The 56,467-nt window shown below is 63.2% G+C and carries 54 protein-coding genes and 4 pseudogenes (2 of these 58 cut by a window edge); 32 read left to right on the top strand and 26 right to left on the bottom strand.

The window, feature by feature from the left end; genetic code table 11:
• The 4 genes and pseudogenes from NKI46_RS18280 to NKI46_RS18265 all read right to left on the bottom strand — a co-directional run.
• Window positions 1–427: pseudogene (locus tag NKI46_RS18280) on the bottom strand (class I SAM-dependent methyltransferase); it reaches 204 nt to the left of the window's first position.
• A gap of 137 nt (window positions 428–564) precedes the next feature.
• Complete coding sequence (locus NKI46_RS18275; protein ID WP_023695174.1) at window positions 565–1,164, bottom strand: NADPH-dependent F420 reductase; 600 nt, start codon at window positions 1,162–1,164, stop codon at window positions 565–567.
• 32 nt (window positions 1,165–1,196) lie between these two features.
• A complete protein-coding gene (locus NKI46_RS18270) occupies window positions 1,197–1,949 on the bottom strand; it encodes an SDR family NAD(P)-dependent oxidoreductase (protein WP_352460193.1) in 753 nt (250 codons plus the stop codon).
• 50 nt (window positions 1,950–1,999) lie between these two features.
• A complete protein-coding gene (locus tag NKI46_RS18265) occupies window positions 2,000–2,734 on the bottom strand; it encodes an SDR family NAD(P)-dependent oxidoreductase (RefSeq protein WP_023699875.1) in 735 nt (244 codons plus the stop codon).
• A gap of 229 nt (window positions 2,735–2,963) precedes the next feature.
• Here NKI46_RS18265 and NKI46_RS18260 point away from each other — a divergent pair, with 229 nt between their 5' ends.
• Window positions 2,964–3,860, top strand: a complete 897-nt coding sequence (locus NKI46_RS18260; protein ID WP_023699874.1) for a LysR family transcriptional regulator — start codon at window positions 2,964–2,966, stop codon at window positions 3,858–3,860.
• A 133-nt stretch (window positions 3,861–3,993) separates the two neighbouring features.
• Here the strand turns inward: NKI46_RS18260 and NKI46_RS18255 are convergent, their stop codons facing one another.
• Genes NKI46_RS18255 through NKI46_RS18235 form a run of 5 tightly spaced genes read right to left on the bottom strand, consistent with a single transcriptional unit; the run spans window position 3,994 to window position 10,638 of the window.
• On the bottom strand, window positions 3,994–5,586 hold the full coding sequence (locus NKI46_RS18255; protein ID WP_023699873.1) for an indolepyruvate oxidoreductase subunit beta family protein: 1,593 nt from the start codon (window positions 5,584–5,586) through the stop codon (window positions 3,994–3,996).
• Window positions 5,579–7,732 (bottom strand): thiamine pyrophosphate-dependent enzyme, encoded by a 2,154-nt coding sequence (locus NKI46_RS18250; protein ID WP_352747259.1) that lies wholly within the window; start codon window positions 7,730–7,732, stop codon window positions 5,579–5,581. Before NKI46_RS18250 ends, NKI46_RS18255 begins: the two co-directional genes overlap by 8 nt.
• A 44-nt stretch (window positions 7,733–7,776) precedes the next feature.
• Entirely contained in the window at window positions 7,777–8,259 is a 483-nt protein-coding gene (locus tag NKI46_RS18245; RefSeq protein ID WP_352747256.1) for a MarR family winged helix-turn-helix transcriptional regulator, read from the bottom strand.
• Window positions 8,259–9,830, bottom strand: coding sequence for a phytoene desaturase family protein (locus NKI46_RS18240; RefSeq protein WP_352747254.1), 1,572 nt, complete (start codon window positions 9,828–9,830; stop codon window positions 8,259–8,261). Before NKI46_RS18240 ends, NKI46_RS18245 begins: the two co-directional genes overlap by 1 nt.
• 16 nt (window positions 9,831–9,846) lie before the next feature.
• Window positions 9,847–10,638 (bottom strand): cyclase family protein, encoded by a 792-nt coding sequence (locus tag NKI46_RS18235; protein ID WP_023708108.1) that lies wholly within the window; start codon window positions 10,636–10,638, stop codon window positions 9,847–9,849.
• Window positions 10,639–10,757: 119 nt separating this feature from the next.
• On the opposite strand from NKI46_RS18235, the gene NKI46_RS18230 reads away from it, so the two are divergent.
• From NKI46_RS18230 to NKI46_RS18170, 14 genes and pseudogenes are all read left to right on the top strand, one after another.
• Window positions 10,758–12,332, top strand: a complete 1,575-nt coding sequence (locus NKI46_RS18230; RefSeq protein ID WP_023699869.1) for a phytoene desaturase family protein — start codon at window positions 10,758–10,760, stop codon at window positions 12,330–12,332.
• Window positions 12,333–12,444: 112 nt separating this feature from the next.
• A complete protein-coding gene (locus NKI46_RS18225) occupies window positions 12,445–13,974 on the top strand; it encodes an ABC transporter substrate-binding protein (RefSeq protein ID WP_023686913.1) in 1,530 nt (509 codons plus the stop codon).
• Window positions 13,975–14,007: 33 nt separating this feature from the next.
• Window positions 14,008–14,120 (top strand): annotated as a pseudogene (locus tag NKI46_RS30950) (endonuclease domain-containing protein); the annotation flags it as partial.
• 42 nt (window positions 14,121–14,162) lie between these two features.
• A complete protein-coding gene (locus NKI46_RS18220) occupies window positions 14,163–15,170 on the top strand; it encodes an ABC transporter permease (RefSeq protein ID WP_023699867.1) in 1,008 nt (335 codons plus the stop codon).
• Window positions 15,163–16,011, top strand: a complete 849-nt coding sequence (locus NKI46_RS18215) for an ABC transporter permease (RefSeq protein ID WP_023738332.1) — start codon at window positions 15,163–15,165, stop codon at window positions 16,009–16,011. Before NKI46_RS18220 ends, NKI46_RS18215 begins: the two co-directional genes overlap by 8 nt.
• Complete coding sequence (locus NKI46_RS18210) at window positions 16,008–16,886, top strand: ABC transporter ATP-binding protein (RefSeq protein ID WP_023686914.1); 879 nt, start codon at window positions 16,008–16,010, stop codon at window positions 16,884–16,886. The genes NKI46_RS18215 and NKI46_RS18210 overlap by 4 nt, the downstream gene beginning before the upstream one ends.
• Window positions 16,879–17,709: an ATP-binding cassette domain-containing protein gene (locus tag NKI46_RS18205; RefSeq protein ID WP_023738333.1), complete on the top strand. Its 831-nt coding sequence runs from the start codon at window positions 16,879–16,881 to the stop codon at window positions 17,707–17,709. Before NKI46_RS18210 ends, NKI46_RS18205 begins: the two co-directional genes overlap by 8 nt.
• Before the next feature lie 77 nt (window positions 17,710–17,786).
• Entirely contained in the window at window positions 17,787–18,386 is a 600-nt protein-coding gene (locus NKI46_RS18200) for a VOC family protein (protein WP_023738334.1), read from the top strand.
• A 139-nt stretch (window positions 18,387–18,525) separates the two neighbouring features.
• Window positions 18,526–20,820, top strand: a complete 2,295-nt coding sequence (locus NKI46_RS18195; RefSeq protein ID WP_352460191.1) for a bifunctional salicylyl-CoA 5-hydroxylase/oxidoreductase — start codon at window positions 18,526–18,528, stop codon at window positions 20,818–20,820.
• Window positions 20,817–21,590 (top strand): SDR family NAD(P)-dependent oxidoreductase, encoded by a 774-nt coding sequence (locus tag NKI46_RS18190; RefSeq protein ID WP_352460190.1) that lies wholly within the window; start codon window positions 20,817–20,819, stop codon window positions 21,588–21,590. Before NKI46_RS18195 ends, NKI46_RS18190 begins: the two co-directional genes overlap by 4 nt.
• Window positions 21,584–22,054, top strand: coding sequence for a MarR family winged helix-turn-helix transcriptional regulator (locus tag NKI46_RS18185; protein ID WP_023667803.1), 471 nt, complete (start codon window positions 21,584–21,586; stop codon window positions 22,052–22,054). Before NKI46_RS18190 ends, NKI46_RS18185 begins: the two co-directional genes overlap by 7 nt.
• Complete coding sequence (locus tag NKI46_RS18180) at window positions 22,051–22,863, top strand: enoyl-CoA hydratase family protein (protein WP_352460189.1); 813 nt, start codon at window positions 22,051–22,053, stop codon at window positions 22,861–22,863. The genes NKI46_RS18185 and NKI46_RS18180 overlap by 4 nt, the downstream gene beginning before the upstream one ends.
• Window positions 22,863–24,011, top strand: coding sequence for an acyl-CoA dehydrogenase family protein (locus tag NKI46_RS18175; RefSeq protein WP_352460188.1), 1,149 nt, complete (start codon window positions 22,863–22,865; stop codon window positions 24,009–24,011). The genes NKI46_RS18180 and NKI46_RS18175 overlap by 1 nt, the downstream gene beginning before the upstream one ends.
• 54 nt (window positions 24,012–24,065) lie before the next feature.
• The gene (locus NKI46_RS18170; protein WP_023667806.1) at window positions 24,066–24,461 is read left to right on the top strand and encodes a RidA family protein; all 396 of its coding nucleotides are present in this window, start codon (window positions 24,066–24,068) and stop codon (window positions 24,459–24,461) included.
• Window positions 24,462–24,484: 23 nt separating this feature from the next.
• Here the strand turns inward: NKI46_RS18170 and NKI46_RS18165 are convergent, their stop codons facing one another.
• Entirely contained in the window at window positions 24,485–25,576 is a 1,092-nt protein-coding gene (locus NKI46_RS18165) for an LLM class flavin-dependent oxidoreductase (RefSeq protein ID WP_352446560.1), read from the bottom strand.
• 120 nt (window positions 25,577–25,696) lie between these two features.
• On the opposite strand from NKI46_RS18165, the gene NKI46_RS18160 reads away from it, so the two are divergent.
• From NKI46_RS18160 to NKI46_RS18140, 5 genes are all read left to right on the top strand, one after another.
• A complete protein-coding gene (locus tag NKI46_RS18160) occupies window positions 25,697–26,458 on the top strand; it encodes an HpcH/HpaI aldolase family protein (protein WP_023686922.1) in 762 nt (253 codons plus the stop codon).
• A gap of 155 nt (window positions 26,459–26,613) precedes the next feature.
• A complete protein-coding gene (locus NKI46_RS18155) occupies window positions 26,614–27,813 on the top strand; it encodes a pyridoxal phosphate-dependent aminotransferase (RefSeq protein WP_023751786.1) in 1,200 nt (399 codons plus the stop codon).
• A 76-nt stretch (window positions 27,814–27,889) separates the two neighbouring features.
• A complete protein-coding gene (locus NKI46_RS18150; RefSeq protein WP_023682726.1) occupies window positions 27,890–28,687 on the top strand; it encodes an ABC transporter substrate-binding protein in 798 nt (265 codons plus the stop codon).
• Window positions 28,688–28,837: 150 nt separating this feature from the next.
• Window positions 28,838–29,512, top strand: coding sequence for an amino acid ABC transporter permease (locus NKI46_RS18145; protein WP_023667812.1), 675 nt, complete (start codon window positions 28,838–28,840; stop codon window positions 29,510–29,512).
• A 45-nt stretch (window positions 29,513–29,557) separates the two neighbouring features.
• Window positions 29,558–30,829, top strand: coding sequence for a cysteine desulfurase-like protein (locus NKI46_RS18140; protein WP_352747245.1), 1,272 nt, complete (start codon window positions 29,558–29,560; stop codon window positions 30,827–30,829).
• Window positions 30,830–30,837: 8 nt separating this feature from the next.
• On the opposite strand, the gene NKI46_RS18135 is transcribed toward NKI46_RS18140, so the two are convergent.
• The 3 genes from NKI46_RS18135 to NKI46_RS18125 form a co-directional block, all read right to left on the bottom strand.
• Window positions 30,838–32,799 carry a 3-hydroxyacyl-CoA dehydrogenase NAD-binding domain-containing protein gene (locus NKI46_RS18135; RefSeq protein ID WP_023695196.1) on the bottom strand — a complete coding sequence of 654 codons (1,962 nt, stop codon included), beginning with the start codon at window positions 32,797–32,799 and terminating at the stop codon, window positions 30,838–30,840.
• Between the two features lie 225 nt (window positions 32,800–33,024).
• The gene (locus tag NKI46_RS18130) at window positions 33,025–34,002 is read right to left on the bottom strand and encodes a UDP-glucuronic acid decarboxylase family protein (protein ID WP_352747241.1); all 978 of its coding nucleotides are present in this window, start codon (window positions 34,000–34,002) and stop codon (window positions 33,025–33,027) included.
• A 179-nt stretch (window positions 34,003–34,181) separates the two neighbouring features.
• Window positions 34,182–34,379, bottom strand: a complete 198-nt coding sequence (locus NKI46_RS18125; protein ID WP_352747238.1) for a hypothetical protein — start codon at window positions 34,377–34,379, stop codon at window positions 34,182–34,184.
• An 88-nt stretch (window positions 34,380–34,467) separates the two neighbouring features.
• On the opposite strand from NKI46_RS18125, the gene NKI46_RS18120 reads away from it, so the two are divergent.
• Together NKI46_RS18120 and NKI46_RS18115 are read left to right on the top strand one after the other, a co-directional pair.
• On the top strand, window positions 34,468–35,748 hold the full coding sequence (locus NKI46_RS18120) for a nucleotide sugar dehydrogenase (RefSeq protein ID WP_352747235.1): 1,281 nt from the start codon (window positions 34,468–34,470) through the stop codon (window positions 35,746–35,748).
• A gap of 31 nt (window positions 35,749–35,779) precedes the next feature.
• Window positions 35,780–36,799 (top strand): NAD-dependent epimerase, encoded by a 1,020-nt coding sequence (locus NKI46_RS18115; protein WP_023807560.1) that lies wholly within the window; start codon window positions 35,780–35,782, stop codon window positions 36,797–36,799.
• Window positions 36,800–36,869: 70 nt separating this feature from the next.
• Here the strand turns inward: NKI46_RS18115 and NKI46_RS18110 are convergent, their stop codons facing one another.
• Window positions 36,870–37,766, bottom strand: a complete 897-nt coding sequence (locus NKI46_RS18110; protein WP_352747233.1) for an AraC family transcriptional regulator N-terminal domain-containing protein — start codon at window positions 37,764–37,766, stop codon at window positions 36,870–36,872.
• A gap of 149 nt (window positions 37,767–37,915) precedes the next feature.
• Between NKI46_RS18110 and NKI46_RS18105 the strand changes: the two genes are divergently transcribed.
• Entirely contained in the window at window positions 37,916–38,641 is a 726-nt protein-coding gene (locus NKI46_RS18105) for an SDR family oxidoreductase (protein WP_023692277.1), read from the top strand.
• 84 nt (window positions 38,642–38,725) lie between these two features.
• Here the strand turns inward: NKI46_RS18105 and NKI46_RS18100 are convergent, their stop codons facing one another.
• The 3 genes from NKI46_RS18100 to NKI46_RS18090 all read right to left on the bottom strand — a co-directional run bounded on the left by NKI46_RS18100 (window position 38,726) and on the right by NKI46_RS18090 (window position 40,863).
• Window positions 38,726–38,956 carry a helix-turn-helix domain-containing protein gene (locus tag NKI46_RS18100; RefSeq protein ID WP_023692276.1) on the bottom strand — a complete coding sequence of 77 codons (231 nt, stop codon included), beginning with the start codon at window positions 38,954–38,956 and terminating at the stop codon, window positions 38,726–38,728.
• A gap of 22 nt (window positions 38,957–38,978) precedes the next feature.
• Window positions 38,979–39,725 (bottom strand): IclR family transcriptional regulator, encoded by a 747-nt coding sequence (locus NKI46_RS18095; RefSeq protein WP_023748001.1) that lies wholly within the window; start codon window positions 39,723–39,725, stop codon window positions 38,979–38,981.
• A gap of 268 nt (window positions 39,726–39,993) precedes the next feature.
• On the bottom strand, window positions 39,994–40,863 hold the full coding sequence (locus tag NKI46_RS18090) for a helix-turn-helix domain-containing protein (protein WP_352747228.1): 870 nt from the start codon (window positions 40,861–40,863) through the stop codon (window positions 39,994–39,996).
• A gap of 92 nt (window positions 40,864–40,955) precedes the next feature.
• Between NKI46_RS18090 and NKI46_RS18085 the strand changes: the two genes are divergently transcribed.
• Both NKI46_RS18085 and NKI46_RS18080 read left to right on the top strand, forming a co-directional pair.
• Window positions 40,956–42,500, top strand: coding sequence for a 4-hydroxyphenylacetate 3-hydroxylase N-terminal domain-containing protein (locus NKI46_RS18085; protein WP_352747225.1), 1,545 nt, complete (start codon window positions 40,956–40,958; stop codon window positions 42,498–42,500).
• 6 nt (window positions 42,501–42,506) lie between these two features.
• A complete protein-coding gene (locus NKI46_RS18080) occupies window positions 42,507–43,016 on the top strand; it encodes a flavin reductase (RefSeq protein ID WP_023682716.1) in 510 nt (169 codons plus the stop codon).
• 10 nt (window positions 43,017–43,026) lie between these two features.
• Here NKI46_RS18080 and hpaR read toward each other — a convergent pair whose 3' ends face one another.
• Window positions 43,027–43,422, bottom strand: coding sequence for a homoprotocatechuate degradation operon regulator HpaR (hpaR, locus tag NKI46_RS18075; protein WP_023704722.1), 396 nt, complete (start codon window positions 43,420–43,422; stop codon window positions 43,027–43,029).
• A gap of 201 nt (window positions 43,423–43,623) precedes the next feature.
• On the opposite strand from hpaR, the gene NKI46_RS18070 reads away from it, so the two are divergent.
• From NKI46_RS18070 to hpaH, 5 genes are read left to right on the top strand one after another with little or no spacing between them, the layout of a single operon-like run.
• The gene (locus NKI46_RS18070; protein ID WP_023686935.1) at window positions 43,624–44,010 is read left to right on the top strand and encodes a 5-carboxymethyl-2-hydroxymuconate Delta-isomerase; all 387 of its coding nucleotides are present in this window, start codon (window positions 43,624–43,626) and stop codon (window positions 44,008–44,010) included.
• 11 nt (window positions 44,011–44,021) lie between these two features.
• The gene (gene hpaE / locus NKI46_RS18065) at window positions 44,022–45,539 is read left to right on the top strand and encodes a 5-carboxymethyl-2-hydroxymuconate semialdehyde dehydrogenase (protein WP_023667828.1); all 1,518 of its coding nucleotides are present in this window, start codon (window positions 44,022–44,024) and stop codon (window positions 45,537–45,539) included.
• 14 nt (window positions 45,540–45,553) lie between these two features.
• Window positions 45,554–46,534 carry a 3,4-dihydroxyphenylacetate 2,3-dioxygenase gene (gene hpaD, locus NKI46_RS18060; RefSeq protein ID WP_352747221.1) on the top strand — a complete coding sequence of 327 codons (981 nt, stop codon included), beginning with the start codon at window positions 45,554–45,556 and terminating at the stop codon, window positions 46,532–46,534.
• Between the two features lie 29 nt (window positions 46,535–46,563).
• Window positions 46,564–47,439, top strand: a complete 876-nt coding sequence (locus NKI46_RS18055; RefSeq protein WP_352747219.1) for a fumarylacetoacetate hydrolase family protein — start codon at window positions 46,564–46,566, stop codon at window positions 47,437–47,439.
• On the top strand, window positions 47,433–48,242 hold the full coding sequence (gene hpaH, locus NKI46_RS18050) for a 2-oxo-hept-4-ene-1,7-dioate hydratase (protein ID WP_023682710.1): 810 nt from the start codon (window positions 47,433–47,435) through the stop codon (window positions 48,240–48,242). The genes NKI46_RS18055 and hpaH overlap by 7 nt, the downstream gene beginning before the upstream one ends.
• Window positions 48,243–48,259: 17 nt before the next feature.
• Here the strand turns inward: hpaH and NKI46_RS18045 are convergent, their stop codons facing one another.
• The 8 genes and pseudogenes from NKI46_RS18045 to NKI46_RS18010 all read right to left on the bottom strand — a co-directional run.
• Window positions 48,260–49,228: a phosphotransferase enzyme family protein gene (locus tag NKI46_RS18045; protein ID WP_352747216.1), complete on the bottom strand. Its 969-nt coding sequence runs from the start codon at window positions 49,226–49,228 to the stop codon at window positions 48,260–48,262.
• Window positions 49,229–49,288: 60 nt separating this feature from the next.
• Window positions 49,289–50,596, bottom strand: a complete 1,308-nt coding sequence (locus NKI46_RS18040; protein ID WP_352747213.1) for an aminotransferase class III-fold pyridoxal phosphate-dependent enzyme — start codon at window positions 50,594–50,596, stop codon at window positions 49,289–49,291.
• Between the two features lie 33 nt (window positions 50,597–50,629).
• Window positions 50,630–51,979: an aminotransferase class III-fold pyridoxal phosphate-dependent enzyme gene (locus NKI46_RS18035; protein ID WP_023708115.1), complete on the bottom strand. Its 1,350-nt coding sequence runs from the start codon at window positions 51,977–51,979 to the stop codon at window positions 50,630–50,632.
• A gap of 20 nt (window positions 51,980–51,999) precedes the next feature.
• The gene (locus NKI46_RS18030) at window positions 52,000–52,662 is read right to left on the bottom strand and encodes an HAD family hydrolase (RefSeq protein ID WP_023738352.1); all 663 of its coding nucleotides are present in this window, start codon (window positions 52,660–52,662) and stop codon (window positions 52,000–52,002) included.
• Window positions 52,659–53,942, bottom strand: a complete 1,284-nt coding sequence (locus NKI46_RS18025; protein ID WP_352747211.1) for a Tm-1-like ATP-binding domain-containing protein — start codon at window positions 53,940–53,942, stop codon at window positions 52,659–52,661. Before NKI46_RS18025 ends, NKI46_RS18030 begins: the two co-directional genes overlap by 4 nt.
• Window positions 53,942–54,295 (bottom strand): annotated as a pseudogene (locus NKI46_RS18020) (IclR family transcriptional regulator domain-containing protein); the annotation flags it as partial. The gene NKI46_RS18025 and the pseudogene NKI46_RS18020, both read right to left, overlap by 1 nt.
• A 53-nt stretch (window positions 54,296–54,348) precedes the next feature.
• Complete coding sequence (locus NKI46_RS18015) at window positions 54,349–54,570, bottom strand: IclR family transcriptional regulator (protein WP_352747297.1); 222 nt, start codon at window positions 54,568–54,570, stop codon at window positions 54,349–54,351.
• 40 nt (window positions 54,571–54,610) lie between these two features.
• A pseudogene (locus NKI46_RS18010) lies at window positions 54,611–54,709 on the bottom strand (IclR family transcriptional regulator); the annotation flags it as partial.
• Window positions 54,710–54,875: 166 nt separating this feature from the next.
• Here NKI46_RS18010 and NKI46_RS18005 point away from each other — a divergent pair.
• A complete protein-coding gene (locus tag NKI46_RS18005; RefSeq protein WP_352747208.1) occupies window positions 54,876–56,324 on the top strand; it encodes an APC family permease in 1,449 nt (482 codons plus the stop codon).
• A gap of 64 nt (window positions 56,325–56,388) precedes the next feature.
• Window positions 56,389–56,467, top strand: partial view of a cytochrome P450 gene (locus NKI46_RS18000; RefSeq protein ID WP_352498027.1) — the start only. The gene runs 1,115 nt beyond the window's last position; only the first 79 of its 1,194 coding nucleotides appear in the window; the start codon lies at window positions 56,389–56,391; its stop codon lies off the right edge, out of view.

Here is a 56,467-nt window from a genome sequence, read left to right as displayed (position 1 = left end):
CGGCGGCGTGGTCGACGATGACGTAGGACCCACCGGGTTTCAGCCGCTTGTAGACAGCTCGATTGAAGTCGGCCGCCGTCGCACCCTTCTTCTGGACCAGGGCGGTGTGAAGATCGTGGTAAAACAGGTGCAGCCATAGGACATCCGCTGGCGGCGTGACCTCCGGCATCGCGACGAGATCCGCCGAGGCGGCTTCGACGTTCTCTCGGCCCGGCTCCTTCGCGAGCGTCCGCATGAGGCCGACCGGATCGTTCTTGAAGTGGGCGACTTCGGCCGGCACGAAGCTGTAGACCCGCCCCTCTGATCCGACGATGTCGGAGAAGAGGCGCGTCCAGTCTCCGTCGCCAGGGTAGACGTCGATCACGGTGGAGCCCGCCTCGATTCGTGCGAACCGGATTAACTCGGATACCTTGGATTGGTCGTACATCGAAATCTCCTTAGGAGTGGATATTCTTCTCGGTGCTCATAGTGATTTCTCCATTTTGCTCGGATCGGATCGCGCTTGATCCGATCCGAGTTCCGATCGAGTGCGTGGTTTCTTTGCCGGTGGGGACGTCGCGCTCGTCAGTCGAATTTGACCAAGTCCTTGAAGATCAGATGACCCCAGCTGTCTCCGCGCGCCTGGACCAGCAGGCCACCTTCCGACACCCCGCCAAGCTTGATCGGCGCGAAACCGAGATTTTCCGCAAGCTCCCCAGTCTGTGTTGCGGCAGCATCATCGTCGCTTGCCAGGAACACGACCCTCCGGCCACCATGTACGGCCGGATCCTGATCAAGCACCGGGGCGACCAGATGGTTGAAGCCCTTGACCAGTTTTGCGCCAGAGAAGGCCTGCGCGATGAACTTGGAAGAAGGTTGTCCTCCCAGTTCCTCAGGGGGCACGCCATAGGCATTGGTCACATCGATGATCGTCTTCCCCTGCCAGGTGGGGAGCGCCTTCGCAACATTCGGGTGCGCCTCGAAGCGGACAGCCAAAAAGATGATGTCCGCCTTGATGGCTTCCGCCAGTTTTTTGGGGATGATGGTGGGTCCGATCGCGGCCGCATCGGCGGCAAAGCTTTCCGGGTCGCGTGTGGTTGCAACGGAAACTTCGATGCCGTTTCGGGCAAACGCCTTGGCAAGGGCCCGTCCGATATTGCCGAATCCTACGATTGCATAGTTCATAGTACTTCTCCGATCTGGTGCTAATGCCGGGGTCAGACTTGCGCCATGCCTCCGTCGACGGCGAGATCCACGCCGGTGACGAAAGAACTTTCATCGGAGGCGAGGAACGTTACGGCAGCCGCGATTTCCTCTGGTTTGCCCCTGCGACCCATTGGGATCTGTGACGCAAACTGGGCGGCCGCTTGCTCGGCTTGCTCAGGGGTAAGGCCAGTCGTTGTCTCCAAGGCCGGCGTCTCGATTGGTCCCGGACTCATTGCATTGACGCGGATTTTGCGGTCTTTGAATTCCAGTGTCCAAGCGCGCGCGAAGTTGCGTACAGCCGCCTTGCTCGTGGCGTAGGTACTAAACCCTGGAAGCCCCAACACGTTCGACACTGAAGAATTCAGGATGATCGAACCGCCGTCTTTGAACAGGGGAAGGGCCTTCTGCACCGTAAAGAACAGACCCTTCACGTTCACATCGAAGGTCTGATCAAAATGTGCCTCGGTAGCGACGGCGAGCGGTGCGATCGTCCCCGCGCCGGCGTTGGCGAAGAGAATGTCGATATGACCATGTTTCACCTTCACGACGGCATAGAGGCGATCCAGATCTTCCAGGAGCGACACGTCACCCACGACCGTCGTAACGTTTTTCATGATGAAGGCTGCGGCCTCCTTCAACTCCTTCTCTCTTCGCCCGGTAATCACGACGTGCGCTCCTTCTTCTACGAAGCGCTTGGCTGTGGCCAATCCGATCCCGCTGCTTCCGCCCGTGATGACTGCGATCTTGCCTTCGAGTTTTTTCATAATTCTTTGTCTTTCGTTGCGCACGGGCCAGGTACGGACCGCGCTGGGGGTCAGAGTTGAGCCAGGCCGCCGTCGACGGCGACCTCGCTGGCAGTCATGAAGCTGCTGTCCGGCGACGCGAGAAAGGCGGCCACGGCCCCGATCTCCGCCGGATCGGCCATGCGCTGGAGCGGAGTCATCGCGCCGTAGGCCTTCTGGCCTTCCTCGCCCAACGCCTCCTTCGCGAGTTCGGTCGCCGTCGCCCCGGGCGACAACACGTTTACCCGGATGCCGGTGCCCTTCAGGTCCTCCGCCCAGGTCCGCGCCAGGTTGCGCACTGCCGCCTTGCTCGCGCTATAGGCAGTGAACCCCGGAGCGCCCGTGGTGCCGGCGCTCGACCCGGTCAGGATGATCGAACCGCCCTGGCTCATCAGCGGCAGCGCCTTCTGGACCGTGAAGATCGTACCCTTCACATTGGTGTCGAAGGTTTCGTCAATGTGCCTGGCGGTGATCTGGCCGAGCGGAAGCGGGCTTCCCGCCCCGGCATTGGCGAAGACGATGTCGAGGCTTCCGCGCTCGGCCTTCACCGCAGCGTAGAGTCGGTCGAGGTCGGCCTCATCCGAGACCGAGCCCATAACCGCGCGGGCATTAGGCCCAAGGTCAGCCACGGCGGCGTCGAGCGCTTCCTGCCGGCGGCCGAAGATGAAGACGAAGGCGCCCTCCTCGATAAAGCGCTTGGCTGCGGCGCGGCCGATGCCCGTAGCGCCGCCGGTTATCACAGCGGTCTTTCCATTCAGTCTGTTCATGTCATGCATCCTTCGTTTCGCCGTCTCGTGTCTTTGGCTATACGGGAAAGTCCCGCGAGAGCCTCAAGATGGGTTCGCCGAAGTCGGGCGGTGAGTGCGCAATCGCGCACATCGCTGGTGCGAAAACGATCCAATAGATGATTGAACGCCACGATGACCGCACGAACTTACGGCTGATCGTGTTAGTATGGGCTTTTGCAAGCCGCACTGCGCTGCGCAGGAATGCACCATGATCGACTGGGATGACGTCCGCTACTTTCTTGCCGCCGCGCGCGGCGGCTCGGTGCGTGCTGCCGCCGCGCACCTCGGTGTGAACCACTCGACCGTGCTGCGACGCATCGCTCAGCTCGAGGAACGCCTCGGGGCGCAGATGTTCGAAAAGCTGCCTTCCGGCTACCGCCTGACGGCTGCGGGCGAAGAGGTCCTCGATCTCGCGACCCAGATGGAAGCGTCGTCGCACCAGCTGGAGACGCGCGTCTTCGGTCGTGACCAGAGCGCGCGCGGACTTTTGCGGGTGACGCTTCCACCGTTCCTCGCCACACACCTGCTCATGTCGGATCTCGCCGACTTCGCGCGTTTGCATCGCGACATCGAGATGGAAATCTTGTCGTCCGGCGAGCTGGCAAATCTGACCAACCGAGAGGCCGACGTCGCGATCCGCATTGTCGCCGACCGCAAGACCCTGCCGCTCAATCTTCACGGCCTGAAGGGACCGGAGCTGTTCAGCGGCGTCTACATGTCTCGCGATCGACTAGCCGCGTGGCGTGCGGGCACGCTTGATCCCATCCGATGGATAGGCATAGACAATCATGGAATTCCGGACTGGGCGCGCGAGGGAGAAGTTCACGTCACGGGAGTACCGTTCAGGACACCTGACGCCGAGACGCAGATCATCGCGGCGCACCAGGGGATTGGGATAACGAAACTGCCGTGCTTCGTCGGAGATACCGACCCCCTGCTGGTGAGGGTGCCGGGGATCGACGTGCCCATGCATGGGACACTCTGGCTTCTCACGCAAGGCGAGACACGCAAGACGAAGCGGGTGCGGCTCTTCACAGAGTTCGTATCCCGCAGGCTCGCCGCGTACGCTCCGCTTCTCTCGGGGCTGTCCATATCGCGCGACTGACGCCCGGCAGATCCGCCGGCAACGCTTCCCGCAATCCGGGTGGAAGCCGAGCTGCGATCGCTTGAAGCGGCGTGTTCAATCCGCGAATCCAGTGGGAGTAGGGAAACGGCGGCAGTAGCGTAGAGGTACCAGCCTAAGCTCGACCTCTTCCCACACCATGATCAGACAACGATGCCACCGTCTTCAGCGCGCCATCGAGCATGTCGCCTTTCTCGTCTTTCAGCGCAGCTTCGCGCAACCGCCTGATCCAGTCGGCAGCGTCATCGCGGCTCCTGACCAGATCGAGCGCCGACAGCACGCGATCGAATTTGGACTGGGCGCGGAGGTGGGTGTCGCTGTAGCCCTTGATCAGCCGGCGGCAGTTCAAGATTTCGACGGCGAGCGCGTAGTCCTGAGGCGCGTGGCTGAGCGCCAGCGCATACCAGCGCTCCAGATGCGCCGTCTCGACCTTGTGGCGCAACAGGCGCCGCCGCCAGCGGCGCAGGCCGCCAATCAACCAGAGGACCGCAAAGCCGGCAAAGCTGTCGGTGCGGATGCGCCGGCCGCGATTGATGCGCCGGTCGAGAAAGCCGGCAAGTTTCGGCCGGTTCTCGATGTAGCTGCCAAACCCCGCCGGCAAGGTGCCGCAGAACTCCTCGATGCGCGGATGGAAATATTCGGTCACTTGCAGGATGGAGCCGTCCTTGACGCCCACCTCCTTGCGCACCCGCCGGTCACGCGTCGAACGTGTCTTGAGATCGGCGACGCGGATCATGTCGTCGTAGCACAGCGCGTTGGCCAGATGCTTGGCGGCAGCGATGGACAATGCATGGGCATGTTCAGCGCTATCCAGCGCGACCGCCTGGTCGAGCCGGTCGAGATACTCGCCGCCATAGGAGATGTCCTGGTAGTCGACGACCTTTCTCAGGCCCCGGAGCGCCATGTCGCGCACCGCCGCGGGCATCAGGTCGATGCGGGCGGCCAGCGCCTGCCAACCCTGCAGCAGGTTCGGCGGACCGCTCACACGCCCTGAACCCGGAGCGGGGTCGACCGTGGCCGGTTCTGCCGGCTGTGGCGCGGGGGCCGTCGTACCGCGCGCGCGGTCGTAGGCGACGGCGAAGGCAGCAAGGCTGGCTTTCGCACCCCGGCCGCCGGCGCCGATCGCTTGCTCATAGCTTTCACGCGTGAACGGCAATGCGTCGGAGCCGGCCAGCGCGCCAAGCAGACTGGCCGAGATCATTGAGCCATTGTCCGCGGCGATCTTTTCCATGTCGAAGGCGATGAAGCGTTTCGATGCAGCTTCCGCCGTCGCGCGTACCTTGGAAGACGAGGCCCGGCCGTCACCCGGCTCGATCTTTTCCGACACCGCGGCGATACGGTGCGAGGAGGTGATCAGCGTGGTGCGATCGGGCGTGACGAAGCCCCTGATGATGGCGCGGCCGGCTTCCATCAGCTCGGCGGCGATCAATATGTCGACATCGCCTTGCGAAGGCGAAAGGGCAAAGACCGGCAGCCGGCCGGTGTCGCGGGCCATCTCGACGTAATAGATCGTAGCGCCGGTGCGCTGGGCGACGCCGGCGACCGAGGTCGATTGCGCGACATAGGAATTGCGCTCGGCGACATCGGTGATCCAGTCGGCGAGCACGCCGCCGCCCTGGCCGCCGACCGCGAGCAAAGCGAGTTTGATCACCGGCTCGGTATCGGCGGCATCGGATTTCGGGCGCAAGGGCGAAGCCTGGTCAAGCATCGGCGAACGTCAACCTGCGGCTTTCACGGCGCCGCTGCAGCAGGCCGATCACTGCGCGGCGCGTGCCTTCCAGAAAACGATCCCAGCGGCGGGGATTGTGCACGACATCGGCGCGGTAGAAGGAAGGGCACAGCACCGCTGCATCCGCCACTTCACCGCAATTGCCGCAGCCGACGCAGCTCTGGTCGATCGATGCCACCGGATCGTCGCGCAACGGATCGTCGAGCGACTTTACCGACAGCGACGGGCAGCCGGACAGCCGCATACAGGCATGGTCGCCGGTGCAGATATCCTCATCGACGCCGAACTTCGGCTTGACGACGCGAGTCCCACCCTTGATCGCCTTGTCGACCAGCGGCTTTTCGCGGCGCTGGCGATTGAGCATGCATTCAGACGAGGCAACGATGACCTTGGGACCCTTTTCGTCCGTCGTCAGCGCCTCACGTAACGTGTCCTGCATCTTGGTGATGTCATAGGTGCGGTCGACATGGCGCAGCCATTTGACGCCCATGCCCTTCACCGCCTCGGTGATCGGATGCTTGGTCGACTTGGTCTTGTTGCCCGCACGCGACGACAGGATGTCCTGCCCACCGGTGGCGGCGGAGTAAAAATTGTCGACGATGACGATGACGCCGTCGTTCTTGTTGAAGACCGCGTTGCCGATCGAGGAGGTCAGGCCATTGTGCCAGAAGCCGCCATCGCCGACGAAAGAGATCGACCGCCGTTTGGCGTCGGGCGAATTGAACGCCGATGCCGATGCCGGCCCCAGCCCGTAGCCCATGGTGGTGGCGCCGAGCTCGAAAGGCGGCATGATCGAGAACAAATGGCAGCCGATGTCGGATGCGATGTGGTGGTTCCCGAGTTCCTGCTCGACCAGCTTTGTCGCGGCAAAAATCGGCCGCTCCGGGCAACCGATGCAGAAGCCTGGCGGACGTCCCGGCACGACGTTGATCAGGTCCGCGGCGTCAACGCCGTCGCCGATCTTGTTGGGCGCGCGCACCTCACCCGGCAAGAGATGCGGGGCCTCGGCGCGCAGGAAGGCGCCGATGCCGTCCAGCATGACCTGGCCGGTATATTCGCCGGCCATCGGCAGATACTCCTTGCCGACCAGCCTGGTGCCGCGCCCGGCCTTGTGCAGCATGGCGGCAAAGGCCTGCTCGATGTAGTTGGGCTGGCCCTCCTCGACCACGAGCACCGTCTGCTTGCCTTCGCAGAAGGTGAGGAACTCGTCATCGATCAGGGGATAGACGGCGTTGAGAACGTAGAGCGGCACATCCGTCTCGCCATAGGTGTCGGCAAGGCCGAGCCGCTGCAAGGCGCGGATGACCGAATTGTACATGCCGCCCTGCATGACGATGCCGACCGAGCCATGGTCCGAACCGAAGAATTCGTTGATCTTGTTCTTGGCGATGAACTCCACCGCCGCCGGCCAGCGCTTCTGCACCTTCTCCTTCTCGTGCAGGAAGGAGGCGGGCGGCAACACGATGCGGCCGGTGTCGCGGCGCGGCGCGTCGAGCGCATCGGCCACCGTCATCGGCGGGCGCTTGTTGTCCTTGGCGATGAAATGGCCATGCACATGGCAGCAGCGGATGCGCACCTGCAGCATCACCGGCGTGTTGGATGCCTCGGACAGCTCGAAACCATCCTCCACCGCCTTGACGATCGACGGCAAATTGGGGCGCGGGTCGAGTAGCCAGACCTGGCTCTTCATGGCGAAGGCATGGCTGCGCTCCTGCATGATCGAGGAGCCTTCGCCATAGTCTTCGCCGACGATGATCAGCGCGCCGCCGGTGACGCCGCCGGAGGCGAGGTTGGCCAGTGCGTCGGACGCGACATTGGTGCCGACGGTCGACTTGAAGGTCGCCGCACCGCGAATGGGGTAATGCACCGAGGCCGCCAGCATGGCGGTGGCGGTGGCTTCCGAGGCGCTCGCCTCGAAATGCACCCCGAGTTCGCCCAGAATCTCCTGTGCGTCGGCCAGCACGTCCATCAGATGGCTGATCGGCGCGCCCTGGTATCCGCCGACATAGCCGACGCCGCATTGCAGCAGCGCCTTGGTGATGGCGAGAATGCCTTCGCCCGCAAATTCCTCGCCGGCGCCGAGCCTGAGTTTTTCGACTTCCTTGGCAAAAGAGCGTTCGGCCATTTTTCCAACCTTCCGTTGCCGGCGGTGCGGCCGGCGCCTAACGTCTAGATGTCGTGCTTGCGAATGTTCTTCAGCATCTTCTGCAATGTGGCGATCAGCGCCGCGTATTCGGCGTCGTCGACATCGTCGAACATCGCCTCGAACGCGTCATGCATTGCCGGCCAGGCGCGGGTGAACTCTGCGCGGCCCTCATCGGTGAGGAAGACATGGCGGATGCGGCTGTCGGTGACGCCTTGCTCGCGTCGCACAAAGCCTTGTCCCTCCAGCGTGTCGAGCGTGCGGCTCAAGGTCGACTGCTCTATGACGGTGTAGACCGAGAGGTCGTTGACGGTGACGCCGTCGGTGACCGACAGCACGGCCAGCGTGCGGACCTGCGGAATAGTCAGGCCCTGCTTGCGGAAATCGTCGCGCAAGGTGGCGTTGTAGCGCCCCATGATGCGGTTCATCAGATAGGGCGCGAATTGCTGCAGACCGATCTGGCCGAGGGTCGAGATGCGCTGGCGCTTTTCCAGAACCTTCTGCTCCATCACAGCCTCCCCGCCAGGAGAAAGCCGGAACCGCCACCGAGGCCCGCGCCTGGATGGGTCGAGGCGCCGATATGGTAGAGGTTCTTGATGCCGGTCTGATGGTTGCGGCTGGTCTTGAACGGCCGCCAGAGGAACGACTGGTCGATAGTCGACGAGCCGCCATAGGGGTCGCCGCCGACCAGGTTGATGTTCATCGCTTCGAGATCGGCCGGCGAATAGGCGCGGCGCGCAATGACGCTATCCTTGAAGCCGTCGATGTGGCTGGCGAGGATCGCCTCCGCGCGGTCGGCGTAGGCTTCACGCAGCGCCTCGGTCCATTGTCCGTCAGCCGGTGCATGCAGCGTGCCTGCGGCGTCGCCCTTGATGTGCCTGGGCGCCTCGGGCAGTTGCAGCCACAGGATCGCCTTGCCCTCCGGGCAGCGCGACGGATCGAGCGCATGCGGCTGGCCGACGCAGATGGTCGGCACTTCGGGCAGCATGCCGCGCGCCGCCTCGTTGCAGGCTTTCGAGACGCCATCGAGCCCCGGCGTCAGGTGCAACAATGCCACCTGGTCCAGGCCAGCACCGCGCCATGCCGGCGGCTTGTTCAGCGCATAGTGAATCTGGAAATTGCCTTTGCCGTAGCGATATTTCTGTGTCGCTTCGACATCGGCCTTGGGAGCCTCGCTGCCGAGCAACCGGTGGTAAAGCTGCGTCGGCGTGACCGAACAGATGACGCTCTTGTTTGCTGTAATCGTTTCGCCCGAGGCGAGCCGTACGCCGGTCGCGCGGCCACCGCTCTGGACGATCGAGGCGACATCGGCGGCGGTACGGATGTCGCCACCACGTTCCCTTATCAGAGCTTCGAAGGCGGTGAGCAGGGTCTTCGCTCCACCCTTGACGATCGGCGCCCCGGCCGCTTCCAGCGCGAAGGCAATGACCTTGGCGATCTGCCCTGAGAAGGCGTCTTCCGGTCCGAGCCCGGCGTGCAGCACCCAGGGCGCCCACAGCGCGCGGATTGTCTCGGACCGATAGGTGCTTTCCAGCCAGCTGCGCGCCGGCACCAGTGCTTCGCCGAGAAAGGCGGCAAGGCCGCGTGGGCTGCGCCGCCAGGCATCGCCGGCCAGCAGTTTCGCCGTCGGATAGGACCACAGGCTGCCGCCGAGCAGGCCGAACAACAGGCCGGCATTGCGCTCGATGCCGCTGACATCGTCCGCATGCCGGTCGCCATCGTCGGCGGCAATCGCATTGATTGCCGCGACATTGGCGGCGCGGTTGGTGGTGAGCACTGCATGACTGCCGTCCGGCCGCAGCACGCCAGTTGGCGTGCCGGTGTGGCAGAATTCCAGCCCGTGCCTGGCGAGATCGCCGCCCAACGCCGCAAAAGCCGGCGAGGTGATGAACAGCACGAAGGTGGTTGCCATCACGTCATGGATAAAGCCGGGAGCGGTGATCTCCTCGGTACGCACGCAGCCGCCGATGCGGTCATTGCGCTCGAGGACGAGCACACGCGCCCCTTTGCCGCCGAGCATCGCCGCGCAGACCAGCGCGTTGATGCCGCTGCCAACGATGATGTGATCCGGCTGGCTCACCTTGGCGTGCTTTCACCTAGCCGTTGGATACAAGCGCCAGCGCGCGGATAGGGCTGCCGGTGCCATGCTCGATCTTGAGCGGTGCGGCGATCAGGATGGCGCCCTTTGGAGGCAACTGGTCGAGGTTGCAGAGGCTGGCGAGGCCATAGCGGTTCGCCTTGTGCATCAGCGTGTGGGCTGGAAATGGCGGCTCCATCCCGCCTGCCTTGCCGGCATCGGTGCCGATCGTCTCTGAGCCCCAGCCCTTGATATCCTTGCTGATCAGGAACTGGATGGCTTCGGCTGTCGGACCTGGCGTATGTGGGCCGGTTTCGTTGGCGTTGAGGAATTCGGCTTCCGAGCCATTGCGCTTATACCAGTCGGTGCGCATCACCACCCACTCCCCGGCGTTGATGGCGCCATGCTTGGCTTCCCACGCCTTGATGTGGTCGACGGTGAGCAGGAAGTCGTGGTCAGCGGCGGCTTCCTTCGAGCAGTCGATGACATTGACCGGACCAATGAAATTCTGCGCCGGAATGGTGTCGGTGGCGCCGTCCGGATAGTCCTTGCCGCTGATCCAATGCTGCGGCGCATCGAAATGCGTGCCCGAATGCTCCCCAAGCTTCAGCCAGTTCCATGCCCACCACGGGCCGTTCTTGTCATAACGGGAGATGTTATGGATCTCGACCTTTGGCGTGTCGACGGCAAGCTCCGGCGGCAGCTTGATAAGAGGCGTGTCGGGTCCGAGTTGCGCAGAGAGGTCGACCACCCTGATGGCGCCTGAAAGCAGCTGGCCGGCGACTTCGCCGAGGAGTTTTTGCGTGTCCATGGTCTGAAGTTCCCTCTTTCTGGTGAAGATCAAGGCTCGTCTCGGCCCTTAATATCCTACTAGACGAAAACATATGCATCTGCAATTATCTTTAAGCATAAAGGAAATGGGAACGGGGCGTGAGCGAGTTCGACGCCATCTTTGTCGGGGCGGGCCACAACAGTCTGGCATGCGCCGCGCATCTGGCGCTGAAAGGCTGGAAAACCGGGATTTTCGAGCGCAGCGCAGCAATCGGCGGTGCCGTCCAGACCCACGAATACACCCTCCCAGGGTTCCGGCACGATTTCGGTGCAATGAATCTGAGCCTGTTTGCCGGCTCCGCCTTCCACCGGAAATATGCAAATGAATTGAAAGCGCAGGGTCTTGAGTTCGCGCCGGTCGCCGACTGTTTCGCCAGCGCCTTTCCGGACGGACGCTGGTTCGGCGTCAGCAATGACTTGGAAAGGACTGCCACGCGGCTGGCCGCGTTCTCCGCCGCCGATGCCGCGACGTGGCGCAAGCTCGTTGCCGCCTTTCCTGCTGAGGCCGAGCATCTGTTCCGGCTGCTGGGATCGCCGATGAGTGCCCGCGCGCTTGCCGGCACCGCCTGGAACCTGTGGCGCAAGAAGGGCATGTCAGGCGCGCTCGATACCGGCCGGCTTTTGCTGTCGTCACCTCGCGCCTGGCTGGAGGAGACCTTCGAGTCGCCTTATGTGCGGGCAACGCTTGCCACCTGGGGCATGCATCTCGATTTCGCACCCGACATCGCCGGCGGCGCCGTGTTCCCCTATCTGGAATCGATCGCCAACCAGAGCTTTGGCATGGTGCTAGGCAAGGGCGGCGCCGACACGATCATCCGGGCGCTGGCAGGTATGGTCACCTCGGCGGGCGGCACGATCGTCACCGGGGCGGAAGTTGCCGAGATCACCGTTGCCGGCGGCAAGGCATCGGGCGTGCGACTCGCTTCAGGTGAGACACATACGGCCACCAAGGCAGTGATTGCCGGCGTCGCGCCCAGGGCGCTGACCGGCAAGTTGCTGCCCAACGGTTCCGGCGACGCCGGCTTCGACACGGCGATGCAGAAATTCAGGCACGCGCCGGGCACGATGATGATCCATCTGGCGCTCGACGACCTGCCCGATTGGCGCGCCGGCGCGGAGCTTCGGCAGTTCGCTTATGTGCATCTGTCGCCGTCGCTCGACGCGATGTCGCGCACCTATCAGCAGGCGATGGCGGGCATGCTGCCGGACGAACCGGTGCTGGTCGTCGGCCAGCCGACCGCGATCGATCCGTCGCGCGCGCCTCAGGGCAAGCATGTGCTGTGGGTGCAGGTGCGCATGCTGCCTGCCGAAATCCTGGGCGATGCGGCAGGCAGGATCGCGCCCGCGCATTGGGATCAGGTCAAGGATGCCTACGCCGAGCGCGTGCTCGACATCATCGAGATATACGCACCCGGACTGCGCCCGAAAATCCTCGGCCGTGCAGTGTTCTCGCCAATCGACCTCGGGCGTGAGAACCCCAATCTCGTCGGTGGCGACCAGGTCTGCGGCAGCCATCATCTGGCACAGAATTTCCTGTTCCGCCCGGCGCGCGGTTATGCCGGCTGGAACACGCCGGTCGGCAATCTGCATCTCATAGGCGCCGCGACATGGCCCGGCGCCGGCACCGGCGCGGCCTCCGGCTTCATGCTCGCGCAACAGCTTGGCGGGAGGTAGCTCGCAAGATTTCATGAAGGCGACGAGAGGCAAGGCGCTGCTGCCCACGAAGCCCGGATCGATAAACTGATAGTGCCGCGCAAAGACAACAAAACCAACAAGGGGAACGACCATGACAATCAACAGACGAGAATTGCTGGGATACAGTGCCGCGGCACTTGGGGTGGCGGCGATCGGCCTGCCTGAGATCGCCAAGGCGGCAGCGGGCGAGCTGACCATCGCCTATAACGTCAACCTGCCGTCCTGGGATCCGACCACCGGACCCTCGGCCGTCAACCCGACGATCCAGGGCCTCTACCAGTCGGTGTTCGACCAGTTCATTCCGCAAAAGCCGGACCTGTCCTTTGCGCCTGGCCTGCTCACCGAATGGGGCTGGAACGAGGATCGCACCAAGGTGACGATGACGGTGCGCGAAGGCGTGACCTGGCATGACGGCTCGCCCTTCACGCCCGAGGACGTGGTCTGGTCGCTGCAGCGGGCGGGCGACGAAAAGACCGGCAATCCGATCCAGTTCGTCTGGAAGAACGTCAACAATTTCAAGATCGACGGCAACAAGATCACCGGCGACGTCGTGCAGTTCGATCCGGTCTACTTTAAATGGATGTCGTTCCTGACCGGCTACATCCTGCCGAAGGCCTATTATGAGAAGGTCGGCGCCGAAGGTTTCGAGAAGGCGCCGATCGGCACCGGCCCTTACATGGTGGAAAAATTCGAGCGAAATGCTTTCCTCCGACTGAAGGCCAACCCGCACTATTGGGGCGACAAGCCGGCCTTCGAGAATGTGACGATCAAGTTCGTCACTGATGCGGCGAGCCGCGTTGCCGAAATCGAATCCGGTTCCTCGCAGGTGACGCTGGAGGTCCCCTATGAAGAGTATGACCGGCTGATCGCCAAGGACGGGCTTGCCGGCTCGTGCAAGCCCGTTTCCGACATCGGCATGATCTTCTTCAACGACATCGAAGCGATGCTGGACAAGAACGTCCGCCAGGCCGCCGTCATGGCTGTGGACAAGGAGCTTCTGGTCAAGCGGCTGCTGCGCGGCTATGGCCAACCGATCGCTACGCTGGAGACCCCGGAGTACACGGCCTTCGACGCCTCGATCAAGGTCGAGCACAATCCGGAAAAGGCCAAGGAGCTGCTCGCGGCTTCCGGCTATTCGCCGGAAAAACCGGTCAAGTTCACCATCCAGACGACCAAGGGCTTCAAGCCCAAGGATTATGAGATGATCCAGGCAATCGTCGGCATGTGGCGTAAGGTCGGCATCGAGGCGACGATCGAGGTCTACGAGATCGCCAAGCACTATGAACTGCGCGCCGCCGACAAGCTGGCGCCGGCCGCCTTCTACAATTGGGGCAACGCCATCGGCGACCCGACGACGTCGACGGGTTTTGCCATGTATGGGCCGAGCCCGCACTCGGTGTGGGACAGCCAGGATCTGATCGACATGATCAATCCGCTCTGGGGCGAGAAGGACGAGGCCAAGCGCATCGCCGGCTGGAAGGCTGTCGACAAGTATATCGCCGAGCAGGCCTATGTGCTGCCGCTGATTCAGTATGCGCAACCTATCGTGCATGCCAAGGGCGTCAACGTGGTGCAGCATGTGTCCGGCGCGCTGCTGCCGGCGCTGATGACCCCGGCCTGATATCGGCTTGTGGGCGCCACCCTTCGCTGAGCGGCCCCCTCATCCGGCCCTTCGGGCCACCTTCTCCCCGCTGGGGAGAAGAGACCAGCTCAGCTGTCCGTGACCTCTTCTCCCCTCGGGGAGAAGGTGGCCGCGAAGCGGACGAATGAGGGGGCTCTTCGTTAGAAACGCACTGGGCCAACACCAGAATGCTCCTGCAACGATTCCTGATCCGTCTGCTGACGATGCTGATCACGCTGTTCGGCGTGGCTGTCGTCGTCTTCGTCGTGATCCGCGTCGCGCCTGGTGACCCGATCGCCATGATGCTGCCCCCCGGTGCGACAGATGCCGACATCGACCGGCTGCGTGCACTCTACGGGCTCGACAAGACCATCGTGCAGCAATTCTTCATCTGGCTGTCCGGCGTCGTCAGGGGCGATTTCGGCACCTCGATTTCGCTCAGGCAAGATGTGCTCAGCCTCGTCTTCAACCGCTTGCCGGCAACGCTGGAACTCGCCATCGTCGCGCTGATCATGGCGGTTGGGCTCGGCGGCACGACGGCGATCCTCGGCGCCCGCGAACGTGGCACGGCGGTCGAAGCCGGCATCGATATCGCCAGCGGTGCCGCCCTTTCCATTCCCGATTTCCTGTGGGGCCTCGTGCTGATCCTTTTGTTTGGCGTGCTGGTGCCGATCTTCGACATTTCCGGCCGCGTGTCGCCGCAGCTCGACCTGCCCTTCGTCACCCAGTTCTATTTCTTCGAGAGCTTGCTTCGGCTGCGCCTCGACCTGACCTGGGATCTCCTGAAGCACATGCTGATGCCGGCTGTGGCGCTGGCGCTGCCGCTGGCCGCAATCATCGCGCAGTTGCTGAAACAGTCGCTGAAGGAAGTGCTGGACCTCGACTATGTCGTGCTGGCGCGGGTGAAGGGGTTTTCGGAAACGCAGGTTATCTTACGCGAGGCGCTGAAGAACGCTGCCTTGCCGACACTGACTCTCGTCGGCGTCCAGTTCACCTTCCTCATCGGCGGCACGGTCATCGTCGAGCGGCTGTTTTCCTACGAAGGGCTCGGTAACATGGCGATCGATGCCGTCATCAACCGCGACCTGCCGCTGATCCAAGGCATCGTGCTGGTGTTCGCGCTGCTGTTCGTGCTGATCAATCTTGGCGTCGACATGATGTACGCGCTGCTCAATCCGAGGCTGCGCCATGGATGAGGCACGCATCGCCTGGCGCGGACTGGGCCCGAGGCTGTGGCTGGCCGGCGGCTGGCTGCTGCTGGCGCTGCTGGCCGCGATCTTCGCGCCGCTGGTCGCACCGCAGGACCCGCTGGCGCAAGACCTGATGCTGGAACGGCTGCCGCCATTCTGGATGAGTGGTGCGGAATCAGGCTATTGGCTGGGCACCGACAGCCTCGGCCGCGATCTCCTCTCCCGGCTGATCTTCGGCGCCCGTATCGCCTTCATCGTCGCTTTCGCGGCGGCGATCGCCGCCTGCCTTGTTGGCTCGACGCTCGGACTGGTCGCCGGCTATTTCGGCGGCTGGGCCGACCGCATCATTTCACGCATCGTCGACGTCTGGATGGCATTCCCGCCGGTGCTGTTCGCCATCCTGCTGGTCGCGGTGCTCGGCACCGGCCTCAGTTCCGTCATCCTCGCCATCGTCATAATCGACTGGACGCGCTTTTGCCGGGTGATCCGCGCCGAAGCGATGGGCCAGTCGCGCATGGACTATGTCGAGAACGCCCGCATCGCCGGCTATGGCCGCATCGGCATCATGCTGCGCGAGGTGCTGCCCAATGTGGTGCCGTCGATCGTGGCACTGCTGTCGCTGGAGATGGGCATCGCCGTCATCGTCGAGTCCATCCTGTCCTTCGTCAATCTGTCGATCTCGACCGACGATCCGACCTGGGGCGGCATCATCGCCGAGGGCCGGCTGTCGATCCATCAGGCCTGGTGGGTGCTGGTGTTTCCGCTTGTAACGCTGATCCTCACCGTGCTGTCGTTCAGCCAGTTCGGTGAGGCGCTGAAGACACGCTTCGATCCGGTGCTGCGATGAGCGCTTGCCTGGATATTGCCAATCTGAGCGCCGTGCTGCCGAACGGCCAGCGCGTGCTGCGCTCGGTGTCGCTCTCCGTGCAGCCGGGTGAGGTGCGTGCTCTTGTTGGCGAGAGCGGCGCCGGCAAGACGATGATCGGCAAGGCGGTGCTCGGTGTGCTGCCGTCAAGCGTGCGCATCGTCGAAGGCGCCATGCAGCTCGAAGGCGAAGACCTCGGCAGGCTGCAGCCCAAGGCAAGGCGCACGCTGATCGGCGCTCGCACCGCGCTGATCCCGCAAGATCCGTTGACTGCGCTCAACCCGTCGCGCCGCATCGGTCCGCAGATGACTGACCGGCTGGTGCGCATTCTCGGCTGGAACGGTGACAAGGCGGACAAGCGTATCCGGCAATTGCTGGATGAGGTGCAGATCCGCGATCCCGACCGGGTGCTGAAATGCTATCCGCACGAGCTGTCCGGCGGCATGCGCCAGCGCGTGCTGATCGCCGCCGCCTTCGCCGCCGAGCCACGGCTGATCGTGGCCGACGAGCCGACAACCGCGCTCGACGTTACCGTGCAAAAGCAGATCCTGCGACTGATCGCCGAGCTGCAGCGCGAGCATGGCACCGCGATCCTGTTCGTCACCCACGATCTCGGCGTCGTTGCAAAGATCAGCCAGCAAGTGTCTGTGCTCTACGCCGGCAAGGTGGTGGAAGAGGCTGACACAGCCGCTCTCTTCGCCGCGCCTGAGCATCCCTATACGCGGGCATTGATGGCCGCTACGCCGCGCTACACGGATCCCTTTGCCTCGCTGAAGCCGGTGGATGAGACGGTGCTGGCAGGACTCGCTGCGGAGATCGCCGCCTCCGACCAGGCGTGGAGAGGGCCGCATGGTTGAGCCGCTGTTTTCCGTGCGCGGGCTGAAGGTGGCGCTAGCCGACATGACCCGCAAGCCGCTGATCGGGCGCGCGCCGCTGGCCGAGATTTTGAGAGGCCTGGATTTCGATTTGCCGAGGGGCTTGGTGACCGGCATCGTCGGTGAATCCGGGTCCGGAAAATCGACGCTCGGCCGCACGCTTGTCAGACTTCTGGAGCCGAGCGTCGGCAGCATCCATTTCGAGGGCCGCGATATCGCCCATCTGCCGGATGCCGAGCTGCGACCTCTGCGCCGCCACCTGCAGATGATCTTCCAGGATCCGATGTCGTCGCTCAACCCGCGTCGCACCATCGCCGGCATCATTGCCGCGCCGCTCAAGCAGAATGGGCTTGGCGACAGGCTCAAGGAACGCGTCGCCGAGGCATTGCATCGCGTCGGCCTGCCGCAAAGCTTCGCTAGTCGCTATCGTCATGAACTGTCGGGCGGGCAGCGCCAGCGCGTCGGAATTGCGCGCGCGTTGGCGCTTTCGCCGAAATTCGTGCTGGCCGACGAGATCGTCTCCGGCCTCGACGTATCGACGCAGGCGCAGATCCTCACCCTTTTGGAGAGACTGGCCGCGGAGATGGGGCTGACGGTCGCCTTCATCAGCCACGACCTGTCGGTCATCCGGCGGCTGTGCCAACAAGTGATCGTCATGCGCGAGGGCAGGATCGTCGAGGCGAGCGCCACCGATGCGCTGTTCGACAACCCCAGGGAGACCTACACGCGCGACCTGCTTGCCGCCATCCCACTGCCTGAGATCGACGCGGACTGGTTGCGGCCAGCAACGAAAGCGCCGGCATAGGACTGTTCACCCACCACGCCGAACAGCGGGCTTCGGACGTGCATGAGGGCAAAATCAGCCCGCGAACGGAGGGTAATATGAATTACGCAGCCCGCGGCACGATGCTTGCCGCGATCCTGTTCTGCTCGATGGGAACGGCTTCGGCCGATGCGATCCCCGGCATGCGCGGCCACGACCACACCGGCATCACGGTGCCCGACATGAAGCAGGCAGTCGACTTCTTCACCGAAGTCGTCGGCTGCAAGAAGGCGATGTCGTTCGGTCCGTTCGCCGATGACAAGGGCACCTTCATGCAGGATCTTCTGGGCGTCGATCCGAAGGCTGTCATCGAGCAGGTCACCATGGTGCGTTGCGGTTATGGATCGAACATCGAGCTGTTCAAGTACACCGCGCCTGACCAGAAGGATTTGACTCCGAAGAACAGCGATATCGGCGGCTTCCACATTGCCATGTATGTCGATGATGTCGCCGCGGCGAAAGCCTATCTCGACAGCAAGGGGGTGAAGACGCGGATGGGTCCGCTGCCGGTCAAGGAAGGTCCGGCGGCCGGCCAGACCATCCTCTATTTCCAGGCGCCATGGGGATTGCAGCTGGAGGCGATCAGCTATCCCGATGGGATGGCCTATGAGAAGGGTGCCGAGACTGTGCTGTGGAGCCCGAAGAACCCGGACAAGTGATTTCCAGAGCGCTTGCGGGGCCAGCCCGCAGGCGCGCCACCCGTGTCCAGCAATCGTTCCAACATGAAACTTTAAGCTTGAAATATTTTGTCTCCGGCGCGATACTTAATATGCAGCAAGCGAAGAGGAGATCGCACGGATGAAGGTTGCGGTTCTCGGTGGCGGACCAGCCGGCCTCTACTTTGCCATTTCAATGAAGCTGCGGGACGCCGCCCACGAGATCACGGTGTTCGAGCGCAATCGCGCCGACGATACGTTCGGCTGGGGCGTCGTGCTGTCGGCCGAAACACTCGACAACCTTGCCAAAAACGACCCGGTCAGCGCTGTCTGGATCAAGAAGCATTTCGCCTATTGGGACGACATCGCCGTCATCCATGACGGCGTGCGCACGGTCTCGTCGGGCCACGGTTTCTGTGGCATCGGCCGCAAGCGGCTTCTGGTCCTGCTGCAGCGACGCGCGCGCGAACTTGGCGTGAGGCTGATGTTCGAGAGCGATATCGCCGACCCTCAGCCCTATATGGAGACGCATGATCTGGTCGTCGCCGCCGATGGGCTGAACTCAAGGGCGCGCAACACCTTCGTCGAAGTCTTCAAGCCCGACATCGACACCCGCAAATGCAAATTCGTCTGGCTCGGCACCAACCAGAAATTCGACGACGCCTTCACCTTCATCTTCGAGAAGACCGAGCATGGCTGGGTGTGGGCGCACGCCTATCAATTCGACAGCGAGACAGCGACCTTCATTGTCGAGTGCAGCGAACAGACCTGGGCTGCCTTCGGCTTCGGCGCCATGTCGCAGCAGGAATCCATCGCCGTCTGCGAGCGCATCTTTGAGAAACATCTCGGCGGCCACGCGCTGATGACCAATGCCAATCACATCAGAGGTTCGGCCTGGATCAATTTCCCGCGCGTGCTGTGCGAACGCTGGTCCTACAAGAACCTGGCTCTGATGGGCGACGCGGCGGCCTCGGCACATTTCTCGATCGGCTCCGGCACCAAGCTCGCATTGGAAAGCGCGGTGGCGCTGGCCGAATATGTCAAAACCGAACCGGACCTCGACGCCGCCTTCCGCAAGTATGAGGATGCGCGCCGCACCGAGGTGCTGAAGCTGCAGTCGGCGGCGCGCAATTCGCTGGAGTGGTTCGAGGAGGTCGAGCGCTATCTCGGCCTTGATCCGGTGCAGTTCAATTATTCGCTGCTGACCCGCTCGCAGCGCATCAGCCACGAGAATTTGCGGCTGCGCGATGCCAAATGGCTTGAAAGCGCCGAGGAATGGTTCCAGCGCCAGGCGGGGGCAGGCGGCAACAGGCAGCGCCGGGCGCCGATGTTCGCGCCGTTCAAGCTGCGCGACATGCAGCTCAACAACCGGGTCGTCGTTTCGCCGATGGCGCAGTACAAGGCCGTCGACGGCTGCCCGACCGACTGGCATTTCGCCCACTATGCCGAGCGTGCGAAGGGCGGCGCCGGGCTTGTCTATATCGAGATGACCTGCGTCAGCCCGGAAGGACGCATCACGCCCGGTTGTCCCGGCTTCTATGCGTCCGAACATGAGGTGGCGTGGAAGCGGCTGGTCGATTTCGTCCACACCGAGACCGAGGCTAAAATCTGCGCCCAGATCGGGCATTCCGGGGCCAAGGGCTCGACCCGTGTCGGCTGGGAGGGCACCGACGTGCCGCTCTCCTCGGGCAATTGGCCGGTCATGGCGGCCTCGGCGATTGCATGGTCGCCGCAAAACCAGGTGCCGAAAGCCATGGACCGCGCCGATATGGATTTGGTGCGCGACCAGTTCGTGGCCTCCACCGAAATGGCCGATCGTTGCGGCTTCGACATGCTGGAGATCCACGCCGCGCACGGCTATCTCCTGTCGTCCTTCATCACGCCGGTCACCAACCAGCGCACGGATGAGTATGGCGGTTCGCTGGAAAATCGCATGCGCTATCCCCTGGAAGTCTTCCATGCGGTGCGCGCCGCCTGGCCGGCGCGAAAGCCGATTTCGGTGCGCATTTCGGCCAATGATTGGGTCGGCATCGAGGGTGTGACGCCGGCCGATGCGGTGGAGATCGCGCGCATGCTGCACGAAGCCGGCGTCGACATCTGCGACGTCTCGGCAGGTCAGACCTCGATTGCCGCCAAGCCTGTCTATGGCCGCATGTTCCAGACACCATTCTCGGACCGCATCCGCAACGAGGTCGGCATGGCGACGATGGCGGTCGGCAACATCTATGAGCCGGACCATGTCAATTCGATCCTGATGGCAGGCCGCGCCGACCTGGTGGCCCTGGCACGGCCGCATCTCGCCGATCCCTACTGGACGCTGCATGCGGCCGTGACGCTCGGTGATCGTGGTGTCAAATGGCCGGATCCCTATCTGCCCGGACGCGACCAGATCTACCGGCTGGCCGAGCGCGATGCGGCGGCGGGGTTGAAAGTATGACGACGGCCTCGGCGATCCCCGGCAAGCATGCTTTGGTCACCGGCGGCGGCTCCGGCGTCGGCCGGGTCATCGCACTCGTGCTGGCCGAAGCCGGTATCGAGGTGACCATATGCGGGCGGCGCGAGGCCGAGCTTGCCAAGTTGGCCGGCGAGAACGACCGCATCCACGCCATGTCAGCCGATGTCACCGACGAGGCGGCGATGATTTCGCTCTACGCGCAAGCGGAAGCCGTGCGCGGCCCGTTCGAAATCGTCGTCGCCAATGCCGGCATGGCCGGCAGCACGCCGGCGCACAGGACCTCGCTTGCCGACTGGCAGCGGACGCTCGACGTCAATCTGACCGGCGCCTTCCTGACGGTGAAGCCGGCGCTGGCCGGCATGGCCGCACGCAAGGCGGGCCGGATCGTCTTCGTCGCCTCGACCGCAGGGCTGAAAGGCTACGCCTATGTCGCACCCTATGTGGCGGCCAAGCACGGCGTCGTCGGGCTGATGCGGGCGCTGGCCGCCGAGACGGCGAAATCCGGCGTGACCGTCAACGCCGTTTGCCCGGGCTTCGTAGAGACCGGCATGCTGGAGGAGTCCATTCAGCGCGTCGTCGAAAAGACCGGCCGCTCAGTCGAGCAGGCGCGGGCGAGCCTTGCCTCGACCAACCCGCAAGGCCGTTTCATCCAGCCGCAGGAAGTTGCCGCGGCGGTGCTCTGGCTGTGCGGCGATGCGGCTGCGTCGATTACCGGACAAGCAATTTCGATCTCAGGAGGCGAAACATGGTAGCCGGCCCATTGCCCGCGCCGTCGGGACCCGGCAAGGACCGGCTGCGTCTCTGGATCAGGCTGCTGCGCGCCTCGCGCACGATCGAAGCGGAGCTGCGCGAGCGCCTGAAGAAGGAATTCGATACGACGCTGCCGCGTTTCGACGTCATGGCCGCCCTCTACCGCGCGCCGGAAGGCATGCTGATGAGCGATCTGTCGCGCTTCCTGCTGGTATCCAACGGCAATGTCACCGGCATCGTCGACCGGCTGGTTTCGGAAGGGGTGGTCGCGCGCGCGCGCCGCAATGGCGATCGCCGCACATCCATGGTGCGACTGACCGACGAGGGTTCCAAATCTTTTGCCGCAATGGCCGCGGCGCATGAGGGTTGGATCGGAGAATTGCTGGCCAAGGTCAGCGAGGAGGATGCGCGCCGGCTGACCGGCATGCTGACCTCGTTCCGCAGCAACTGGGAGGGACGCGAATGAGTTCGATGGCCGGCCTCAAGCCGAAGCACTTCCTTTGGGAAGTCGAAGGCAGGATCGCCAGGGTGCGGCTCGACCGGCCGGAGCGCAAGAATCCGCTGACCTTCGACAGCTATGCGGAACTGCGCGACACGTTCCGCGATCTCGTCTATGCCGACGACGTCGACGCCGTGGTGTTCCTGCCCAATGGCGGCAATTTCTGCTCGGGCGGCGATGTCCACGACATTATCGGCCCCTTGGTCAATATGGACATGAAGGAGTTGCTCGCCTTCACCCGCATGACCGGCGATTTCGTCAAGGCGATGCTCAATTGCGGCAAGCCGATCATCGCGGCGGTCGACGGGGTCGCGGTCGGCGCCGGCGCCATCATCGCCATGAGCGCCGACATCCGCATCGCCACGCCGGAGGCCAAGACCGCTTTCCTGTTCACCCGCGTCGGCCTTGCCGGCTGCGACATGGGCGCCTGCGCGATCCTGCCGCGCATCATCGGCCAGGGCCGTGCCGCCGAATTGCTCTACACCGGCCGCACGATGACGGCAGCGGAAGGCGAGCGCTGGGGCTTCTACAACAGGCTGGTCGATGCCGCAGTGCTCGAGGCCGACGCGCTCGAGATGGCGGCGCGCATCGTCTCGGGTCCGACCTTCGCGCACGGCATCACCAAGACGCAGCTCAACCAGGAATGGTCGATGGGCCTCGACCAGGCGATCGAAGCGGAAGCGCAGGCGCAGGCGATCTGCATGCAGACGCGTGACTTCGAGCGCGCCTACAAGGCCTTCCTCGCCAAGGAGAAACCGGTGTTCGAGGGCAATTGATGGCTGACAAGAGTTTCCTCAACTGGCCGTTTTTCGAAGACCGGCATCGCGAACTCGCCGAACGCCTTGATGCCTGGTGCGCCAGGAACCTGCCCGTCGATCACCATGACGTCGATGCCGCCTGCCGCGAGCTGGTGGCGAAACTTGGCCGCGACGGCTGGTTGAAGCCGACGGCGCTCGATACCGACAATCCGGGACCGCTCGATGTCCGCACCTTGTGCATCACGCGCGAGACGCTGGCGCGCCATGACGGGCTGGCCGACTTCGCCTTCGCCATGCAGGGGCTCGGCACCGGCGCGCTCAGCCTGTTCGGCACGCCCGACCAGCAGCAATGGCTGGCAAAGACCAGGGCCGGCAAGACGATTTCCGCCTTCGCGCTTTCGGAGCCACGCTCCGGGTCGGATGTCGCCAACACCGAAATGATGGCGAGCCGCGATGGCGACTTCTATATCCTCAGCGGCGAGAAGACCTGGATTTCCAATGGCGGCATTGCCGATCTCTACGTCGTCTTTGCCCGCACCGCCGAGGCACCGGGTGCCAAGGGACTTTCCGCCTTTCTCATACCCGCTGATACCAAGGGGCTTGGCATTGCCGAGCGCCTTGAAGTGATCGCGCCGCATCCGCTGGCGCGGCTTTCCTTCGATCAGGTCCGGGTGCCGGCCTCGGCGCTGATCGGCAAACCGGGAGACGGCTTCCGCATCGCCATGTCGGTGCTTGACGTGTTCCGCTCCACGGTCGGCGCGGCGGCACTCGGCTTTGCCCGCCGGGCGCTGGACGAAAGCATCAGCAGGGTGGCCGAGCGCAAACTTTTCGGCGCTCCGATGGGAGAGCTGCAGATGGTGCAAGGCCATATCGCCGACATGGCGCTGGACATCGATGCCGCAGCGCTGCTGGTCTACCGCGCTGCCTGGACCAAGGACATGGGCGCGGCTCGTGTCACCCGCGAGGCGGCGATGGCCAAGCTGTTCGCCACCGACAAGGCGCAAGAGGTGATCGACAAGGCTGTGCAGCTGCATGGGGGGGACGGCGTCCGCAAGGGCCATATCGTCGAGAGCCTCTATCGCGAGATCCGCGCGCTACGCATCTACGAGGGCGCATCCGATGTGCAGAAGGTGGTGATCGCACGGCAGGTGATGGGCGCGGCCTGACAGCGACGTATTTGATTTTGAGATTTGGTTTTAAGAATACCGGGAGGCTTGAAAATGCATGAGATCCTGCAGCCGGAGGGCTGGGCGAAACCGGTCGGCTACGCCAACGGCATTGCTGCGCGCGGCAGGCTCGTCTTCGTGGGCGGACAGGTCGGCTGGAACGGGCAGTGCCAGTTCGAGACCGACGATTTCGCCGGCCAGGTGCGGCAGACGCTGCAAAACATCGTCGCCGTGCTGGCGGAAGCCGGCGCGGAGCCACGCCACATCACCGCGATGACCTGGTATTTCACCGACAAGGCCGAATATCTCGGCAACCTCAAGGGTATCGGCGAAGCCTATCGCGAGGTGATCGGCCGGCATTTTCCGGCGATGGCCGCCATGCAGGTGGTAGCGCTGGTGGAAGATCGCGCCAAAATCGAGATTCAGGCCACCGCCGTTATTCCGGATTAACGAATTCGTTATTCCCTGATTGATCAGCAGCGCAGCCCCGCCCGCTTCAGCAGCGGCAATACGTGGTCGCAGAAATAGGGCAGTTCCTGGGTGTAGTTGACGAAGGATAGCGCGATGCCCTGGTAGCCATGCCCGGCGATTGCCGCCATCTCGGCGGCAATCGTCTCTGGCGTTCCAACCAGCGGGTAGGTGCCGGCGCCGCCGGCGAAACGCTGCCGGTAGCGGTCATAGGCATGCGGGTCATGCGACTGCGAGAACTCCTTCTTGCCTGCCATATGAGCATCGACCGCATCGTGGTCGACCAGATCGACGGCATAGCGCGTGTAGTAGGCCTGCGCCTCTTCCATGGTTGGACGGCAGACGACATGCGCCACCGTGTAGACGCCGACGTTGCGGCCAACCTTGTCGGCCCGCTCGCTGATGTCGGCGACATGCTTGCCGGCATCGCTCATTTCCGAAAAGGTCGTGAACAGATAATCGCATCGGGCGGCGGCGAAATCCCGGCCCGGGCCACCGAAAGCAGCGTTCATGGTCACCGGGCGTGGAACCTGCAGGCTCGCCGGCCGGCTCACCGCCTCCTTGAGGCGATAGTAGGTGCCTTCATAGTCCAGAGGCTGGTCCGAGGCGTAGAGCTTTTCCAGGATTTCGATCCATTCGGCGGCCTGGTCGTAGCCCTTCTCGACCAAAGGCGTGCCGAACATGCCGAATTCCTTCGGGTTCCAGCCGCAGACGATGTTCAGGCCGGCGCGGCCCTGGCTGATATGGTCGACAGTTGCCAGCGCCTTGGCGGCATAGAGCGGATGCACCAGCGGCACATGCACGGTCATGAACAGGCCGATCTGCTCGGTGGCCACCGCCAGGGCTGCTGCCCAGGTGAAGGTCTCGAACGACCATTCGCGCACCTTGTTGCGGCCGCCAAAGCCACGCCAGCGCGCGATCGGCAGCATAAATTCCAGCCCGGCGCGGTCGGCGATCTGCGCCGCCGTCAGATTGTCCTGCCAGCTTGCCGTCCAGCGTTCCGGCACATCGGTGATGGCCAGACCGCCATCGGCATTGGTCGAAAAGACGCCGAGCTTCAGTTTGTTCGAGCCGTGCAGGGGATGCGTTTTGATCATCATGGGAACTCGTGGCGGGAGACCGACACGCTAGGCCCGCGCAAAAATATTTCAAGCCTGAAATAGCTTCGCCTCGCCGCCGATTGCGGATATGAATTCGGAGGGGAAAAGGGGATGGATATGAGCGCGTTCCGTCAGAAGTGCATCGGCAAGACCAATCTCGTCGGCTCCTTCGCCGCTATTCCCCATCCCGTCGCCGTCGAAGTGATGGCGCTCACCGGCCTCGACTTCGTCTGCATCGACTGGGAACATGCCCAGATCGCGCGCGACACGATCGAAACCATGGTGCGCGCGGCCGACGTGCATCGCGTGCCGGCCATGGTGCGTGTTCCCGGTCATGCGCCGGAAGCTATCCAGGCGGCGCTCGACAGCGGCGCGCAAGGCGTGCTCGTGCCGCGCGTCTCGACCGCTGCTCAGGCCGAGGCGGCGGTGAAAGCCTCGCGCTATCCGCCGCTGGGCGAGCGCGGCGTCGGGCCTGGCCGCGCGGCCGGCTATGGCTATCGCATTCCCGAATATCTGGCCGCGGCCAATGATAGGGTGGTCGTCGCGGTCCAGGTCGAGACATCGGAGGGGCTGGCCAACATCGAGGCGATCGCGGCCATAGACGGCATCGATGTGGTCTTCGTCGGCCCCGGCGATCTCTCCGTGTCGATCGATGCGATCGGGCCGAAAGGCGTGGACAAGCTCAATGAGGCGATCACAAGGATCATCCGCGCGACCGTCGCGCATGGCAGGACATCGGGTATATTTTGCGCCAGCCCACAGACGATCAGCCAGTGGGCCGCTATCGGCGCGAGCTTCTTCGTGCTGGCCAGCGATACGATGTTTCTTGGCGCCGGCGCTGCGGCCAACTGCACCGCTGCGCGCGCCGAGCTGCGGTAGACGGGCGGGATCGGGCAAAAACTTTTTAAGCTTAAAACTTTTTCCTTGAAAAGCGCAGCACATTGGATAGCATCCAAACTCGATGGCGACTGTCGTGCCGGTGGGGCTTGCCGGGCAGTCCGTCGCGGTGCTCCGGGTGGGAGGGGTTTCAGTCCTTGTCGTTCATACTGCCCCAGTCATCGTCCAGCGCGCGTTATGCTTTCGACGGCGTACGTGCCCAGATCCGTGACCTGCACACCGAAAACATTGCCAACCTTGCCGTGCGCGCCCGAGAACTGGGCGACGTGATCGCGCTCTGGTACGGCGAAGGCGACATGGTGACGCCCGCTTTCATCCGCGACGCGGCGAAGGCCGCCTTCGATGAAGGCCAGACGTTCTACTTCCCTAACATGCGTGGGCACCCCCTACTGAACGAGGCGCTGTCGGAATACCAAACGCGCATTCACGGCCGGACGATCCCGATTGCGCGCACCACGGTCACGCCCGGCGGCATGCAGGCGCTGTACCTGGCGCTGGAACTGCTGGTCGATACCGGCAGCAACGTCGTCTATGTCGCGCCGCAATGGCCCAACATCCACAACGCCATCCATCTGATCGGCGGCGAGCCAAGGCCGTTTTCGCTCGACTTCAAGGGCGACTGGCATCTCGATCTCGACCGGCTGTTCGCCACTTGCGATGCGCGCACACGCGCGATCTTCCTGTCGACGCCGTCCAACCCGACCGGCTGGACCGCGTCGCGCGAGGAGATGCAGGCGCTGCTCGACTTCAGCCGGCGCACCGGCATCTGGATCATCTCCGACGAGGTCTATGGCCGGCTCTATTTCGACGGCAATGTTGCTCCTTCCATCCTGCAGATCGCCGAGGATGGCGACCGGGTGCTGTCGGTCAACAGTTTTTCGAAGGCGTGGGCGATGACCGGCTGGCGCATCGGCTGGCTGACGCATCCGTCGGGGGTGGCCGACCAGCTTGGCGCCATGACGCAGTACATCAACAGCGGCACCGCCGCGCCTATCCAGGCAGGCGCTGTCGCCGCCATCCGCCAAGGCGAGCCGCTGGTCGAGGAGATCAGGCAGCGGATCAAAACCGGCCTCGACCTTGCCTATGACAGGCTGGCCCAGATTCCCGGCATCATCCTGCCGACGAAACCGCGCGGAGGCATGTATGCCTTCTTTGCCATGGACGGCGAAAGCGACGCCCGGCAGGCCTGCGCCAGGATACTGGAGACGGCGCGCGTCGGGCTGGCTCCCGGCCACCTCTTTGGAAATTCGGCAGCGGCCTTCCTGCGGATGTGCGTGTGCCGTGAACGCGACCAGATAGCGACCGCGCTCGAGCGCATGGTCGCCGCCATAAATTGACGCCCCGCTGGGAGGTGGGACGGCAACAAACCGTGCGGGAGCAAACCCGCCCGATCACAACCAGAGGGAACACAAAATGAGCTTCACTCGTCGCAACCTGCTTCTTCTCGCCGCCACGATCGGCATCGCTGCCGGCCCGGCCACCGCCTTTGCCGCCGATGTGCTCAATGTCGGCGCCTACCCGACCAATCCGCCCTTCGAATACAAGAACGAGAGCGGCACGTTCGAGGGCTTTGAAGTCGACATCGTCAACGAAGCGGCCAAGCGTGCCGGCATGACCACCGACATTGCCGACCTCGGCTTCCAGGCGCTGTTCGCGGCTGTCAGTTCCAACCGCATCGATGTCGCGATCTCCTCCATCACCATCACGCCGGAGCGACTGAAAACGCTGTCCTTCACCCAGCCCTATTATGACTCCGACATGGGCATTGCGACGAAGACCGATAGCGCTGTTAACACCGAGGCCGACCTCAAGGGCAAGATCGTCGGCGTGCTTTCAGGCTCGACCGGCGAGACCTGGGTCAAGGCGCATCAGGAGGCTGACGGCTACAGCGACGTGAAGGGCTATGACACGCAGCAGAATCTTCTGCTCGACCTCAGCGCGGGCCGCGTGGACGCCGCCGTCAGCGATATTCCGGGCATGGAATACTCCTTCACCAAGATGAAGGACCTGAAGGTCAAGCAGCGCATCAAGACCGGCGAACAGTACGGCCTGATGATGAGCAAGGACCATCCGCTGCTCGGCAAGCTGAACGACGCGCTGACCGCGATGAAGAAGGACGGAACGCTGGCCGCGATCCACAAGAAGTGGTTCGGCAGCGACGCGCCAGCCGATTCCTCGACGGTCAAGGAAATGCCGCTGCCCAAGGCCTGACCGGCAATGCACTTAAATCGTGCCGGCTCCCAGGCCGGCACGATTCATTTCACGCTCCGGCGCCTGCTGCCACACGGATAGCCTCATCGGAGGCAAGGTCGATTGGTTTTAACTTGAGCATCCTTTGCTCTGGGGTTCGGGAACGCTCCCATGTCGCTGATCGACACCTTCTTCAATCCTGACGTGATCATGTCCAGCCTGCCGGCGCTGTTGCGTGGCTTCCTGAACACGCTGCTGCTCGGCATTTTGAGTATCGGCATCGGCATTCCCATTGGCCTGGGGATCAGCCTGTTGCGGCTCTATGCGCCGAAGCCGCTGCGCTGGCTGGCGGTCGGCTACACCGACATCTTCCGGGCCCTGCCGGTGCTGGTGGTGCTGATCCTGATCTATTATGCGCTGCCCTTCCTCGGCATCCGTCTGTCGTCCTGGGCCTCCGCCGTGACGGCGTTCGCCATCATCATGTCGGCCTATTCAGCAGAAGTGTTCCGCTCCGGCATTGAGAGCATTCCGAAAGGCCAATTCGAGGCAGCACAGGCGCTCGGCCTGCCTTTCCTTTTGACCTTGCGCAAGGTGGTGCTGCCGCAGGCGATCCGAGTCGTCATCCCGCCGATGACCAGCAATTGCGTCTCGATGTTTAAGGACACGTCGCTCGCTTCCACCGTTGCGCTGCCTGAACTGTTGAAGGAAGCGACCAACGCGCAATCGCTCTATGCCAATCCCTCGCCGCTGATCGGCGCCGCTTTGGTCTATCTCATCTTCCTCTGGCCCATGGTCCGCCTCGTCAGCCTGCTCGAAGACCGCTTCAAGACCGAGAAGACGCGCTGACCTCATCAACCGTCCCGCTTCCCAAGCCATTCGCAGGAGATACAGTTGAGCAATTCCCAAGCCGCCGGCGGCTTTCCGGTCGACACCATCCGCGCCATGTTTCCGGCCTTGCAGCGCGCCCGTGATTTCATCTTCATGGACAACGCCGCCGGCGCGCAGATCCCGCAGAGCGTGCTCGACGCGGTGACCAATCACCTGGTCTCGCACAATGTGCAGCGTGGTGGTCGCTATGGGCGCTCGGTCACGGTCGACCAATCGGTTGCGGATGCTCGGACGAGCGTGGCCTTGCTGATCAACGCCTACAGTCCGTCGGAAATCTGCTTCGGCATGAACGCCACCTCGTTCATTCGCCTGGTCAGCCTCGGCATCGGCCAGATGCTGGCCAAGGACACAGAGCGCGACGAGATCGTCATCACCGATATGGACCACGACGCCAACATCGCCACGTGGCTGGCGCTGGAGCCCGCCGGAGCCAAGTTCAAATGGTGGCGCATGCGCGAGGACGGCAACCTGCATGTCGACGACCTCAAGCCGCTGGTTTCCGATCGCACCCGTCTCGTCGCCTGCACGGTGACCGCGCATTCGATCGGCTCGATCGTCGACGTCGCTTCGGTGGCCGCGATCGCGCATGCGGCCGGCGCCGAAGTGTTCCTTGACTGCGTGCATTACGGACCGCACGGGCTGATCGACGTGCAGGCCTGGGACTGTGATTATCTCGTCTGCTCCGGCTACAAGAATTTCTCGCCGCATATGGGCTTTCTGTGGGGCCGCTTCGAAACGCTGAAGCGGCTGCCGACCTTCCGCGAGGATTTCATCCCCGACGAGCCGCCTTACAAGGTCGAGGCAGGCACCTTCATCTACGAAAACGTCTCGGGCATGGATGCCGCGGTGCAGTACCTGGAACTGATCGGCCGCAATCTGGCGCCCTCCAACAACCGCTCGCGGCGCGACAACATCGTTGCCGGCATGGGCGCCATCCGCGATTACGAAGTGCTCCTGGCGCGTGAGATGCTCGCGGTGCTCAAAGCTTGCGGCGCGACCATTTACGGGGTTTCGGAAGAGACCCGCATCAACGAGCGCGTGCCGACCTTCTGCTTCAACATCGGCAAGCTGTCGCCGCAGCGGATCGTCGAGGAAATGGCTGAGATGCAGATCGGCATCCGCGACGGCCATATGTATGCGCCCCGGTTGATGAAGCGTCTCAACCTGTCGATGGACAGCGGCGCCATCCGCGCCTCGCTGGTCCATTACAACACGGTCGACGAGGTCAGGCGTTTCGGCCAGGCGTTGCGCGCCGTCGTAGCCAAGCTGTCGTAGCTTGTCCGTCAGATGTCTCCGGCGTGGAACATCGGCCCGCCCTTGTGGGCCGGGAAGCCATAGCCGTTGATCATCACCAGATCGATGTCGGAGGCACGCGCCGCGATGCCTTCGGCAAGCAGGGCCTTGCCCTCTTCGGCCATTGCCGCCAGCAAGCGCGTGACGATCTCATCGGGCGAAAAGCGGCGCGGCACGATGTCCTTGGCCGCCCGAACGGCCTCGATCAGCGCGGCCACTTGCGGGTCGCTCCTGCGCTCGCCGTCCGAATAATCGTACCAGCCGCGTCCGGTCTTGCGGCCGAAGCGACCGGCCTCGCACAGCCGGTCGGCGATCTCGACATAACGTGCTTGCGGATCGAGCATCGCCGCCTGTCGCTTGCGCCGCGCCCAGGCTATCTCCAGCCCAGCCATGTCGTTGACCGCGAAGATCCCCATCGGGAAGCCCCAGGCCTCCAGCGCGGCATCCACCTCTTCCGGTGCTGCGCCATCCTCCACCATGAACTCCGCCTCGCGGCGGTAGGCCGAATAGAGGCGGTTGCCGATGAAACCCTCGGTAACGCCGCACACGACAGGCAGCTTGCCGAGCTTCCTGACGAACGCGATAGCCGAGGCGAGCACATCGGGCGCCGTCGCCGCGCAATCCACCACTTCGGTGAGCCGCATGACGTTGGCCGGGGAGAAAAAATGCAGGCCGGCGATCCGTTCGGGCCGGGCGGTTGCAGAGGCGATCTCGTCGGGGTTGAGGTAGCTGGTGTTGGTCGCCAGTATGGCGTCGGGGCGGACGATACGATCAAGCTTCCGGAAGAGTTCGGTTTTTACCGCGAGATCGTCGAACACTGCCTCGATGACCAGATCGGCCTGCACCAGCCTGCCGGCGTCGCTGGCCGCTTCAAACCGGCTCAGCGCCTCCCTGCGGGCATGATCGGTGAGTCGGCCGGATTGGACCGACTTGTCGAGAAGGCCGGCGATCCGCTCGTATCCTTTTGCCGCGGCGTCGTCGGTCTGCTCGATGCCGATTACGCGATAGCCGGCATTCAAGGCCGAGACCGCGATGCCTGCACCCATCAGGCCGGTTCCGACGATACCGACGGTCTCGACCTTGCGAGGCGTGACACCCTCCAGCCTGTCGACTTTGCTGGCTTGCCTCTCGGCAAAGAAGACGTGGCGCAACGCTGCCGCCTCGCGAGAATCCCGGAGGCGCAGGAAGGTCGCGTGTTCGTGCACAAGACCGTCCTCAAGTCTGGCCGTGGACGCGGCCCGGACCAGTCTCACGGCTTCTGCAGGCGCGATCTGTCCACGGCTGCGGGAAAGCACCTTTCTTGCGGCTGCCGCGTCGGCCTCAGGTTGCGAGCGCGGCACGGAAAGCGCGCCCGTGCGCCGCAGCGGTTGGCCAACGAGACGGCGGGCGACATCGAGCGCGCCTTCGGGAAGATCGTCCGCGATGGTATCGATCAGACCGAGAGCGAGAGCTTCGTCGGCATTTGCGGGCCGACCCGTGCCGATCAGGTCAATTGCGGCGACCGTGCCGATGAGGCGGGGCAGGCGTTGGGTTCCGCTGGCCCCGGGCACTAACCCGAGCTTGACCTCGGGCAGGCCGAAGCTGGCCGCCTTGCTGGCCACCCGGTAGTGGCAGGCCAGCGCAATCTCGCAGCCGCCGCCGAGCGCCGCGCCGCCAACTGCCGCGACGACCGGTTTCGCGAAGCTCTCGATCGCTTCGATCACGTCAGGCAGTGTGGGCCCGATAGCGGGCTTGCCGAATTCCTTGATATCGGCGCCACCGATGAAGGTGCGCCCAATGGCGGTCAGCACCACGGCAGACACTTCATCCGACGCCGCACGCCCAAGCGCAGCCATCAGTCCGGCCCTGACATGGAAGGACAGCGCGTTGACCGGCGGATTTTCGATCGTGACGACGAGAACGCCATCGACGATCTTGCCTGTGACACTCTCGGAAAATCGTGCTGTGTTCATGGAGTTTTATCCCGGAACGACGGCAAATCTTCCTCCTCCTTCTGCTCTCCGCCAAATGCCGGTGTCCCGGCTCGGACGGATGAAGCGCCATGGGGTTCTTCAAATAATTTCAAGCTTAAAATAATTAGAATTCAAAAAACTTCAAGCCTACCGGAGTCGACTGCAAAAGGCGTCGCTACCACGACGGTGATCGGTCAGACTTGACGGTTGCACTGCGGTGCCGGGTCAAGGCGAGTTTGTGGAAACCTTCGGCAGCAGGGCTTTGAAATAGTCGATCGTCTGTTGCAGCCCGGCTTCCAAAGTCACCGTCGGCTCCCAGCCGACAAGCCTTTTGGCAAGGGTGATATCGGGCTGGCGGTGCCGCGGATCGTCTTGCGGAAGATCGCGGTAAATTATATCCGAACCTGATCCGGTCATCTGCGTCGTCAGTTCGGCCAAGCGCCTGATCGTTACTTCCCTTGGATTGCCGATGTTTACTGGACCGGTCACCTCCGGCCCCGTATCCATGAGGCGCAGCATGCCGCTCACCAGGTCGTCGACGTAGCAAAACGACCTTGTCTGTGAGCCGTCGCCGAAAATGGTTATCGGTTCACCACGAAGCGCCTGCACGATGAAATTTGAGACAACCCTGCCGTCTGCCAGGTGCATGCGCGGCCCGAACGTATTGAAAATCCGCGCGACCTTGACCCACAAGCCATGTTGTCGGTGATAGTCGAAGAACAGCGTTTCGGCGCAGCGTTTGCCTTCATCGTAGCATGAGCGCGGCCCGATCGGGTTTACATTGCCCCAGTAACTCTCGGGCTGCGGATGCACAGACGCGTCACCATAGACCTCACTGGTGGAGGCCTGAAAGACTTTGCATTTCAGCCGCTTTGCCAGTCCAAGAACATTGATGGCGCCGTGCACGGCGGTCTTGATCGTCTGAACCGGGTCGTACTGGTAGTGAACAGGCGAGGCCGGACACGCCAGGTTGTAAATCTCATCGACTTCGACGTAGAGCGGAAAGGTCACGTCATGGCGCATGAATTCGAAGCGGGGATGCTTGGCCAAATGGTCGATATTGCGCTTTGATCCGGTGAAAAGGTTGTCGACACACAAGATTTCGTCGCCTCGTTCCAACAGGCGGTCAATAAGATGCGAGCCGATAAACCCTGCGCCCCCGGTAACGAGAATGCGTCTGCGGCTGTCATAGAGTCTGGCCAATTTCTGCTCCCAGGCAAATGCTGATCGACCAGATATCGGTCGCCACACGCAGGATACGACGTGTCCGCAGCCAATGCACAAGGACCAAACTGAAATTTCGCAGATCCGCTCGGTGCCGATGCGAATTCCGATCCGGGCATTTGGTTTGATCAGAAGGCACGATTGAGGCCGATAGTGGCCTATGAATTGGCAGCAGAGAATATCAGCCCTGTCGTCAGGGCCGCCGCTGCGTAGGTGGCCGGCAGAACCTGACGGTTCACCCCAATCCGCAGCAGGGAGTGACTCGAAACCCGGTCCTGCTGGATTTTATCCACAACATCGATGGCATCGGCGGATGGCAACATGAAACATGGCAACGACCATTTTTCATGAGACATTCCTCTTCGCGATAGAGCATCGTTGAATTGGCCAACAGGCTGCCATACAAGCACGTCGGCTCAACAGGTGGCTCGAGGAACCCCACGGATGTCCGAACGCATTGCAGTTATCGGCCTGGGTTATGTCGGCTTGCCGGTAGCCATTGCCTTTGGGAAGGTTTTCCCCGGCACCATAGCTTTTGACATCAGCGAGCGTCGGATCGGGGAATTGCGTGGCGGCGTCGATCGTACGGGGGAAGTTGACGCAACGGCGCTCAAGGAGACCTCGATAGGGCTGACCACCGACCGGGGGATGTTGAAAGGCGCTACTTTCTTCATCGTCGCCGTGCCAACCCCTATCGACGCAAATCGCGCTCCCGATCTAGCTTCTTTGAAACTGGCGTCCGAACTCGTCGGCGAGGCGGTGAGCAAAGGCGCCGTCGTCGTTTTTGAGTCGACAGTCTATCCAGGTGTGACCGAAGATTTCTGTGGGCCGATCATCGAGCAGGTTTCCGGCCTGCGACATCCCCGCGACTTTGCCCTCGGCTATTCGCCCGAACGCGCCAACCCCGGCGATCGGGAACACTCGCTGCAAAAGATCGTCAAAGTCGTCTCCGGCGAGAATAACGAGACGCTGGAGCGCGTCGCGAACGTTTATGGCCGTATCATCGATGCCGGCGTCTACCGCGCCCCGTCGATCAAGGTGGCCGAGGCAGCGAAGGTTATCGAGAACACCCAGCGCGATCTGAACATCGCGCTGATGAACGAACTGGCAATGATCTTCGAGCGGCTCGATATCCGGACGCAGGATGTTCTTGATGCTGCGTCGACGAAATGGAACTTCCTTCCCTTCAAACCGGGGTTCGTCGGCGGCCACTGCATCAGCGTCGATCCATATTATCTGACCGCCAAGGCCGAGGCCGAAGGTTACCATCCGCAGATCATCCTCGCCGGACGTCGCATCAATGACGGCATGGGGGCCTTCGTTGCCCAGCAGGTTGTCAAACGGCTGATTGGTTCTGACACGCCCGTCAAAGGGGCTTCTGTCGGCATTCTCGGGCTGACATTCAAGGAGGACGTGCCGGATTTGCGCAACAGCCGCGTTTTCGACATGGTCAAGGAACTAAGGCAGTTCGGAATTGTCCCCAAAGTCCATGATCCCCTTGCCGATGTCGAAACCGCTCGGCGTGATCACGGCGAAACAATCCTGCCGCTCGATGAGATAAACGATTTGCAGGCGCTTGTTCTGGCGGTGCCTCACAGGCAATATCTCACCAACGAAAGAGCGCGTCTTTTTCAAATGATCAGGCCGGGGGGGACACTGTTCGATGTCAAGTCGGCCATCAAGCCCAATGAAGTTCCCGACAACATAAAATACTGGAGCTTGTAAAGCTCGCCTGAAATTAACGCTAGGATATGCAGTGACATCAAGCAGGCCGATACTGATCACCGGCGCAGCCGGGTTCATAGGGTTTCATCTTTGTCTGAGGCTGCTTGCCGAAGGACGCCAGGTTATCGGCCTCGACTCCATGAACGAGTATTATGACGTCAGCCTGAAGCAGGCTCGTCTCGAGCGGCTGAAAGCGTTTTCGAATTTTTGTTTCGAGCATGCCGATCTGACGGAGCGGGACCGTATTTCGGAGCTCTTCCTCTCGGCCGCGCCGGAGGTTGTCGTCAATCTCGCGGCGCAAGCCGGCGTACGCTATTCGATCAGCAATCCGCACGCCTATGTGGAAAGCAACCTCAGCGGCTTTGTCAACATCCTGGAAGGATGCCGGCAGGCCTCCGTCGGCCATCTGGTCTATGCATCGTCGAGTTCGATTTATGGCGGCAGCACCCGCATGCCGTTTTCCGTGCACGATCCGGCGGACCATCCGCTCAGCCTTTACGCCGCAAGCAAGAAGGCGAACGAGCTGATGGCGCACACATACAGCCATCTGTTTCGACTGCCGACCACCGGGCTGCGTTTTTTCACCGTCTATGGTCCGTGGGGGCGGCCGGACATGGCGCTGTTCATCTTCGCCAAGGCTATCCTCGCCGGCGAGCCGATCGAGGTCTTCAACTATGGCAACATGCAGCGGGATTTCACCTATATCGACGACATTGTCGAAGGTATTATCCGCGTCATGCAGCAACCCGCGACACCCAACCCTGAGTGGAAAAGTGTCGCGCCAGACCCAGCGACCAGCAACGCCCCGTTCAGGATTCACAACATCGGCGGCAATTCGCCCGTTCAACTGAACCGATTGATCGAGGTGCTCGAAGACGCGCTGGGACGCAAGGCAAACCGCAACCTCAGGCCACTTCAGCCAGGCGACGTTCCGGCAACTTTCGCCAATGTCAGCTCGCTCGAGGAGGCGACCGGCTTCAAGCCCAAAATCCCGATCGAAATAGGGGTTCCGCGCTTTGTCGAATGGTACCGGGAGTTCTACCGATCATGATCGGACGCTTCGCCACCTGGAGGCGGCTGGCTCCTGACCAGCCATCGCTGGCGCATGCCGCTCGGAAAACTCAATAAGCCGCAGCCGAACTGGGTGTCGCCTGAAGGCGGTGAATATCTTTCCGGGGCGGCGCACCGAACAGGCGACGATATTCTCGGCTGAACTGCGAAGGGCTGTCATAGCCCACCGCGAACCCGGCCGTGCCTGCGTTTGCGCCGCCGGCAAGCATAATCCTTCGCGCCTCCTGCAGGCGCAGCTGCTTCTGGTATTCGAGCGGGGTCATGCGCGTAATCGCCTTGAAATGGGCATGAAGGGACGACGCGCTCATGCCTGATGCCGCCGCAATGTCTTCGATGCGCAGTTGTGCCTGGAAATGATTGCGGATCGTGGCGATGGCGCGGCTGACCTGGCTCAGGTGGCTGTCCACCGACGCCATCTGGCGAAGCGTGTCACCGTGCGGTCCGGTGAGGAGCCGGTAAAGGATTTCGCGTTCGATCAGCGGCGCCAGCACGGTGATGCTCTCGGGGCGATCGAGCAGCCTGACAAGCCGACAGGCGGCATCAATCAGGTCGGGGTCACTTGGATAGGCAGCTAACACCGGCAGATCCCTGCTGGGGGATGCACGTCCTTCTTTCACAAGCAGCTCGGCCAGCGCGGTGGAATCAAAATTTATCTTGCAACAGAGGTAGGGCGCCGCCGGGCTCGCCTCCAACACATGCCCGACCAGCGGCAGGTCGACCGAGACGAGCAGGTAGCTCGATGCGTCATAGACCACGCTCTGGTCGGCCAGCGAGACGCGCTTCGATCCTTGGGCGATTATGCAAAGCGACGCCTCGTAGACCGCAGGCACGGGTGCACTGGGCTGGTTGGCGCGAATGAGCGACAGCCGCGGCACCGCAGTGCCGGCCATGCCAGATTTCGGCGCAAAGCGGGTGATTAGCTCGGCGAGTTCATTGATTTTCTCCATGCCGCATAAATCTTCATGGCGCGAAATGTTGCAAGGCATTTCGAGTTCATTTGGAGGATCGTGCAAACTCTTTGGACGATCACGCTACCGCCCTTTACCGGTTCGCCGCCATCTATCTCCCCGTCACCGCAGCGAAAAAGGAAACGATCATGAAGGGACTTAAAGACAAGGTTGTACTCATCACCGGCGCCTCCAGCGGCATCGGCGAAGCGACGGTTCGGGAACTTGCCGGTGCCGGCGCCAGACTGTTCATCGGAGCCCGCCGCACCGAGCGGCTCAAGGCGCTGGCCGCAGAAATAGGCAAAGGCGTGGCGTGGCGCGAACTCGACGTGACTGACGCGGCGAATTTCGACGCCTTTGCCGATGCCGCTCATGCCGAATTCGGGCAGATCGATGTGCTGGTCAACAATGCCGGCGTCATGCCGCTGTCGCCGCTTGCCGCGCTGAAGCGCGATGAGTGGTCTCGCATGATCAATGTCAACATCGGCGGCGTGCTGAACGGGATCGCCGCGGTGCTGCCGCGCTTCGTCGCCCAGAAGAATGGGCATATCGTCAATGTCGCCTCGGTCGGTGCGCATATCGTGCTGCCCACCGCGGCGGTCTATTGCGGCACGAAATATGCCGTCTGGGCAATCACCGAGGGGCTGCGGCAGGAGCATGACGACATCCGCGCCACGATCATCTCCCCCGGAGTGACCGCAACCGAACTGGGCGACGATATCAGCGATCCTCAGGTCGCCACGGCTCTGAAAGAATGGCGGCAGAAGTCGCTCACACCGGACGCCATTGCACGGGCGATCCGTTTTGCGCTTGATCAACCCGATGGCGTCGACGTCAACGAAGTGATCGTGCGGCCAACCGCTGCCAATATGTAGAACTTGCTGCCGGATGCCGGCTTTCGGCGAGCTAGGGCGCTCTCCGAGATCCGGCAAACGGCCCACCCCTTAATGCACCCGCCCTCAGCCTCTGGCGCAACTCCCGCGGGCCACATCGTACCGGCTCTCGAACGCGCGCGAAAAATGCGCACTCGAATTGAACCCGCAAGCAAAGGCGATTTCCGAGATCGTGGGCGACACTCGGGCGGGCGACAACAATTCTTCCTTGCTGCGCTCCAGCCGCCTGTCCCAGACGAAGCGTTCCGGTCTCGCGGCAAGGCCGGTGCGCCGCTGGGAACTTACCCCGCTAATCATCTCCCCTGCGACGGTAGAGATGTCAGGCTTCGCCGGCCAGGCGCGCTGAAATCAGCCGCGCCGCCTTGATCACCGCTTCGCCCTGGCTGGCCGCCATGCTGTCATCGGCGCGTGACACAGGCGAGGCCACCGCCAGAGTGCCTAAAGGACGGCCATCGGAGCCGAGGATTGCCGCGGCTATGCTGTGGACGCCTTCTTCATAGCCTTGGGAGCTCGAGGAATAGCCGCGCTTGGCGGCAAGCCGGATCGCCTTCATCAGCCTGTCGGGCTGCGTCACCGTGTGTGGCGTGAAGGTCGGCAACGGCTTGTCGACATAGGCCTCGGCCGCTTCCTGAGGCGAAGCGGCGAGAAAGGCGATGCCGGAGGCGGTGCCGTGCAAGGGCAGCACCTGGCCGACATCGACATTGACCCGGTTGGCCTTTGCCGAGAGTTCGACGTGGACGGTCAGCAGTGCGCCGGCGCTGAATTCCGACAGATGCACCGTTTCGCCTGTTTCCAGCGCCAGCTCGCGAACCACAGGTGCTGCCACGCGCACGAAGGGAAAATGCGCGTCGCGAAAGCGGGCCAGCCGCGACAGGCCGGCGCCGAGCCGGTAGCGGCGGCTTGCCGGCTCTTGTTCGATCAGGCGGTGGTCGGCCAGCGCCATCAGCAGGCGCCGCGCCGTCGCCTTGTCGAGGCCGGTTTTGCGGGCGAGCTCGGACAGGCCGATCTCCGGTTCGCCGAGCGTGAACTGTTCCAACAGCGATATCGCTTTGCCGACTGTGCTCATCGTGCATCCTCAAGATACTTCGCATGGGAGGGAAGCCAATCCACCTTGCAGTCCGCTCATAGCACATAAAATGGTGGTTCAAATAACGAACCGTTTGGAAGCGACAAAAAACACCAGCAAGTTTCGCGGCGACATCAATCTCGATGCGCCGCGCCGTGCGCGGGGTGATGCTGCGCGGCAACACCTATCAACAGGTGGATCAACTCGGCGGCGCCGTGCCTGGCCGGCGTGTCGGCCCAAACGCCTGATCGTGGCCGGCGCGGAAGCTTCAACTCTGCCCCAGCTGCGCGCGGCGCCAGGCGGCGGGCGCCTGGCCAACCCGCTCCCGGAAGAAGCGTGAGAAATAGGCCGGATCTTCGAAGCCGATTTCGTAGGCGATGTCCTCGACGGTGCGCACGGTGAACAGCAGCAAGCGCTTGGCCTCCAGCAACCGTCGCTCGCCGATGAGTCGCTTGACGCCGCTGCCAAGCACCGTATGGGCGGCCTTGTCGAGAAGATGCGGTGTCGTGGCCAGCGCCTCGACGTAGCGGTCGACGGGCCAGTTGTCGCGGAAATGCGCATCGACCAGACGGCGCAAGCCGCGCGCCAATGCAGCATCGGAAGAACCGGTGGCATCCTTCACCTCGGGACCAAGGCGCGCGATGTGCGAGAGCGCGACGGCAATCAGCGCCGGCAGGGTCTTGTCACTCCCGGCCTGCGCCTCGGCATATTCCGTGGCGATCATCTCCAGCACCGCCGCAAGCCTTTTCCACGCGACGTGCTGAGGAAGGCTATCGGCAAAGACCGGCCGGTCCAATGGCAGCAGGCTGTGAGCGGCTATTGCCGCAAGCGCATCATCGGCGACCGAAACGACGATGGCGTCGGTGCCGGGCCCGATCGAGAAGCCATGCACGATGGTGCTCGGCACGAAGCTGACGGCCGGTGCCGAAAAGTCCCAGGATTGGTCTTCGATGCGGTAGGTGCCGGAGCCGCTGGTCCAGTAGGTGATCTGGCCCATTTGCGGATGCTTGTGCGCGGCAACCTGGCCGAGATGAATATTGCTGCGCGCAAGCACCGTCTCGACATGCAGGAAGCCGACATCGAGCGGCCGCACCGGCTCGCCATAGACAAAGAAATCAGGAATGGAATTGAGGCTCATGGCGCCGGAAAAAGTCCAATCGGTTTTGCCGTTACGTCCTAACCGATCCTTGCCAGGAGCGCTAGAGTTGATGCCATAAGTGGAGGAACATCATGCGATCGGAAGACTTTCGTGCCGACAATGGGCGCCCGTTCACCGGGGCCGAGTATCTGGAGAGCCTGCGCGACGGCCGCGAGGTCTACATCAACGGCGAGCGCATTGCCGATGTCACCACCCATCCGGCCATGCGCAATTCGGCGCGGTCGCTGGCGCGCCTCTATGATGCGCTGCACGATCCCAAGCGGCAGGGCACGCTGACCTCGCCTACCGATACCGGTTCGGGCGGCTACACCCACAAATATTTCCGCGTCGCCAAATCCTCCGGCGAACTCGCGGCCCAGCAGACCGCGATCGCCGAGTGGTCACGCATGTCCTATGGCTGGATGGGCCGCACGCCCGATTACAAGGCGGCACTGATGAACACGCTCGGCGCCAATACCGACTGGTACGGCCCGTTCAAGGACAATGCGCTCGCCTGGCACAAGCGTGCGCAGGAAGCCGTGCTGTTCATGAACCACGCCATCGTCAACCCGCCGATCGACCGCCACAAGCCGGCCGAACAGGTGAAGGATGTCTTCGTCCACATCACCAAGGAGACCGACGCCGGCATCTATGTCTCCGGCGCCAAGGTGGTGGCGACGTCCTCGGCGCTGACCCACTACAATTTCCTGGCGCAGAGTTCGGCGACGGTCACCGAAGATCCGTCGCTGTCGGTCATGTTCATCGTGCCGATGAATGCGCCGGGGGTAAAGATGTTCTGCCGCGTCTCCTATGAGCAGACGGCCAACACGGCGGCGGCTCCGTTCGACTATCCGTTGTCGTCGCGCTTCGACGAGAACGATGCCATCCTGGTGCTCGACAATGTCTTCATCCCCTGGGAGGACGTACTGGTGCTGCGCGACGCGCAGAAAATCCTGTCCTTCCATCCGGCTTCGGGCTTCATGCATGGCTATTGCTTCCAGGGCTGCACACGCTTTGCCGTCAAGCTCGACTTCCTCGCCGGCCTGCTAGCCAAGGCGCTGCGCGCCACCGGCGGCGATGCCTTCCGCGGCAACCAGGCGGCGCTGGGCGAGGTGATCGCGCTCAGGCACATGTTCTGGAGTTTCTCCAACGCCATGGCTTATAATCCGATCCCCTGGGCGAATGGCGCTGTCCTGCCCAACCTGGAAGCAGCCCTTGCCTACCGGACTTTCATGTCGGAAGCCTATCCGCGCGTCATCGACACGGTGCGCCGGGTGATCGCTTCTGGGTTGATCTACCTGCCGTCATCAGTGCGCGACTTCAACAATCCCGAGATCGACAAATACCTCGCGCAATATGTGCGCGGTTCCAACGACATGGGCCATGTCGAGCGCATCAAGATCATGAAACTGTTGTGGGACGCGACCGGCACCGAGTTCGGCGGCCGCCACGCGCTCTACGAACTCAACTATGCCGGTGCGCCGGAAGAGGTGCGGCTGCAGGTGCTGAAGGGCGCCGAACGCGGCGGCCGGCTGAAGGCCATGGAAGAACTGGTCGATACCTGCATGGCCGACTATGACGAGAATGGCTGGACGGGAGATACCTGGCTCAATCCGCTCGCTTCATCGGCTGGGTGATGTCAGATGGCCACGCAGATTTCGAAGGCCGATTTCCGCGACGCCATGGCAAGGGTCTGCGCGCCGGTCAACATCGTCACGACAGATGGCCCGGCCGGGCGCGGCGGCTTCACCGCCACCGCCATGTGCAGTGTGTCGGACGAACCTCCGACACTGCTGGTGTGCATGAACGGACGCTCGGCGCAGGCGGCCATGTTCCTCGCCAACCGGCGCTTCTGCGTCAACGTGCTGACGCATGACCATATGCACCTGGCCGGCAAGTTCGCCGGCGCGACCAGGGACATGGAGGCACGCTATTCGGCGGCGCGCTGGCAAACGCTGACCTCGGGGACGCCGGCGCTGTCCGATGCGATCGTCAATTTCGATTGCGAGATCGAGGATGTGCACATCGTCGGCACGCATAATGTCATGATCGGCCGCGTTATCGACGTCAGGCACGGCAGCGGCGGCTCGGCCTTGCTCTATGTCGACCGCAATTACACGCAGCCGACGCGGCTTGGCAGCTTTGGCGGCTGAGCCGCAGCAATCAGCTCTCGCCGGCGATCAGGCTCTCCAGCAGATCGAGCAATTGCTCGAGCCTCTCATGTCCGAAGCGCTGTTCGATGTCGCGGTAGATGACGAGGCGTTCCGGCGACAAGGCATCGATCAGGGCGGAACCCGCCGGGGCGATCGTCAGCACGACACGGCGGCCATCGCCTTCCGCCTTGTTGCGGGTGATGAATTTTCGGCCCTCGAGCGTCTTGATGATGCGTGTCAGGCTGGGCGGCAGCACCGAAGCGCGATCGGCAAGTTCCGTCGCCTCGACAGGGCCGGCCTCGCTCAGAACGCGCAGCACACGCCATTGCTGTTCGGTCACGTCATGCGCCGCCAGCATAGGGCGGAACCGCGCCATCACCACTTCGCGGGCATGGAGCAGCGCCATCGGCAGAGAACGACGGGTGTTTTCAGGCAGCAAGAAGCAGCGTCCCCAATGATGCGGGCGGTCGGCGGGACCGCACGCCAAAACCTGACCTTTCCATCCCGTATCGTCGCCTCAACTTGGATGCAAGTCTTGACTTCAGGGATGCTGCATGTAATTAACGCGTTAATTACAACAGTGGAACAATCCGGGGAACGAGACGCGGTGCCTCACTTTTCCATCGAGTATTCGGCCAACCTCGATGCCAAGGTCGACATGAGCGAATTGTGCGCGCTGGTGTTGCGCACCGTGCTCGGCACCGGGCTGTTTGAAACCGGCGCGGTGCGGGTGCGGGCCTTCCGCGCGGAAGCCTATGCCATCGCCGACAGCCTGCCGGAAAACGCTTTCCTCGACATGTCGTTTCGCATTGGAACCGGGCGCAGCGCCCAGGACAAGAAACGAACCGGGGAGGCGGTCTTCGCCGCGGTGAGCGAATACCTTGGCCCCCTGTTCGAGACCCCGCATTTCGCTCTTTCCCTGGAGATCAGGGAGATCGACCCGGTACTGAGCTGGAAGAAAAATGCAATCCATCCGCGACTGCGCGGCAAGTGACGGAAGCTGATATGTCCGACCTCGAAGGCAATCTGAAAAAGGCCGAGGCCTATCTGGCCCGTTTCAAGCGCGACGGCGTGCTGAACCAGATCGGCGGCGAAGCGGTGCCGGCGGTGGATGGCTCGACCTTCGAGAGCATGTCGCCGGTCGATCTCAAGCCGCTGGCCAAGGTCGCGCGTGGCAGTGCCGCCGATATCGACCGCGCCGCCAAGGCGGCAAAGGCGGCGTTCCCGGCCTGGGCCGCCATGCCGGGCGACGGGCGCAAGAAGCTGCTGCACAAGATAGCCGATGCGATCGAAGCGCGCGCCGAGGAGATCGCCTTCGTCGAGTGCATGGACACCGGCCAGGCGCTGAAATTCATGGCCAAGGCCGCGCTGCGCGGCGCCGAGAATTTCCGCTTCTTCGCCGACCGCGCGCCGGAAGCGCGCGACGGCGAGACGCTGCGCACGACAGGCCAGGTCAACATCACCACGCGCGTGCCGATCGGCCCGGTCGGCATCATCACGCCGTGGAACACGCCGTTCATGCTGTCGACATGGAAGATCGCGCCGGCGCTGGCGGCAGGCTGCACCGTCGTCCACAAGCCGGCCGAATTTTCGCCGCTGACCGCTCGCCTGCTGGTCGAGATCGCCGAGGAGGCCGGCCTGCCGAAAGGCGTGTGGAACCTGGTCAACGGCCTCGGCGAGCACGCCGGCAAGGCGCTGACCGAGCACCCTGACATCAAGGCGATCGGTTTTGTCGGTGAGAGCCGCACCGGCTCGATGATCATGAAACAGGGCGCCGATACGCTGAAGCGCGTGCATTTCGAACTGGGCGGGAAGAACCCGGTGATCGTCTTCGCCGACGCCGATCTCGAACGTGCGGCGGATGCAGCCGTGTTCATGATCTACTCGCTCAACGGCGAACGCTGCACCTCATCGTCGCGGCTTCTGGTCGAAGCCTCGGTCTACGACACATTCACGGATCTGGTTGCGGAGAAGGCAAAGCGCATCAAGGTTGGCCATCCGCTCGATCCCAAAACGGTGGTTGGTCCGCTGATCCATCCGGTGCACGAGGAAAAGGTGCTTTCCTATATCGAGATCGGCAAATCGGAAGGCGCGGTGGTAGCCGCCGGCGGCGGCAAGTTCGCCGGTCCGGGCGGTGGCTGCTATGTCAGCCCGACGCTGTTTACCGGCGCCACCAACAGGATGCGCATTGCCCAGGAAGAGATTTTCGGGCCGGTGCTGACTGCCATTTCCTTCAAGGACGAGGCCGAAGCGCTGGCGCTGGCCAACGACACCCAATACGGCCTGACCGGCTATCTCTGGACGTCGGATGTTACCCGCGCCTTCCGCTTCACCGATGCGCTGGACGCCGGCATGATCTGGGTCAATTCGGAGAACGTGCGGCATTTGCCGACGCCGTTCGGCGGCGTCAAGAATTCCGGCATCGGCCGCGACGGCGGCGACCATTCCTTCGATTTCTACATGGAGACGAAGAACATCGCCTTCGCCACTTCAGCGCACGCGATCCAGAAACTCGGCGGCTGACCGGAGGACATCGGATGCCACTGCCCAAACCAAACCTCTATCCCGCCTTCAACATCGTGCGCCTCAGCCATGTCGAACTGGCGGTCACCGACCTAGCGAAATCCCGCGCCTTCTATGTCGACACGCTTGGCCTGCAGGTTACCGACGAGGCATCGGACGCCATCTATCTAAGGGCGTTGGAAGAGCGCGGACACCACTGCATCGTGCTGAAGAAGGCCGGCAGCGCCGAAGCCCGCGATCTCGGCTTCAAGGTTTTTTCGGATGAGGATCTCGACAAGGCCGAGCATTTCTTCAAGGGAAAAGGCCTGCCGGTCGAGTGGGTCGAGCGACCGTACCAGTCGCGCACCTTCCGCACCCGCGACCCGCACGGCATTCCGCTCGAGTTCTTTGCCCAAATGGAAAGGCTGCCGCCGATTCATCAGAAATATGCGCTCTACAAGGGCGTGAAGCCGCTGCGCATCGACCACTTCAACTGCTTCTCGCCCAATGTCGACGAGTCCGTCGCCTTCTACAACGAGCTTGGCTTCCGCGTCACCGAATACACCGAGGATGCCAGTAGCGGAAAGCTGTGGGCGGCCTGGACGCACCGCAAGGGCGGCGTCCACGACATCGCCTTCACCAACGGTGTGGGTCCGCGCCTGCATCACGTCGCCTTCTGGGTGCCGACACCGCTCAACATCATCGACCTGCTCGATCTTATGGCGACGACGGGTTACCTCGCAAATATCGAGCGCGGCCCCGGCCGGCATGGCATTTCCAACGCCTTCTTCCTCTATGTCAGAGACCCGGACAATCACCGCATCGAGATCTACTGCTCGGACTACCAGACGGTCGATCCGGATCTGGAGCCGATCAAGTGGGACCTCAAGGACCCGCAGCGCCAGACGCTATGGGGCGCGCCGGCGCCGAAAAGCTGGTTCGAGGAGGGCAGCACCTTTGCCGGCGCGGCCGCACGCCAACCGGATTTGACGGCGTCGCCGATCATCGCACCGTGACCACAGACGCGAACCTGACGGAGACCGGGATGACTGCACATGGGCGGCTCGCCACCTTCACCGTCGGCGGCAAGACGCGCTATGGCGTGGTCACAGATAAGGGCGTGGTCGACCTGTCGGCGCGGCACAGCCTGTGGCCGACGCTGCGCGAAGTGATCGAGGCCGGCGTGCTACGGCGGCTGGCGGAAGAGGCCGAAGCCTACGCCGTCGATTTTCCAGTCGGCGCCATCGCTTATGAAATCCCTGTGCCGTCGCCGGAAAAGATCATCTGCGTCGGCGTCAACTACCCGGACCGCAACGAAGAGTACAAGGACGGCCAGGCCGCGCCCTCCAACCCGTCGCTGTTCATCCGCTTCCCCCGCTCCTTCGTCGGCCACGACGCGCCGCTGGTGCGGCCGCCGGAATCGCCGCAGCTGGACCATGAGGGCGAGATCGTCATCGTCATCGGCAAGGGTGGACGACGCATCGCCGAGAGGGATGCGCTTGACCATATCGCGGCACTATCCCTGTGCAACGAAGGCACCATTCGCGATTGGGTACGGCACGCCAAGTTCAACGTCACGCAGGGCAAGAATTTCGACCGCACCGGCTCGCTCGGTCCGTGGCTGGTGCCATTCACCGACGAGGCGCAGATTGCCGACATCGCGCTGACCACCCGCGTCAATGGCGAATTGCGCCAGCAGGACCGCACCAGCCGGATGATCTTCTCGTTCCGCAAGATCATCGCCTATGTCTCCACCTTCACCACGCTGGTGCCAGGCGATATCATCGTCACCGGTACGCCGACCGGCGCCGGCGCCCGCTTCGACCCGCCGATCTGGCTGAAGCCCGGCGACGTGATCGAAGTCGAAGCCGACGGCATCGGCGTGCTCCGCAACGGCGTCGTCGACGAGGTAGCATCGTGACCCCCGAGCAAGCTGAAGATGCCGCGGCAAGGCTGTTCGAAGCCGAGCGTTCGCGCCGCCAGATCCGTCTGCTCAGCCTCGATTTTCCCGACGCGACGATGGAGGATGCCTATCGCGTCCAGGCAGCGCTGGTGAAACGCAAGACCGATGCCGGGCTGACCCCGAAGGGCTGGAAGATCGGCCTGACATCGAAGGCGATGCAATATGCGCTCGCCATCGACACGCCGGATTCGGGCGTGCTGTTCGACGACATGTTCTTCAACGACGGCGCGACGATACCCGTCGGCCGCTTCATCCAGCCGCGCGTCGAGGCCGAGATAGCCTTCGTCATGAAGGCGCCGCTGAGGGGCCCAGGCGTGACCATCTTCGACGTGCTCAACGCCACCGATTATATCACGCCGGCGCTCGAAATCCTCGACACGCGCATCGAACGCGTCAATGCCGAGACAAAGAAGGCGCGCACTTTCTTCGATACGATTTCCGACAACGCCGCCAATGCCGGCATTGTCATCGGCGGCCGGCCGCAACGACCCGATGAAGCCGATATGCGCTGGATCGGCGCCATCGTCTCGCGCAATGCGGAGGTCGAGGAGACCGGGCTTGGCGCCGGCGTGCTCAACCATCCGGCGATGGGCATTGCCTGGCTGGCGGACAGGCTCGCCCGCTACGGCATGTCCATCGCGGCCGGCGAGGTGGTGCTGTCCGGATCGTTCGTGCGCCCGGTCGAGGCGCGGCCCGGCGATACGATCGTCGCCGACTTCGGCAGCTCGGGAACGGTCAGTATCCATTTCGCCAAGAGCTGACGGCTCTCATCGGCTCGTCAGTTGGGCTGTTCACCGCGCAGGTAGTCAATCACCACATCGGCTGCGATGGTCGACATGCGCAAGCCGACATCCCTGGTGATGTCGCCTTCGACGCGGCTTTGCACCCAGCCAAGGAACGCGAAGGCACGCAAGGCGGCGAATAGAGGCAATGCGGCGATGTCCTGCGGGGTCAGCGCACGCTCTTGCTGGTAGCCGTCAAGCAAAGCGGTTTCGATCAGCGGGTAGATCGCCTCCTCGCGGTTCTGGTAGAGGGCGACGGCAAGGTCGTACATGTGCCAGCCATGGCCGCAATCGTCGAAGTCGATGATGCGTACGGCACGGTCATGGATGAGCACGTTCTCGCGCACCAGATCGGCGTGGATGATGCCGAAATTGCGCGCGCTGCGCTCATGTTCCGACAGCGCCTTCACTGCGTTGTCGCGCGCCTGCAAGACCAGCGCGCGGCGAGGACCATCGAGAAAGGGCGAGGTCTCGAACCGGCCCCAGACCGGGTTCGCCCCGAAGAAGCCGTCGAAGTCCCAGGCATGGCGCGCGAAGCCCGCGGGCGGCGTCCAGGAGGCAGTGACATTGTGCATATGGGCAATGGTCCGCCCGATCGCCGTGAAGATCTGGACCGACTGGTCGGGCGTGTAGACCAGTGGCACGCCGCGTGCGCCCACGGCGCGGCCCTCCAGCCAGCTCAGGCAATCGGCCTGCCGGGGCTGCTCCGAGGTGGCCGTGCTGACAAGCACGAACGGATCGCCGGCCTGTGTTGCGACGCAAGACGGCGTGGCTACGCCGGCGGATTGCAGGAAGCCCATCCATTGCAGTTCCGAACGCAGCGCGGCGTCCGTGTGGTAGCCGAGCCGGTGGATGCGCATGGCTGCCGGCTGGCCATCCGGCAGCCGCACGCGGAAGACGGCGTTCTCGCGGTGCTTCAGAAGTTCCGGCTCAAAATTGCGGACGGCCCCAATGTTCGAGCGCACGCCTGGCAAGCTCCGTGACATCGGCGGCCGTTTCGGGCTCGGATTGGGTGGAAACAGAATTCACGCCGGCACTCCGCCGACTTCGCCCAGCACCTCGTCCAGCAGGCCGATCAGGAACTCGGCATTGTCGCGCGAGAACGGCATGGGCGGGCGGATCTTGAGCACATTGCCGTGGATGCCGGTCTTGCCCATCAGCACGCCGCGATGACGCATGCGATTGGCGACCTGCTCGGCAATGTCGGGCGCCGGTTCGCGCGTGTCGCGGTCGTGGACCAGCTCGGCGCCGAAGAACAGTCCGGCCCCCCTGACCTCGCCTATGCACTCATGCCGATCGGCCAGCGGGCGCAGCAGGCCAAGCGCATAGGCGCCGACGTCTTGCGCGTTGGCGACAAGGTTTTCCTGTTCGATGACGTCGAGGACGGCATTGGCGACTGCGCAGGAGACCGGGTTGCCGCCAAAGGTGTTGAAGTAGCGGAAAGCGTCGCGGAAGGTCGCCAGTATCTCCTTGGTGGTGACCACGGCCGCGATCGGATGGCCATTGCCCATCGGCTTGCCCATGGTGACGATGTCGGGGACGAAGCCGGCGCGCTGATGGCCCCAGAAATGGCTGCCGGTGCGGCCGAAGCCGGGCTGCACTTCGTCGGCGATGACCAGACCACCGGCTTCGCGCACGGCCCCCAAGGCGTCGTCGAAAAATCCGGTGGGCAGAGCCGGGAAACCTTCATTGGCGAGTTGCGGACACAAGATGATGCCAGACAGGCCAATGCCGTCCTGTGCCAGCGAAGCGATCGCTTGACGCACGGCGTCGCCGAAGGCCTTGCCATTGGCCATCGCATCGGGATGGCGATAGCTGTCGGGGGCCGGCACCAGCCTGACATGGGGGGCGCGGCCGCGGATCGGAGGCATGCGCGTGCTGAGCTGCGAAACCGCCGCCGTGTTGCCATGATAGGTGGCGTCGGTGGCGATGATGCCCATATTGCCGGAGGCGGCCTGCGCCATGCGCAGCGCTATGTCGTTGGCCTCGCTGCCGGTACAGGTCAGGATTGCGGTGGCGATGCTTGCATCGAAGGTCGCCGTCAGCCGCTCGACATAGTCGAGAATTGCGGTGTGCAGATAGCGTGTGTGGGTGTTGAGCAGGCTTGCCTGACGGCACAAGGCCTCGACCACATGCGGGTGGCAATGGCCGACATGGGCGACGTTGTTGTAGGCATCGAGATACTTGCGGCCGTCGGCATCGTAGAGCCAGACGCCTTCGCCGCGCACCAGGTGCACGGGCTCGTCGTAGAACAATTGCGATTTCGCGCCGAGCAGGCGGGCACGCCGCTTGACGAGCGCTTCCTCGCTCGGGTTCTTCTCAGATTGGGTCATTGCGTACCAAACTCCATTGCGTCAGCGGGTCTATCAGGCCCTCGACAGACCTGCATCGATGGCCTCGCCGATCTTTGCCACGTCGGCGGCGCCGATGATCAGCGGCGGCGACAGGATGATGTTGTTGCCGGACACGCGCAGCATGACGCCGGCGTCATAAGTGGCTTCCGAAACCACGGCCATGGTCTTCTTGTCCACCGGCTTTTTCGTCGTGCGATCGGAGACCAGCTCTAGCGCAGCCATCAGGCCCTTGTACCTGATGTCGCCGACGATCGCGTGCTTGGCTTTTAGCCCCTCCAGCGTCGCCGCGAGCTCGATGCCGCGCGCGGCTGCGTTCTCGTCCAGGCGAAGCCGTTTGGTCTCGGCAAGTGCAGCCAGCCCTGCCGCGCAGCCGACAGGATGGCCGGAATAGGTATAGCCATGACCGATCGCCCCGAAGCTGGTCTTGTCGGCCTCGAAGACGTCGGCGACCTTGGCGCCGATCAAGGTGGCGCCGAGCGGGAAATAGCCCGAGGTGATCGCCTTGGCGATGGTCATGAAATCCGGCTTCACGCCGGATAGCCGCGAACCCGACCAGGCGCCGGTGCGACCGAAGCCCGTGACCACCTCGTCGGCGATCAGCAGGATTTCGTGGCGGTCGCATATCTCGCGCACCAGCGGCATGAAGCTGTCATGCGGAACGATGACGCCGCCGGCGCCGAGAACCGGCTCCATGATGAAGGCGGCAATGGTGTCGCCGCCCTGGAAGGCGATCTCATCCTCCAGCGCTTTGGCGCACAGTTTGGCCAGCCGCGCCGGATCGGTCTCATCGAACGGATTGCGGAAGGTCCAGGGTGCGGGAATGTGGAAGACGCCGGGCATAAGCGGCTCATAGTTGCGGCGGAAATTGGCGTTGCCGTTGACTGACGCGCCACCGAAATGGGTGCCGTGATAGCCCTTCTTCAGCGCGAGGAATTTTGTCCGGTCGCCCTGGCCGCGGATCTTCCAGTATTGGCGGGCGAGCCGCAGTGCGGTTTCGACCGAATCCGAGCCGCCCGAGGTGAAGAAGGTCCGCACCATGCCTTCCGGTTCGAACCATTCGCTGAGTTCGTAAGCGAGCTCGATCGACGGGCCGGTCGACGTGCCGCGAAACCCGGAATAGTAGGGCAGGGCGCTGAGCTGGTCGGCGATGGCCTTCTTGATCGGGTCGCAGGAGTAGCCGAGATTGACGTTCCACAGTCCGCCAACCGCATCGAGCACGGTGTTGCCGTCGATGTCGGTGACCATCACGCCTTCGCCTTTCATGATCACCTTTGGCGGGTTGGCCCGCATCTCGGCCGGGTGTGCCATCGGATGCCAGATCGGCTTGGCGTTTTTCTCGGTGAGGAAATTGATGTCGCGCATCGCAAGGCTCCGCAAATGTCTCAGGAGATGAGGTCGAAATGGCCGAGGGCCTCGGCATAGGAAAGTGCCGGCCGCGCGACGTCGAAATGAACGGTGCGCATGCCGGCGGCACGGCCGCCATCGACATTGCGCTGCTGGTCGTCAACGAACACACAGGCGCGGGCAGGCAGGCCAAGCGCCTCGGTCACCAAGGCATAGGCGCGCGGATCGGGCTTGAGGATGCGGGTATAGGTGGCGTCGACGATGGTGTCGAACAGCTCGAGCAACGGCAGCCGCTGACGGAAGCCGGCGCCATAGAACAGATCTAGCTCGTTGGACAGGATCGCCAGGCGAAATCCCGCCGCATGCACGGTCCGGATGGCGCGGACGGCTTCGGGCCGCACGATCTTTTCCGGCTCGGCTCCGCGTGCGCGCTGGACGAATGTCTCCATCGCCTGCCAGTCCTCGCCGACGAGCCGGCCGACTTCGCTGGTGCGGGTGCGCCAATAATCGCGCTCGCTGATCTCGTCGGCCTGCATTGAGCGCCACAGCGGATCTGAATCCGGGTCGAACGGCCCGTACCATTGCAGCGTTCCCGGCGCGAGGCCGAGCGCCTGTTCGGTCAAGGCATGGGTCTCGAAAAGGGTCCGGGTGACGACGCCGCCGAAATCGAGGACGAGCGCCTGGGCAGGAACAGCGCTCACGCAGCCACTCCCTTGGCCGGCATGCCGCGCGGGATGATGCCTTCCTCGACCCAGCGGTCGAAGATTTCGAGCGCTTTGCCGACGAACTCGTCGCTGTTGATGTGGGCGTCGATCTCGTGGAACTCGACGCCGGCGGGAATGGCCTTGCGCATCTCATCGGTGAACGCCGCGAGGGCTTCGGGTTCGTACAGCGGCTCGCCCTGCGCATCCCATTCCTGGATGCCACCGGAGGGCAGGATGAAAGCGGAGCGCCCCTTCGACGCACCGAGCTTGGCGGCGATGGTCCTGGCGACTTCACGGCGGTCGGTGGCATCGACGGTGATCGAGCCGATCAACCTGTTATGAGCATGGAATGGCCGCTGCGCGAACTTTGTCGGCAGCGCCTGCCAGGTCGGCAAATCGACCATGTCCACGGCGCCAGGGGCTGCGATCTGCGGAATGCCGCGGGCGCCGGCATTCTCGAGCCGGTCGGCGCCGGAGCTGACGACCGAGCCGGCAAGATGATTGGTGATCTCCTGCAGGCTGAAGTCGAACACCGCGCAGAAATGGTCCTGGCTGGCGATCGATTCGAAGGCCCGGCCCCCCATCCCGGTGGTGTGAAAGACTGCGACGTCATAGCCGCGCTGCTCCAACGCCGGCTTCAGCGTCTTCATATAGCGCAGGCAACTGCTGCCCAGAGAAGTCATGCCGATGGTCGGCCCGACCGCCGTGGCGGAAGCACGGGATGCAAGCACGATCTTCGCCGCACCGACGACCGCGCCGCAGGCCTGGGAAAGGACCAGCTTGCAGATGGTGTTGAGGCCGTAGAGCCCGCCTGCCCACAGGATCATCATCAGGTCGGGCGCGACACGCTCGGGCGGAATGAGGTGCGAGTAGGCGATGGTCGAGACGACGAATTTCGGCACGCCGAGCGGCAGGCACAGCGCGACATCGAGCGCCAAATCGGTTCCCATCGAACCACCGATGGCGATGAAGGCGTCGATGTCGCCGCGCTGATGAAGCTGGCACACCAGCTGAACGGCGCCGACGGCCATCAATGTCATGGCGGTGTTTTCATCGCCGCTCGAGACGATTTCGGCCATCGTCACGCCAGCGGCCCGCGCAACGGCATGCTTGTCGTGATCGGGACTATAGGCGGGGGCGCCCAGCACGCTGACATCCATCATCACGGCGCGGCCACCCAATGCCTCGATACACGCTTTCATGAACAGCAGTTCGTCGGTCTTGGTATCGCCCGTGCCGATGACCAGGATGCGGGGCGTCGCCATATCTGCAGACATCAGGCCTGCCTCCTCAGGGTTTGCAGGTTTTCGCCATTGAGGCGCATCGAAATCTCCCGTGCCGCGGTCACAACCGCAAGCCCTCGTTCCACGATCGTAGCCGGTGTCGTCCTGGCCTTCGGGGCTGCCACCGCAATTGTCCCCAGCGCAAGACCATCGGCGGCGCGGATTGCAGCCGCGACGCCGATCACGCCGTCCTCATGGCCCTGGTCGCAGATCGAATAGCCGCGGTCGCGCGCCTCGCCGATCGACTTTGAAATGGCGGCCGGCTCGACGAGGGTATGATCGGTGAAGGCCTCAAGCGAACCTGTCAGGCATGCTTTCACGGTCGCGTTGTCGGCGGAAGCCAGATAGGCGATGCCGGAGGCGGTGGAATGCAGCGGCAGAAGCTGGCCGATATCGATGTTCACCCTGTTGCCCAGCTTGAATGGTCGACATGGACGGTGATCAGTCTGTCGACGCCGAATTCCGACAGATGCACCGTCTCGGTTGTCGAACCCGCCAGATCCTGCGCCACGGGAATTGCCGTTTGCAGGAACGGGAAGCAGGCTTCGCGGATACGCGCCAGCCGCGACAGGCCGGCGCCGAGGCGAGTGCCGCGTGCCGGCATCCTGCTCGACGAAACCATGGCCGCCAAGCGCCATCAGCAGCCGCCGCGTCGTCGCCTTGTCGAAGGCGCACCGCCGCGCGAGATCGGAAAGTCCGAACTCGGGCTCGCCCACCGTGAACAGCTCCAGAAGTGAAATCGCCTTGCCGACCGTACCCATCCAGCCTCCCGCTCGGATAGAAACTTAATGTGTGAATTAACTTGACAGGCATCGGCATTCTTTGCAAGTCTATATTCAAAATAAGGGTTCAAATAATGAACCGATGGCATTCAGGGAACAGGCCGAGCGGCCGCGAAACCCAGGGGTTCGTAAACTGGAGGGACAAATGTCAGCAGTTTCGGAACAGGCGCCCGCCAACAGGCTGCGCAAGAACAGTCTTGGCGTCGGCGCTATCACCTTCATGGTGATTTCGGCGGCGGCGCCGCTCACCGCGGTCGCCGGCGGCACGCCGCTCGGCATGCTTATGGGCAATGGGGCGGGCTTTGCCGGCACCTATCTTATCGTGACCGTGTTGCTGCTGCTGTTTGCGGTCGGCTACGTCGCCATGTCGCGCCATGTCGGCAATGCCGGCGCCTTCTATGCCTATGCCGCGCGCGGGCTGGGCGGTTTTGCCGGCGGCGCAACCGCAATCATCGCGATCCTGTCCTACAACGCCATGCAGATCGGGGTCATGGGCCTGCTGGGGGCCGCGACCGCCGGCCTGTTCGCCGGCTGGGGCATCGACCTGCCCTGGTGGGTGTGGAGCTTCATCGCCGTCGCCATCGTCGCGGTGTTGGGCTACCGCCAGGTCGACCTGTCGGCCAAGATCCTGACGGTGCTGGTGCTGTGCGAATACATCGTTGTGCTGGTGCTAGACCTCGCCATCCTCAAGACCGGTGGCGACAGTGGTCTCTCGGCGGCGCCGTTCAGCTGGAGCCAGATCGTCAGCGGCTCGCCCGCCATCGCCATCCTGTTCTGTTTCGCCGCCTTCATCGGTTTCGAGGCGACGACGATCTACGCCGAGGAAGCCCGCAATCCCAAGGTGACCATTCCGCGCGCCACCTATTTCTCAGTGCTGCTGATCGGCGTCTTCTACATGGTCACGGCCTGGCTGATGGCGGTCGGCGCCGGCGTCGACAAATTGTTGCCCGCACTGCAGGCGCTTCAGGATCCGACGACTTTCCTGTTCGGCCTGTCCGACCGCTACGCCGGAACCATGCTGTCGCACGCCATGGGCATCCTGTTCGTGTCGAGCCTGTTTGCCGGCGTGCTGGCGTTCCACAACGCGGTTGCCCGCTACATCTACGTCTCGGGCCGCGAGAAGCTGTTGCCTGAAGCGATCGGCGTGACGCATTCAGTGCACCAGAGCCCGCATGTCGCTTCCGTCATCCAGAGCGTGTTGGCAGCGATCGTCATCGGACTGTTCGCGGTGCTCGGCCTCGATCCGGTTCTGGCGCTGTTTTCCTGGCTGACCAATGTCGCGACGCTGGGAGTCATCGTCATGATGGCGGTGGCCTCGCTCGCCGTGGTGATGTACTTCCGCGCCAACCCGTCGACGCAGGAGAATGCGCTGAAGACCACCATCCTGCCTGGGCTGGCCTTCATCGCTTTCGTCGTCATCATCTACCTGATCGTCATTAATTTCGGTGGCCTGTCCGGGGCCGGTGGCTTCCTTGGCGTGTTGCTGCCGGGGCTGGTGCTGATTGCCGCGGTGGTCGGCCTGCTGCTTGCCGGTGCGTTGAAGAGCCGGGATCCGGTTGCCTTCGAAAATCTCGGCGTGCCGCTGAAGGACTAGGACAAAGGACAAGGGGGTAGCGCGTTCGGCGCCGCCCCTTTCCATCGCAAAGGGAGTACCGGCGTTGAGCTTTGCCGAGAGCATCACCGTTGAGGCGCTGGAAGCCGATCCGTATCCGATCTATGCGGAACTGCGGCGCAGTG

It is taken from the genome of Mesorhizobium sp. M0615, assembly GCF_040320805.1.
Classification (GTDB): Bacteria; Pseudomonadota; Alphaproteobacteria; order Rhizobiales; family Rhizobiaceae; genus Mesorhizobium.
The sequence above is the reverse complement of the archived record's forward strand: the minus strand, read 5'-3'. Positions and strand labels throughout refer to the sequence as shown.

Coding starts and splice junctions, on each gene's coding strand:
- NKI46_RS18185 (WP_023667803.1), top strand. CDS start 21,584: ATGGTAGCCGGCCCATTGCCCGCGCCGTCGGGACCCGGCAAGGACCGG.
- NKI46_RS18260 (WP_023699874.1), top strand. CDS start 2,964: ATGATCGACTGGGATGACGTCCGCTACTTTCTTGCCGCCGCGCGCGGC.
- NKI46_RS18005 (WP_352747208.1), top strand. CDS start 54,876: ATGTCAGCAGTTTCGGAACAGGCGCCCGCCAACAGGCTGCGCAAGAAC.
- NKI46_RS18170 (WP_023667806.1), top strand. CDS start 24,066: ATGCATGAGATCCTGCAGCCGGAGGGCTGGGCGAAACCGGTCGGCTAC.
- NKI46_RS18035 (WP_023708115.1), bottom strand. CDS start 51,979: ATGCGCGACATCAATTTCCTCACCGAGAAAAACGCCAAGCCGATCTGG.
- NKI46_RS18160 (WP_023686922.1), top strand. CDS start 25,697: ATGAGCGCGTTCCGTCAGAAGTGCATCGGCAAGACCAATCTCGTCGGC.
- NKI46_RS18190 (WP_352460190.1), top strand. CDS start 20,817: ATGACGACGGCCTCGGCGATCCCCGGCAAGCATGCTTTGGTCACCGGC.
- NKI46_RS18100 (WP_023692276.1), bottom strand. CDS start 38,956: ATGATTAGCGGGGTAAGTTCCCAGCGGCGCACCGGCCTTGCCGCGAGA.
- NKI46_RS18105 (WP_023692277.1), top strand. CDS start 37,916: ATGAAGGGACTTAAAGACAAGGTTGTACTCATCACCGGCGCCTCCAGC.
- NKI46_RS18250 (WP_352747259.1), bottom strand. CDS start 7,732: ATGGCCGAACGCTCTTTTGCCAAGGAAGTCGAAAAACTCAGGCTCGGC.
- NKI46_RS18270 (WP_352460193.1), bottom strand. CDS start 1,949: ATGAAAAAACTCGAAGGCAAGATCGCAGTCATCACGGGCGGAAGCAGC.
- NKI46_RS18095 (WP_023748001.1), bottom strand. CDS start 39,725: ATGAGCACAGTCGGCAAAGCGATATCGCTGTTGGAACAGTTCACGCTC.
- NKI46_RS18120 (WP_352747235.1), top strand. CDS start 34,468: ATGTCCGAACGCATTGCAGTTATCGGCCTGGGTTATGTCGGCTTGCCG.
- NKI46_RS18205 (WP_023738333.1), top strand. CDS start 16,879: ATGGTTGAGCCGCTGTTTTCCGTGCGCGGGCTGAAGGTGGCGCTAGCC.
- NKI46_RS18180 (WP_352460189.1), top strand. CDS start 22,051: ATGAGTTCGATGGCCGGCCTCAAGCCGAAGCACTTCCTTTGGGAAGTC.
- NKI46_RS18150 (WP_023682726.1), top strand. CDS start 27,890: ATGAGCTTCACTCGTCGCAACCTGCTTCTTCTCGCCGCCACGATCGGC.
- NKI46_RS18085 (WP_352747225.1), top strand. CDS start 40,956: ATGCGATCGGAAGACTTTCGTGCCGACAATGGGCGCCCGTTCACCGGG.
- NKI46_RS18040 (WP_352747213.1), bottom strand. CDS start 50,596: ATGACCCAATCTGAGAAGAACCCGAGCGAGGAAGCGCTCGTCAAGCGG.
- NKI46_RS18200 (WP_023738334.1), top strand. CDS start 17,787: ATGAATTACGCAGCCCGCGGCACGATGCTTGCCGCGATCCTGTTCTGC.
- NKI46_RS18245 (WP_352747256.1), bottom strand. CDS start 8,259: ATGGAGCAGAAGGTTCTGGAAAAGCGCCAGCGCATCTCGACCCTCGGC.
- NKI46_RS18165 (WP_352446560.1), bottom strand. CDS start 25,576: ATGATCAAAACGCATCCCCTGCACGGCTCGAACAAACTGAAGCTCGGC.
- NKI46_RS18080 (WP_023682716.1), top strand. CDS start 42,507: ATGGCCACGCAGATTTCGAAGGCCGATTTCCGCGACGCCATGGCAAGG.
- NKI46_RS18015 (WP_352747297.1), bottom strand. CDS start 54,570: ATGGTTTCGTCGAGCAGGATGCCGGCACGCGGCACTCGCCTCGGCGCC.
- NKI46_RS18255 (WP_023699873.1), bottom strand. CDS start 5,586: ATGCTTGACCAGGCTTCGCCCTTGCGCCCGAAATCCGATGCCGCCGAT.
- hpaR (WP_023704722.1), bottom strand. CDS start 43,422: ATGGCGCTGCTCCATGCCCGCGAAGTGGTGATGGCGCGGTTCCGCCCT.
- NKI46_RS18055 (WP_352747219.1), top strand. CDS start 46,564: ATGACTGCACATGGGCGGCTCGCCACCTTCACCGTCGGCGGCAAGACG.
- NKI46_RS18215 (WP_023738332.1), top strand. CDS start 15,163: ATGGATGAGGCACGCATCGCCTGGCGCGGACTGGGCCCGAGGCTGTGG.
- NKI46_RS18145 (WP_023667812.1), top strand. CDS start 28,838: ATGTCGCTGATCGACACCTTCTTCAATCCTGACGTGATCATGTCCAGC.
- NKI46_RS18235 (WP_023708108.1), bottom strand. CDS start 10,638: ATGGACACGCAAAAACTCCTCGGCGAAGTCGCCGGCCAGCTGCTTTCA.
- NKI46_RS18265 (WP_023699875.1), bottom strand. CDS start 2,734: ATGAACAGACTGAATGGAAAGACCGCTGTGATAACCGGCGGCGCTACG.
- NKI46_RS18275 (WP_023695174.1), bottom strand. CDS start 1,164: ATGAACTATGCAATCGTAGGATTCGGCAATATCGGACGGGCCCTTGCC.
- NKI46_RS18225 (WP_023686913.1), top strand. CDS start 12,445: ATGACAATCAACAGACGAGAATTGCTGGGATACAGTGCCGCGGCACTT.
- NKI46_RS18220 (WP_023699867.1), top strand. CDS start 14,163: ATGCTCCTGCAACGATTCCTGATCCGTCTGCTGACGATGCTGATCACG.
- hpaE (WP_023667828.1), top strand. CDS start 44,022: ATGTCCGACCTCGAAGGCAATCTGAAAAAGGCCGAGGCCTATCTGGCC.
- NKI46_RS18090 (WP_352747228.1), bottom strand. CDS start 40,863: ATGAGCCTCAATTCCATTCCTGATTTCTTTGTCTATGGCGAGCCGGTG.
- NKI46_RS18175 (WP_352460188.1), top strand. CDS start 22,863: ATGGCTGACAAGAGTTTCCTCAACTGGCCGTTTTTCGAAGACCGGCAT.
- NKI46_RS18025 (WP_352747211.1), bottom strand. CDS start 53,942: ATGTCTGCAGATATGGCGACGCCCCGCATCCTGGTCATCGGCACGGGC.
- NKI46_RS18125 (WP_352747238.1), bottom strand. CDS start 34,379: ATGTCTCATGAAAAATGGTCGTTGCCATGTTTCATGTTGCCATCCGCC.
- NKI46_RS18135 (WP_023695196.1), bottom strand. CDS start 32,799: ATGAACACAGCACGATTTTCCGAGAGTGTCACAGGCAAGATCGTCGAT.
- hpaD (WP_352747221.1), top strand. CDS start 45,554: ATGCCACTGCCCAAACCAAACCTCTATCCCGCCTTCAACATCGTGCGC.
- NKI46_RS18195 (WP_352460191.1), top strand. CDS start 18,526: ATGAAGGTTGCGGTTCTCGGTGGCGGACCAGCCGGCCTCTACTTTGCC.
- NKI46_RS18210 (WP_023686914.1), top strand. CDS start 16,008: ATGAGCGCTTGCCTGGATATTGCCAATCTGAGCGCCGTGCTGCCGAAC.
- NKI46_RS18110 (WP_352747233.1), bottom strand. CDS start 37,766: ATGGAGAAAATCAATGAACTCGCCGAGCTAATCACCCGCTTTGCGCCG.